Below are 46,996 nucleotides of genomic sequence, written 5' to 3' on the forward strand. Positions count from 1 at the left end.
GCGGTATAGGTCTCGACCGAGCCGATGCCGTAGATGCAGCTGACCGAGGCGACRACGATGACGTCGTCCCGCTCCAGGATCGCCCGCGTCGCCGAGTGRCGCATGCGGTCGATCTGCTCGTTTATGGASSWGTCCTTCTCGATGTAGGTGTCGGACTTCGGGACGTAGGCCTCGGGCTGGTAGTAGTCGTAGTAGCTGACGAAATACTCGACGGCGTTGTCGGGGAAGAAGCTCCTGAACTCGGAATAGAGCTGGGCGGCGAGGGTCTTGTTGGGGGCCAGGATCAGGGCCGGGCGCTGGGTCTGTTCGATGACCTTGGCCATGGTGAAGGTCTTGCCCGAACCGGTGACGCCGAGCAGGACCTGGTCGCGCTCGCCCGTGTTCGCCGTGGCGACAAGCTCGGCGATGGCGGCGGGCTGGTCGCCGGCGGGGGTGTATTTCGTCTCCAGCCGGAAGGGGATGTGCTTGCGGCCCGCCGGGCGGTCGGGGCGGTGCGGGGTCCAGTCGGAGGGCTTGCCGGGGGCCTCCTCCGGCGTCAGGCGCGGGCCGGACACGGGGGCGAACATCGGCATGCGATTGGTCGCCGTCGCCGGGTCGAAGATGAAGGGGGCGCGGGCCTCGGACAGGCCGGCGGACATCTCGGCCGACTGGCCCGGAACGTGGACGGGCTTGCCGGACTTGCCGTGGGACGCGGAGGGGGAACGGGCCATGAACGGAAGGTAGGGCGCGCGGCCGCCCGCGGCTAGGGGTCGGAGGGCGCGCCGCCCCGGGCGGAGGCACGGACGCCGCGCCCGCCCGGCCCGACTGTGGTGGGCGCAACACGCCTGTGTCGAAGCCGTGGCGGGTTTGTGTCTATTCGGTTGCAAAACCGGCGGGGCCCCCTCCTAACTGCAACGCTGACGTCTTGTTCTCATCATTCGGGGTCCTCCACATGCGCACCAGGCCGTTCCTGATGACTTCCTCCCTGCTGGCCGGCCTTTCGGCCGTGACGCTCGCGGCCGCCATCCCGGCGGCGGCCAGCGCCCAGACCGCCCCGGCCCAGGATCCCGAGGCCTCCGATCTGGGCGAGGTGGTCGTCACCGGCTCGCGCATCCGCCGCGACCCGACCAATTCGCCGACGCCGCTGATCCAGATCGGGCAGGAGGAGCTGCAGCAGTCGGGCGAGGTCAACGTCATCGACTTCCTCGCCGACATCCCGGCCCTGTCGACCTCGGTGGTGCCGGAAGACACCACGGGCGCGAACCTGAACGACGGCGGCCTGTCGCTGCTGAGCCTGCGCGCCCTGGGCGCGGTGCGGACGCTGACCCTGGTCGACGGACGCCGCCATGTGGGATCGAGCCCCGGCACGCTGTCGGTCGACGTCGACACCATTCCGCGCCTGCTGGTCAACAACGTCGAGGTGGTGACGGGCGGCAACGCGGCCGTCTACGGCGCCGACGCCGTGACCGGCGTGGTCAATTTCGTGCTCAAGAAGGATTTCGAGGGCCTGGAGATCGACGCCTCGGTCGCCGAGATCAACGACGACCATCAGCTGAGCCAGCGCCTGTCGGWGCTGTGGGGCCAGAACCTGCTGGACGACCGGCTGAACGTCTATGTCTCGGGCGAATACCAGCGCAATGACGAGGTGCTGGACACCGACATCGACTGGAAGCGGGAATCGTGGGGCCTGCTGGCCAACGACTCCGACCCGGCCTCCGCGCCCAGCGACGGCGTGCCGGACCTGATCCTGGTCCGCGATCTGCGCACCTATATCCGCGGCACCAATTTCGGCGGCGTGACCATCCTGTCGACCGGCGTGCGGCCGAGCCCCGCCGCCGACCCCGATGTGCCGTTCCAGAGCTGCTCCGCGACCACCTTCTCGGCCAACTGCTTCTCGCTGGCGCCGTCCAACCGCCTGGACAACGGCTTCCTTTACGACAACACCGGCGCGTCCCAGCCGGTCACCTTCGGCTCGATCCGGCAAGGCGCCGGCTTCACCCGCAACTCGAGCAACGGCGGGCAGGGCATGGTGCAGAACACCGAACAGGCCCAGGGCAGCCGCCTGCCGGAATCCACCAACTACCGCTTCCAGACCGGCTTCAACTTCGATGTGACGGACAGGATCGAGGTCTTCGGCGAGGCCAAATACGTCGAGGAAGAAACCTTCGACGCGGGCCAGCGGGTCTTCCACGACTTCAACATCCGCCAGTTCGCCCCCGGCACCGTCGGCGCCATCACCGCGACCTCGGCGTTCGAGATCGGCCTGGACAACGCCTATCTGCCGACCAATGTCCGCACCGCCATCCAGACCAACCGCCGCGACATCTATAATTCGGCGGGGGTGGTGACGAGCAACGTCGCGGACCCGCGCGCCCAGCACAAACTGTACGGGCCGCCGCGGACCCAGACCAACAACCGCGACCTGCAGCGCTACGTTCTCGGACTGCGCGGCGACGCGGGCGATCTGGGCTTCTATCGGAATGTGACCTGGGAAGCCGGCTACACCTACGGCGAGATGAACAACGCCAACACCGAGCTGGGCGTCGACGTCGTTCGCTACCAGGCGGCCGCCGACGCGGTGGTCGACACCGCGGGCATCGTCAACGGCCGGCCGGGCGAGATCGTCTGCCGCGTGAAGCTGTTGACGGCCCAGGGCGTGGCCGTGCCGAACGCCGTCGTGGGCGGCGTGACCTATTCCCGGCAGGGCGCGGTGATCAACGACTGTTCGCCGGTGCGCGTGTTCGGGCCGGACGGTTTCACCCAGCAAGGCCTGGACTATCTGCAGGCGGCGATCACCGTCACCGACCAGAACAAGCAACACGACTTCCTGGCCTTCACCACCGGCGACCTGTGGGACTTCTGGGGCGCCGGCCCGATCGGCGTCGCCCTGGGCTATGAGTACCGCGAGGAGATCACCAGCGGCGTGGGACGCGATTCCGACACCGCCGGCCGCCTGCTGTTCCTGAACACCGGACCGGACTTCGCCGAGGCCAGCTACGACACCAACGACTATTTCGCCGAGCTGAGGCTGCCGCTCTTCACCGACACCTTCCTGGGCTCTTCCGAGATCAGCGGCGCCTATCGCGTGTCCGACTATTCGCACGTCGGCAAGCAGGACACCTACAGCGCCCAGTTCCAGTGGCGGCCAACGGACCAGTTCCTGTTCCGGGCGACGACGGCGACGGCGATCCGCGTGCCCAACCTGTCGGAGACCAACGAGCCCTACGGCCAGACCTTCGCCAACGGCTTCTCCGACCCCTGCAGCGCGACGGTGATCAACAACCTGGCCGACCGGACGATCGCCAACAACCGCATCGCCAACTGCGCCGCCCTGGCCACGGCCGCAGGCCTGACCTTCACCTTCAGCGATCCGTCAGCGCCGAACGCCTATCTGCCCAACTACGGCAGCGGCTCGGTGCCGGGTCTGGCCGGAGGCAACCCCTTCCTGCAGCCGGAGACGTCGGAGAGCTTCACCATCGGCGGGGTCTGGACGCCCGACTATCTGCTCCCGAACCTGTCGATCGTGCTGGACTACTATGACATCGAGATCAGCGATGCGATCGCCTCGGTGTCCGCGCAGTCGGCCGCCAACCAGTGCGTCAGCGGCAACCAGGTGAACACCGGCGCCTGCGCCACCATCACCCGCAACCCGGGCACCTTCCTGGTCAGCAGCTTCATCCAGGGATCGCTGAACTACGCCGCCCTGACCGCCAAGGGCGTGGACTTCACCGCGCGCTATGGCTTCGACCTGCCGGAGTGGGCCGGTCACAACTGGGGCCGGTTCAGCCATTCGATCCGTGGCAACTGGCTGATCGAACAGCATGATTTCGTCAACATCGTCGATCCGACGGACTCCAGCGACTTCGAGGACACCGTCGGCATGCCGCGCGTGCGCTTCCTGTCCACGGTGACCTGGGAGCCGACGGACACCCTCGCCTTCACCTGGGACTGGGACTGGCAGGTCAGCCAGGAGATCGAGGACGTCGACAATATCGGCTACGGCAATTTCGACCGTTACGAGACGCTGGAATACCTGGAGACGGGCGACTTCTCCCAGCACGACTTCTCGGTGCGCTGGAACATGCGGGAGGACACCACCGTCCGGGCCGGGGTGGTCAACGCCTTCGACGCGGAGCCGGCCCGCTGGCTGGGCAACACCAGCGCGGACAATTTCGACCTGTTCGGACGGCGCTTCTTCCTGAGCCTGAACTACCGGCCCTTCTAGGGCCGGGGCCGGATGCCCGGGGGCGGCGGCGAGCCGCTCCCGGCGATCGGATCTCCCGCGCCTTCCGCCTCACGCGTTGCGCAGCAGAACCCCGGCGGTGAGGACGGCGAAGGCGATGGCCAGGGTGTTGAACACATGGTCGCTGACCACAGGGATGGCGACGCCGCCGTACTGCACCAGCATGGCCAGGACGGCCAGCACCACGGCGATGGCGAACAGGGGCACGGACGGGGCCGTGAGGGGAAGGCCGGCGCGACGATTGACCATGGGGCGGTGTCCTGACGCCCGACGCGGCGGGAGGCCGGCCGGAGCTTCACCGTAACGCCGCGCCGGTGCGCCTGTTCCGGCCGCGGACCGGTGGTTGCCGCAGGGACAATCGTCGGCGAAGCTGGCTTCTCAACGGGGGCTACGGGATGCGAATGGCGACGAGGACGGCGGCGCTGGCGCTGGCGCTGCTGCAGGGGGCTGCGGCGGGCCGAGCGGGGGCGCAGGCTCCGACGCCGGAGGCGCAGTCGCAGCGGCCGCCGCAGGCGCAATGCGAGGCGGTGCGCGACGTCGACTTCCGCACGCTCGAGCGCGAGCGGGCCCGGCTGCCGACCGCCGCGGGGTCGCCGGTCGCTGACATGCTGGACGTGGTGAGAATCCCGGCCTGGGCGGCGCGGCGGCCGCCGGAGGACGCGTCGGTGGTGATCCGCGCGCGGATGCCCCCGGGCGGGGGCTACAGTTCGGACCACCGCTCGGTCGTGTGGCGCGAGGCGGACGGGTCCTGGTGGTTCTGGCGGCACAGCGTCAACGAGGGGCCGCCGGCCCCGCCTCCGCCACTGCCGCAGGGGCTGAGCCGCCAGGAGATCGACGCCTGGTACGCAAACTGGAACGACAGCCGCACGGCCGATGAGCGATACTGGCCGCCCCACGAGGGCCGGTTGTCGGCGCAGAAGACGGCGCAGATGGAGGCGGCATGGAGCGATCCCTGCCGCGCCTGGGATCCGGACTGGTGGCCGCACGACCTGCCGCTGAACCGGCGCATCGACGGCTCGCGCCGGCGGCTGTGCCCGCAGGACAGTTCGGCCATCATCGCCGACATGGCGGAGGCCGGGCGACCGCGCCGCAGCGTCGGAGGCGCGTGCATCAACGGCACGCCGACCTACCGGATGATCCAGAACGCCGCCTACGCCGCCGCCGACCCCGCCCCCCGGTGAGCGCGTCCGAAAACCGCCGGACAATCCCGCGGCATCGGCGTGAGGTCGGCGGCCCTGACGGAGACACGCCATGACCGCCTTTCACGACCTGCACCGTTCCGGCCTGCTGATCCTGCCCAACGCCTGGGACGGGGGTTCTGCGGCCCTGATGCGGGCCAAGGGGGCGAAGGCGATCGCCACGACCAGCGCGGGCGTGGCCTGGGCCCTGGGCTGGCCGGACGGGGACGCCCTGCCGGTCGATCGGGTGGTTCAGGTCTGCGCGGACGTCGTACGGGCGGCGCAGGGCCTGCCGGTGTCGATCGACTTCGAGGGCGGCTATTCCGACGATCCGGCCATGGTCGCGGCGGAGGCCCGGCGGCTGGTCGAGGCCGGAGCGGCGGGGATCAATATCGAGGACGGCGGCGGCGCGCCGGAGCTGCTGGCGGCCAAGATCGCCGCGATCCGGGCGGCGGTCGGGCGCGACCTGTTCATCAACGCCCGCTGCGACGTGTGGCTGAGGGGCGTGGGCGAGCCCGGGACGCGTGTGGCCGAGGCGGCGCGGCGCGGGGCGATCTATGCGGCGGCGGGCGCGGACGGCCTGTTCACGCCGGGGCTGACGGACGCGGCCGACATCGCGGCGATGGTCAGGGCGACGCCCCTGCCGCTGAACCTGCTGGCCTATCCGGGCCTGCCCGACGCCAGGACGCTGGAAGGTCTGGGGGTGCGGCGGTTGAGCGCCGGCTCGGGCATCGTCGGCGCGACCTGGGGCCGGGCGGCCGCCCTGACAGAGGCCTTCCTGGCCGACGGCCGGTCCGAGCCGCTGGGCGAAGGCGCCCTGGGCTGGGCCGAGGTCAACGCCCTGATGCCGGCGGTGGAATGAGCGCGCCGGATCGCCTGATCCTGTCGTGGATCGACAGCCCCATCGGGCCGCTGGCCCTCGCCTGCGACGGGGCGGGCGTCGTGCGCGGCGTGTCGTTCGGCGACGGGCTGATCAAGGCGATGCGGCGGGAATATCCGGCGGCGACCCTGTCGGAGGGCGAGGCGCCGTCGGCGGTGGCGCGGGAACTGGCGGCCTATTTCGACGGGGACCGCGAGGCCCTGAACCGCGTGCCCTGGTCGCTGGACGGCGCGGCGTCCGACGGCTTTCAGCCGCGCGTGTGGAAGGCCCTGGCCGAGGTCCCGGCGGGCGTGACCATCAGCTATGGCGAGATGGCCAGACGGGCCGGCGAGCCCGGGGCGGCCCAGGCCGCGGGGGTGGCGCTGAACCGCAATCCGATCCCGCTGATCCTCGCCTGCCATCGGGTGGTCGGCGCGGACGGCTCTCTGACCGGGTTCGGCGGGGGGCTGGAGCGCAAGGGGTGGCTGCTGCGGCACGAGGGGGCGCTGCTGATCTGAGCGACGCCCCCTTCCGCGGTTTAGCGGCGGGCCAGATCGACGCGGGTTTCCAGCTCGGTCCAGCGACGCATCAGGTCGCGCAGCTCCAGCCGCAGGCTGGCGGCCTCGGTCCGGCTGATCGAACCGTTGCGCTCGCCGGCGGCGATGCGAGCCTCGATCTGCGCGCCGCGCGGATCGGAGCCCCAGTTGTCGCCCGAGTTGTAACCGTCGTCATAGCCGTCGCCCACGCGGCGGTTCAGATCGGCCCAGCGGGCTTCCAGATCCTGACGCTCGCGGGCGTCGATGCCGTTGCGCTCATAGCTGGTCTCGAGCCGGACGAGGGCGTCGAAGTCGGTCGACAGGCGGGTGGCCTGCGCGCGGGTCAGGGTGCGGTTGCGAACGCCGGCGTTGACGCGGGCGTCGAACGCGGCGCGGCTCTCGGCCAGCGGGCGCCAGCCGTCATAGTCGTCGTCATAACCGCTCTGGCCGCCGGCCTGGTAGCGCGTGGCGAAGGCGCGATAGCGTTCGCTCAGGTCGGCGCGTTCCTGGCTCGTGACCCGGCCGTCGGCGGTGTAGCGGGCCTCCAGGGCGACCAGATCGCCGTATTCGGCGCTCAGGCTGCTGGCGGCCGAGGACGAAATGGCGCCCGAGCGCACGTCGGCGTCCAGCCGGCTTTCGAACTGGGCGCGCTGGGTGTTGAGCGGACGGCGTCCGCGCGACCATTCGCTGTCCAGGGTGGTCGAGACGCCGAGCCGGTCGCCGAACAGGGCGCCGAGGATGGCGCCGATCGGATCGGACTGGGTCTGCTGCCCGTACGGCGTCTGGCTGTAGGGGGTCTGGGCGGAGGCCGCGCCTGCCGCCAGGGTGAGGGCGGCGACGGAGGCCGCGAGAAGCTTGATGGAGGTCATGGGGGGTGTCTTTCCGGGTGGGTGCGTCCCTGTGCGGAAAGAACGGTGTGCGGCGGCGAAGGTTGCGCGGCGGCGCGGTCCCCTTCGTCGCGAGTCAGACTAGACAGGACCCATGACCGCCCTCCCCCTTGCCGAACTGCTTGTGCTGCTCGCCGCCCTGGTCGCGGCGGGACTGGCGGGCGGGATCGTGGCCGGGCTGTTCGGCGTGGGCGGAGGCACGGTGATCGTGCCGGCGGTGTTCTACGCCTTCGAGGTGCTGGGCGTGGGCGGCGAGGGCAATCTGCACACGGCGATCGGGACCTCGCTGCTGACCATCGTGGCGACCAGCTGGCGGTCGCTGAAGGCGCATCGGTCGCACGGGGCGGTGGACGAGGGAGTATTGAGGACCTGGACGCCCTGGGTCGCGGTCGGGGCGCTGATCGGGGCGGCGGTGGCGGGCGTGACCTCGATGGAGGGACTGGCCATCGTCTATGGCGTCTGCCTGGCCCTGATCGCGGCGCAGCTGGGGCTGATGCCCGAGCGGTTCACGCTGAGGTCGGACCTTCCGACCGGCTGGGGGCGGCGCGGGCTGGGAAGCCTGATCGGCGGACTGTCGGCGATGATGGGGATCGGCGGCGGCAGTTTCGGGGGGATGCTGATGACCCTGTGTGGACGGCCCATCCATCAGGCGGTCGCGACCGCATCGGGTTTCGGGGTGGCGATCGGAGCGGCGGCGACCCTGGGCTTCGTGGTGGCTGGCTGGCAGGCCGAGGGCCGGCCGCCCTGGTCGATGGGCTATGTCAACGTGCCCGGGGCGATCGTGATGGCGGTGCTGACCACGGCGGTGGCGCCGTGGGGGGCGCGGCTGGCGCATTCGCTGAACAAACGGGTCCTGCGCAAGGCGTTCGCGGTCTATCTGCTGGCCACGGCGCTGTCGGTGGTGGCGAAGGCGTTCTAGGGCCGCAGGGTCAGGCTGGCGGGCGTGGCGGTGAAGGCCGAGAGGCGGCCCAGATAGCTCATGCCCAGCAGGGAATGCGGCAGACCGCGCTCGACCACCAGGGCCTGGACGCGTTCGATGCGGGCGCCGGCGACGGCGACGGCCTGAAGCTCCACCGGCGCGGCGCGGACCGGGCCCGAGGCGGTGATCAGTGTTCCGGAGAAGTCCTCCGGGGTGAGCTTCAGGCCCAGACGGGCGGCGTCGTTGCGGGTCAGGGCGACCACGCTGGCGCCGGTGTCGACCATGACGCGGACAGCGTGGCCCTCGATCAGGGCGTCAGCCCAGTAGTGGCCGTCGAGACCCTTCAGCACACGCGCCGGCGTCCCCTCGGCGGGCGCGAAGGCGCGGACGGCGGGGACGGTCGCGGCCTGGGCCTGACCCCGCAGACCGGCGTGATCCATCCACCAGACGGTGGTGAGCGCCGAACCAACGGCGGCGGCCATGATGCCGAGAGAGGAAAGGTCGAAACGCATGCGTTACTCGTCCTGAGGCGCCGCTTCTGCGACGGCCCGGTATCGCACGCGCCCGTTTGGATGCGGTGAAGGGGGATGGTTTGCACGGCCTTAACGCGGTCGGCTCAGGCGGGGCCCAGCAGGGCCGGATCGATCCGGGTCCGCCGCGCCGGCAAGCCCGCCATGACCGCGGCGCGCTGATCCTCGGTCAAACCGCTCCAGCCGCCGATCTCCGACAGGGTGCGGAAACAGCCGAGGCAGAGGCCGGACGCGCCGTCGACGACGCACAGCTTGATGCACGGCGTGACGACGGCGCGCGGCGGGGTCTGTGGATTTTCGGCGACAGTCGATGACATGAATACGAAATATGGTCCGGTGTCGGAGTAAAAACTATTGCATTTTTCGCCGGTCGGAATTAGCTTGACCATGACGCGAAACGACTATGACGGTGAGATTCCCGAAAAGCACGACGTGTCTCTTTTCATCGTTCCATCGAAAGGAGACGCCAGGATGAACGACAGAGACCGCAATCTCCAGCACGCCATGATGTCCTTCGCCCTCTGGGGCGGGATGCTGGTCAATACGAAGAACAACAACGGGGCAGGCGACCGCGTGGTCAGCCATCCGTCGAACTTCGTGCCGATCAAGATCGAGAAGCGCCGCTAGGGCGAGTTCGATCGACTGAAAAAGCCCCGGTCCGAAAGGCCCGGGGCTTTTTCAATTCTTCTGTCGCGCGAGTGATACGCGCGCCGGAATGAAATCCGTGCCAGTCTTCTGTCGGAGGGGCGCGCATATGCTGAAGCTTGAGGCGACGCTGGTCGCGACCACGGCCGTCCGGCCGTCGCGAGACGGCTGGTCGCCGGATCGCGGGGTCGACTTCGTCGTCTGGACGCCGATGCAGCAGACGATCGCCGCCACGTCCGCCGCGCCGGCGCCGATCGTGACGCCGGAGCGGGCGAGTTTCCTCGAAGCCGACGACATTCTGCCCCCTGGAATGGCGGTCGTCCGGCGCTATGTCAGCCTCGCCGCCCAGGCGGCCGAAGCCGAAGCCGCGGCCAGGGAGAACGCCGACCTTCCCCTGACCCGGGCCTGGTCGTCGGTGGCGCGCAAGGTCCCCCGCTGCTGACGTTGCGGCGGGGCCGCGGTTGCGGCACAGCGGAGCCATGACCCTGATCCGTCGAGAACGCCGCGCGCACATCGAAATCTGGACGCTGGACCGGCCCGACCGGCTGAACGCCCTGCCCGACCTCGAGGACGGCGAAGCCTTCGCCGCCGCCTGCGAGGCGGTGAACGCGGACCCGGCGGTGCGCTGCGTGGTGCTGACCGGGGCCGGGCGCGCGTTTTCGGCGGGGGGCGACCTGAAGGCGATGAAGGACCGGCGAGACCTGTTCGCCGGCTCAGGCGCGGATATCCGCGAACGCTACCGCCGCGTGGTGCACCGGATCGTGCGGTCGCTGTACGGGCTTGAGGTTCCGCTGGTCGCGGCGATCAACGGTCCGGCCATGGGGCTGGGCTGCGACATCGCGGGGCTGGCCGACATCCGCATCGCCTCGGAGACGGCGACCTTCGGCGTGCCCTTCCTGAAGCTGGGCATATTGCCGGGCGACGGCGGGGCCTGGCTGATGCCGCGCAACATCGGCTATGCGCGCGCCGCCGAGATGCTGTTCACCGCCCGGGTGCTGGACGCGCGGACGGCGATGGAATGGGGGCTGGTCAGCCGGGTGGTCGCGCCGTACCGGCTGATGGACGAGGCCATGGCGACCGCCGGGGAGATCGCCGCCCGCGCCCCCCAGGCCCTGCGCATGACCAAGGCCCTGCTGCGCCAGGGCCGCGACGCGACTTTCGACCAGATCCTGGAGATGACGGCGTCGATGCAGGCGCTGGCGCACCTCGGCGACGATCACCTGGAAGGGGTCACGGCGGCGCTGGAGAAGCGGCCGGCGGATTTCACCGGCCGCTAGCTCAAGGGATCAGCCCGCCGCCGCGGGGGCGCGCATGGCGCGGGCGGCGGGGACGCCGGCGGCGACGGCGCGCGGGGCGCCGGCGGTCTGCCCGGGCTTCATGAATTTGACCAGCACGCGCTGGCCGATCAGCAGGGGCGCGTCTCCGGCGGTGACCACCACCTCGACCACCCGCTCGTCCGAGCGTTGCGAGGGGTCGTCCGAGGCCAGCTTGCGGGCGCCGAAGACGGCGGCGCGGCGCAGGACGGCGCCGACATAGACCTTGGACGGATCGCCCTCGGGGGTGATCTCGACAGCCTGGCCGGGGGTGATGTTGGGGATGTCGCTCTCGACGATCTCGGCGCGGGCGATGCGGGGCGCATCAGGCTCAAGGTCGAACATGTTGGATACGTTCAGGGTCGAGGCGCCGGCGCCGGGGTTGGCGTAGCGGCGCACGATGCGGCCCGACTGGGGCGCACGGATCACCGTCAGCTCGACATTGTAGGCGGCCTGGTCGCGGCGGGCGCGGGCGGTCTGGACCGCCGCCTGCTGCGAGCCGAGCCGGGCCTGGGCCTGGGCGATGGCGTCGCGCGCCGCATCCATGCGCGAGGCGGCGACGAAGTTGGAGTCGACCAGCCGGGCGAGGCGGTCGTGCTCGCGCTGGGCGGTGCGGATGTCGACCTGGATCAGACGCAGCTGGCTCTCGGCCTGGGCCACGTCGGCGTTGGCGCTCTGCAGGGCCAGGCGCGGCTCTTCGTCTTCCTGACGGGCGAGGATCTGGCCGGCGACGACGCGGTCGCCTTCCTGCACCAGCACTTCACGGACGACGCCGCCGCGGCGGGCCGCGATCTGGATGATGCCGCCCTCGACATCGACCTTGCCGTTGGCGATGGCCGCATAGGGGCTTTCGACCTTCTTCTGGGCGTTGGCCTTCTCTTCCTCGGCCTTCTTCGCCCTGCTCGCGCCCTGCATGACGTTGAAGCCGACAACGAGCACGACGATCAGCACCAGACCGATCCAGAGCCATTTGTTCTTGAGGAAGGCGGGCATGTCGATGGTCCTTGGGGTCGTCAGTGCGAGGCCAGGGTGGCGTCGGGATTGGGGATGCGGCGTTGGTCGTCGATGATGACGCCGTCTTCGATCTTGATGACGCGGTCGGCCCATTCCTCGAGGCGCGGGTCGTGGGTCACGCAGATCACGGCGGCGCCGTGTTCGGTGGCGGCGCGGCGCAGCAGGCGGATGACCACCTGGCCGTTCTCGCCGTCCAGCGCCGATGTCGGTTCATCGGCGAACAGGATCTGGGGGTTCTTGGCCAGGCAGCGGGCGATGGCGACGCGCTGCTTCTCGCCGCCGGACAGGGCCGAAGGCCTCTGGTGCAGGCGCGGGCCAAGGCCGACCTCCTCCAGCGTCGCGGTCGCCTGGCGTTTGGCGTCGCCCTTGGACAGGCCCTGGAATTTCAGCACCACCTCGACCTGCTGCAGGGCCGTCAGGGCGGGGAACAGGTTGAAGCCCTGGAAGATGAAGCCGCAGTTGTCGAGGCGGAAGCGGTCGATCCGCCCGGCGGAGAGTTTCCACAGGTCGTCGATGTCGAGCGTGTCGACGCGACCGGCCTCGGGCCGAAGCAGGCCGGACAGGGCGGCGATCAGGGTCGACTTGCCCGAGCCCGACGGGCCCATGACCATGGTCAGGTCCCCGTGGCGGGCGTCGAAATCCACGCCCTTCAGCACCTCGACGAAGCCCTTGCCGGACTTGAAGCGCTTGACCAGGCCCCGGGCCTCGATGGCGAAGTCGCCGTGCTTGCCGTGCGTTCGGGTCTTGCTCATCGCAGCAGGTCCGCCGGCTGGCTGTTCTTGAGGATGCCGAGGGACAGCAGGCCCGACAGCATGGCGATGACGACGAGCCCGCCGCCGACGACGACCAGCAGGATGGGCGGCAGGGCGATGATGACGGCATTGGCCGCCGCCAGCATCTGCACCAGCAGGGTCAGGCCGATGGCGGCGCCGACGCCGACGAGGCCGACCCAGAAGCTGAGCTCCATGACGATCCGGTTCAGCGATCCCATGCCGACGCCCAGGGCCCGCAGCGAGGCGAACTCCTTGATGTTGGCCATGATGGCGCCGCGCAGGGTCTGCCAGGTGATGGCCACGCCGATGATGGTGCCCAGCACCACGCAGCCGCCGATGATGATCACGAGGATGCCTTCCTCGAACATGGCCGAGGCGTTGGCGTCGGCCAGTTCCTGACGGGTCCAGGCCTTCCACTGACCGTCGCCCTGTTCGTTCAGCTCGACCGCCACGCGCTCGGCCTGGGCCGGATCGCGCAGCTTGATCATCAGGGGGCCGACGCGGGGTCCGGTGTCGGCCTGGCCCAGCATGCGCAGGGTGTCGCGCGACATGACGATGGTGGCCTGCATCATGTTGGGATAGCCGCGGGTGATGCCGACCACGGTCACGGTCTGGCCGTTGTACAGGGCCTTGTCGCCCAGCTTGACGCCCAGCTTGGCCACGGCCGTCTCGTCGATGGCGACGGTGTAGGGCTGGCGCAGGGCGTCGACCAGTTCCTGCGAATAGTCGGTGGGAATGGTGACCGCGCCGGGCGTGGTGTCGATGATGCTGGCCTGGACGAATTCCTGCCGCGGGGCGCCCATCTTGGCGCGCTCGGCCTGGGACATGGTCGGGTCGACGTTCTTGACCGACTGGAACGAGCCCCCCGCGCCGTCCAGCGGCTGGACCTCGATCACCGCCGGGTTGCGATAGGCGAGGGGAATGAAGCGGCGCGGCACGCCCGAGGGTCCGCCCATCAGGCTCTTGGCCCCGGGCTGCATGATGATGATGTCGGCGCTGGAACGCTCGATGGTCGCGGTGAAGCCCTTGCCGATGCCGATGAAGACGCCGGTCATGGCCAGCACCAGCAGGCCCGACAGGGCCAGCGCCATCACGGCGGCCATATAGCGCCGCCACTCATACAGCAGCGTGGAAAGTGCGAGCGACATTGGTAAGGACAGACCCCCGAGGCGTTACCGCTATGTGACGACGGTGTTCGCTGGAACCAAGTTAAATCGGGGTAAGGCCACCGGCGTTACGCTTTCGTGAGGCGGATCGAGAGGCGATGGACGGGATCGGTTCATCGGGTTTAGGTAGCGGCAACAGTCGGCGATCAACGCCGCACTTGGGAGATTTCGCAGAATGCAGCTTCGTTCGCTTCGCGCCGCCGTCTCGGCGACCGCCTCGATCGCCGCGGTCGCCGGCTTCATGGCCGTCATGGCCGCACCCTCGTCGGCCCGCGCCGATGAAGGCATGTGGACGTTCGACAATTTCCCGATCCAGACGGTGAACGACAAATACGGCACGCGGATCGACCAGGCGTGGCTGGACCGTGTTCGCAACGCCGCCGTCCGCATCCAGGGCTGTTCGGCCTCGTTCGTCTCGGACGAGGGGCTGATCCTGACCAACTGGCACTGCGTCGTCGGCTGCGCGCAGGAGCTGTCGTCGCCCGAGCAGGACTATGTGAAGAACGGCTTCCTGACCGCCAACCGCGAAGAGGAAAAGCGCTGCCCCGGCCAGACCGCCGAGGTTCTGGTCGACATCGTCGACGTGACCGACCGGGTGCTGGGCGCCGGGGCCGGACTGGAGGGCGCGGCCTTCAACGCCGCCCGTACGGCCGAGACCAACGCGATCCAGACCGAGGCCTGCGCCGGCGATCCGAAATTCAGCTGCCAGGTGATCAGCTTCTACCGCGGCGGCCGCTACGCCATGTACAAGTTCCGCAAATACGACGACGTGCGGCTGGTGTTCGCGCCGGAGAACCAGGCGGCCTTCTTCGGTGGGGACCCCGACAATTTCAACTTCCCGCGCTACGCCCTCGATGCCGGATTCCTGCGCGCCTATGAGGACGGCCAGCCGGTCGCGACGCCCAACTTCCTGAAATGGAATCCCAACGCGCCCAAGGAAGGCGACGTGACCTTCGTGGCCGGCAACCCCGGCTCGACCTCGCGCCTGCTGACCATGAGCCAGCTGGAGCGGCTGCGGGACCAGCAGCTGCCGCTGACCCTGATCCAGAACTCGGAACTGCGCGGCCGCCTGCTGGAATATTCGCTGACCGGCGACGAGGCCAAGCGTCTGTCGTTCGACCCGATCTTCGGCCTGGAGAACAGCTTCAAGGCCCAGTACGGCCAGCATCAGTCGCTGCTCGATCCGGCCTTCCTCGGCGCCCGGCGTGACGCCGAGACGGACCTGCGCGCCCGGGTGGCCGCCGACCCCGCACTGGTGCAGCGGATCGGCGATCCGTGGGGCGACCTGGAGCGGGTGCAGGCGACGGCCCGCGAGCTGTACCTGCCCTATCGCCAGCTGGAACAGGCCGCCGGCGGCGGCTCGACCCTGTACGCCATGGCCCGCACCCTGGTGCGCGCCTCGAAGAACACGGCGATGACCGACGCCCAGCGCGCGCGCCTGGTCGCGGCGGTCGGCGCCGAGACGCCGATCGCGACCGACATGGAAGAGATCCGCCTGCGTTACTGGCTGTCCAAGACGCGGGAGTATCTGACCGTCGACAATCCGCAGGTTAAGGGTCTGCTGGGCCGCGAAAGCCCCGAAGGCCTGGCCGACCGGCTGATCGCCAACACCCGGATGGGCGACGCCGCCTTCCGCGCCCAGGCCGCGGCCATGACCACGGCGCAGCTGGCCGAGGCTGATCCCCTGCTCGCCTTCGTCGTGGCCAATGACGACGCCGCCAAGGCGATCAGCGACCGCTGGGCCGCCGAGGTCAACGCCCCGACCGCCGTCGCCGCGGAGAAGGTCGCACAGGCCCGGTTCGCGGCCTACGGCACCAATCAGTATCCCGACGCCACCTTCTCGCTGCGCCTGTCCTATGGCCAGGTTGCGGGCTGGACCTATCGCGGCGTGACCGTGCCGGCCTTCACCTACATGGGCGGCCTGTATGAGCGGGCCACGGGGGCCGAGCCGTTCAACGCGGCCCAGGCCTTCATCGACAACGAAAGCCGGGTGAACAAGGAGACGGTGTTCGACTTCACCTCGACCAACGACATCATCGGCGGCAACTCGGGCTCGCCCGTGATCAACGCCGAGGGCGAGGTGATCGGCGCGGCCTTTGACGGCAACATCCACTCGCTGGGCGGCGCCTATGGCTATGACGGCGAACTGAACCGGACGGTGAGCGTGTCGACCGCGGCCATCACCGAGGCGCTGCGCAACATCTATCCGCAGCCGCGCCTGCTGGAAGAGCTGGGCGTGGAGTAACGGTCCTTCTCCCCTTGCAGGAGAAGGTGTCAGGCGAAGCCTGACGGATGAGGGGTCGCTCCGGTCTTGCCGGGCGACCCCTTCGTCATTCATGGTCCGGCCGTCCAATCGGGTCCCCTCAGCGCGACCCCTCATCCGACCCGCTGCGCGGGCCACCCGTCGTCGGCTCGCCGTGCGAGCCTCCTCCACCCGCAAGGGGAGAGGACAGGAGTTTTCGATGCGTCACCTCACCCCCGCCCTCGCCGCCGCCCTTCTGACCCTCGCCGCCGGCGCCGCCCGCGCCGAGGAAGGCATGTGGACCTTCGACAACTTCCCGATCGCCCGGGCCAACGCGACGCTGGGCACCAACATCGACCAGGCCTTTCTCGACCGGGTGCGGCTGAGTTCGGTCAAGTTCGGCGGCTGTTCGGCCGGGATCGTCTCGGGCGAGGGCCTGGTGATGACCAACAACCACTGCGTCGCCACCTGCGTGGCCAATCTGTCGACCCAGGCGGTCAACTACGCCGAGACGGGCTTCACCCCGCGCAGCCGCGAGGAAGAGCTGAAATGCCCCGGCGGCACGGCGGAAATCCTGACCGACATCAGCGACGTCACCGAGCGGATGCACGCGGCCGGCGCCGGTCTGGAGGGCCAGGCCTTCACCCGGGCGCGCGACGCAGAAGCGGGACGGATCGAGCAGGAAGCCTGCGGCGCCGCGACCGACAAGCGCTGTCAGGTCGTGAGCCTGTACCGGGGCGGGCAGTTCAAGCTCTACACCTACAAGAAATACTCCGACGTCCGGCTGGCCTGGGCGCCGGAGGACCGGGCGGCGACGTTCGGCGGCGATCTGGACAATTTCAGCTTCCCCCGCTTCGCCATCGATGCGGCCTTCATCCGGCTGTACGAGAACGGCGCCCCGGCCGCGACGCCGACCCATTTCAGGTGGAACGCCGACAAGCCGGTCGAGGGCACGCCGGTGTTCGTCTCGGGCAGTCCCGGCGCGACGCAGCGGCTGCTGACCCAGGAGCAGCTGTTCACCATCCGCGACGTGGTCCTGCCGATGGACCAGCTATTGGCCTCGGAACTGCGCGGGCGGTTGATCCGGTTCTCGGAAGAGAGCGAGGAGAACGCCTTCATCGCCATGGATCCGATCGTGGGGCTGGAGAACACCTACAAGCGCGGGCTGGGCCGGATGCGGGCCCTGGTCGATCCCGGCTTCATGGCGACGCGGGCGGCCAATGAGGCGGACTTCCGCGCACGCTACGCCGCCCGGTCGGACACGACGGGCGCCGATCCGTGGGCTGAACTGGCGGCCGTCCAGCCGATCATGCGCGAGACCTATGCGGCCATGGCCCTGCTGGAAGGCGGGACCGGCGCGGGCACGACGCCCGTGGCCGGCGGGTCGCAGCTGTTCAACTGGGCCCGGACCATCGTGCGCGGCGCCCAGGAGCGGGAGAAGGCCTCGGCCGAGCGCCTGCCCGAGTTCGCCGACAGCCGGCTGGCCGCGGTCCAGTCGGGGCTGTTCGCCGAGCGCCCCGTCTACCCGTCGCTGGAACAGGTCCGCATGGAATGGTGGCTGTCCAAGACCCGCGAGTGGCTGACCGTGGACAATCCGGCGGTCCGCGGCCTGCTGGGCAGGGAGTCGCCGGAAGCCCTGTCGGCGCGGCTGGTCAGCGGCACGACCCTGGCCGATCCGGCCGTGCGGCGGGCGCTGTGGGAGGGCGGCCTGGCCGCCGTCGAGGCCTCGGACGATCCCATGATCCAGTATCTGCTGTCGATCCAGGACGAGACCCGCGCCGCGCGTTCGGACTGGGAGGCCCGGGTCCAGGCCCCGACCGACCGGGCCTCGGAACGGCTGGCCGCCGCCCGCTTCGCCGCCTATGGCGACGCCGTCTATCCGGATGCGACCGGCACGCTGCGTCTAACCTACGGCCGGATCGAGGGCACGGACGTTCCCGGCCAGAGGTTCGGCCCCTTCACCACCTTCAACGGCCTGTGGGACCGGGCGACGGGCGCGGCGCCGTTCGACGTGGCGCCCAAGCTGCTGGCCGCGCGCGAGCGGATCGACGGCGACACGGTGCTGAACATGGCGGTGTCGTCCGACACCATCGGCGGCTCGTCGGGCTCGCCGGTGGTCAATGCGGCCGGCGAGATCGTCGGGGCCAATTTCGACTCCACCGTCCTGACCCAGCGCAACGCCTATGGCTATGACCGCAACGTCAACCGGTCAGTGATCGTGACCACCGGCGCCGTGACGGCGGCGCTGCGGGATGTCTACGGGATGGAACGGCTGGTGGCGGAGCTGGGGGTCGAATAGGTTTCAGGGGCCAGGGGCCAGGGGCTAGATCAGACAACCTAACCCCTGGCCCCCGGAACCTACCTACAGCTGGCTCATCTTCTGCTGGGCCTTGGCGAAATACTGCCAGCCGGTCCACAGGGTGACGATGGCGGCGAGCCAGATCAGGACGTAGGCGAAGGTCTGGAAATTCGGCTGCCATTCCAGCGGCAGGCCGAAGCCGTCCCACAGCAGCACCAGCTGGAGCGCGCCCAGGGCGACCATCTGCAGGGTGGTCTTCCACTTGGCCAGCAGGGTGACCGGCAGCTTGACCTTGCCGGCGACGGTTTCGCGCAGGGCCGAGACGGCGAACTCGCGGAACAGGATCAGGCCGCAGGGGATGGCGATCTGCGGCAGGGCTCCCCAGGCGAGGACGCCGAGGATGGCGCCGGTGACCAGGATCTTGTCGGCGATCGGATCGAGGATGGCGCCCCAGCGCGTGGTGGCGTGCCAGCGTCGGGCCAGATAGCCGTCGACCCAGTCGGTCGAGGCCGCGACCACGAAGATGACGAAGGCGGTGCGGCCGAAGCGGAACTGGTCGTCCGGGCTCAGATACTCCGACAGGAAGGGAATGCCCTGGGGCGCCGCCCCCGCCAGGATCAGGAACATGATGACCCCCGCGATGAGGCGCAGGCCGGTCAGGATGTTCGGAATGGGATTGGCGTGGGGATTGGGTGTCATGGGGCGCTCCGATACCTCAACGCGATCTGCCACGCTTCGCTGCATGAAGCGAGGCGGTTGGCCCGTCGGCCCTAGGCCAGGGACACGAACTCGCCGCTGCGCAGGGAGCGCAGGACGCCGTCGGCGATGCCGAAATGGACGCCGCTGAGCGCCAGGGTCCCCGCCGCCTCGCGTTCGGCGATCCAGGGGAAGGTGCGCAGATTGTCCAGCGAGAGACGGACCACCGCCTCCTCGGCCTTCTGCATGAGGTCCTCGGGCGGGCATTCCTCGCAGACGCGGCGGACAGCGGCCGTCCCTTGCGCCACCCAGGGGGCGACGAAGTCCTGACAATCGCCGGGCGCGCCGTGGATCATGGCGTTCACCCCGCCGCAGAGCGCATGGCCCATGACCATGATGCGCGAGACGTTCAGCACCTTGACCCCGAACTCCAGCGCGGCGGAGACGCCGTGCAGATGGCCGTCGGGCTCATAGGGCGGGACCAGGTTGGCGACGTTGCGGACGACGAACAGCTGGCCCGGCGCGGCGTCGAAGATCAGGGCCGGGTCGGCGCGGCTGTCGGAACAGGCGACCACGAGGGTGTGGGGCCTCTGCCCCTTTTCGGCGAGGGCCTCGTATTCCGCCTTCGCCTCGGCCCAGTGGCCTTCACGGAATCGGCGGTAACCGGAGAGCAGGGCGTCGCGGGATTCGTCGGTCATGGGACCGGTATAGGCAATCCGTTCGGCTTGGGGGAGAGGGCGCGCGAATCCTCGGGGCGCCCGTCTAGGGCTTCATCACTACGACCTTGAGGAAGGTCGCCGGTATCTCGGTGGTGTCCGGGCCGCCGCGATTATGCGTCTCGAATATTGCACTCAGTTCCGTCTCCAGTTCATCAGCCCTGCCATCGTTCGACGCCGCCTCGAACGCGTTCATCGTCGGGCCGTAGTAGTGTTTGAAGGTCTGAAGCAGGGCGCGCGGCGGCGCGGGAGAGAGGAAGACGTAGGTCGCACGCTCGCAGACGATGTTCTCTGTCGGGACGCCTGCCGCTTCGAAGCGTTCCCGGACATTCGCCTCGACGCCCCATGTCACCGGGCTGACGAAGCCTTCGGGCGGCGGCGGAGCATAGGCCGCGCTTGTCTTCAGAATCTGGGCCACCAGGGTTGGATCGCCGGGAATCCAGTTCCCCATCACAATGCGGCCCCCGCTCCGCGTCACCCGCGTCATCTCCCGGGCCACGTCGAACGGACGCGGCGCGAACATCGCGCCGAAGATGCTCACCACCAGATCGAAGCTCTCGTCGGCGACGTCTCGCAGATCCGATGCATCCCCTTGCTGGAAGCGAAGATTGTGCAATCCCGCCTCGGCCGCGCGCCGGTTGCCGGCGGCCACCAGGTTTTCGGCGATGTCGATCCCGAGCACCTCCGCGCCGCGCCGCGCCGCCGGAACGGCCGTGGTGCCATCGCCGCAGCCGAGATCAAGAACGTCCAGACCCGGCGTCAAGCCGAGGCCGTCGACCAGCGCCTCTCCGCTCTCCCGCATCGCCGCGGCGATGCGGGTGAAGTCGCCCTTTTCCCAAAGCGCCTTGTTCGGGTTCATGTGCTCGCCTCGCTTTCGGTAACATCGTTATCACCTTGAGCGAGACTCAGCCACGGAGGGCGGAACTAGCGCCGTGTGGCCGCCGGATGGAAAAACGCGTGGATGCGTTCGGCCATGGGCTGGTTGATGCCCTCGACCTTGACCAGGTCGGCCACCGAGGCGCGGCCGACGCCCTTGGCGGAGCCGAAGGCGTGCAGCAGGGCCTTTTTGCGGCCGGGACCGACGCCCTCGATCTCGTCCAGCGGGTTCTTCTTGATGTCCATCGAGCGGCGGGTGCGGTGGGCGCCGTTGGCGAAGCGGTGGGCCTCGTCGCGCAGGCGCTGGATGTAGTAGAGCGCCGGCGACTTCAGCGGCAGCATGAAGGGCGGCCGGCCCGGCATGAAGAACCGCTCCATGCCGGCGTCGCGGTCGGGACCCTTGGCCACGCCGACGGCGGTGATGTCGTCCAGRCCCAGATCGGCCAGCACGGCCAGCACCTCGGCCAGCTGGCCGGCGCCGCCGTCGATCAGCAGCAGGTCGGGWCGGACCACCTCCTCCCCCGCGTCCTCGTCCTTCACGAGGCGGGAGAAGCGGCGGCGCATGACCTCGCGCATCATGCCGTAGTCGTCGCCGGGGGTCAGGTCCTCGCCGCGGATGTTGAACTTGCGGTACTGGGACTTCTGGAARCCCTCGGGYCCGGCSACGACCATGCCGCCGACGGCGTTGGTCCCCTGGATGTGGGCGTTGTCGTAGATCTCGATCCGCTCGGGSCGGSTGTCGAGACCGAAGGCCTCGCAGACCTCGTCGAGGATTTTGCCCTGGGCCGAGCCCTCGGCCATCTTGCGGCCCAGCGCCTCGCGGGCGTTGGTCAGGGCGTGATCGACGAGGGCCAGTTTCTCGCCACGCCGGGGGTTGGCGATCTCGACCTTGCGTTCGGCCTTCATSGAGAAGGCCTCTTCCAGCAGCTCCAGCTCGTGSGGGCGGACGTTGGACAGGATCAGRCGCGGGATCGGCTTGTCCTCGTAGAACTGGCCGAGGAAGGCGGCGAGGATTTCCGGGTCCGTGTCGGTCCGGTCGACGCGCGGGAAATAGGCGCGGCCGCCCCAGTTCTGGCCGCCGCGGTAGAAAAAGACCTGGACGCAGGCCTGACCGCCCTCGGAGAACAGGGCGAAGACATCGGCCTCGGCCACGCCGTCGGCGCTGACGGAATTCTCCATCGAGATGGCCGACAGGGCGCGGATGCGGTCGCGGACGCGGGCGGCCTGTTCGTAGTCCATCGCCTCGGCGGCGGCGCTCATCTCTTCGGACAGGCGGCCGATCACGGCCCGCGACTTGCCCTTGAGGAAGGCCGAGGCCTCGTCGACCAGACCGGCGTAGTCCTCGAGCGAGATCAGGCCGGTGCAGGGCGCTGAACAGCGCTTGATCTGGTGCAGCATGCAGGGCCGGGTGCGGGTTTCGTAGACGCTGTCGGAGCAGGAGCGCAGCAGGAAGGCCTTCTGCAGGGTGTTGAGCGTCCGGTTGACGGCCCAGGTCGAGGCGAAGGGGCCGAAATAGTCGCCGGGCGTGGTGTGGGCTCCGCGATGCTTGCGCACCTGGGGGGCGCGGTGGTCCTTGCGGATCATCAGCTCGGCGAACGACTTGTCGTCGCGCAGCACGACGTTGAAGCGCGGCTTCAGCTGTTTGATGAAGCTGGATTCGAGCAGCAGGGCCTCGGTCTCGGAGGCGGTGATGACCAGCTCCATCGAGCGGGTCAGGGACACCATCAGGCCGATGCGCTGGGTGTGGAACCGGCCCTGGGCGTACTGGAGGATGCGCTTCTTGATGGAGCGCGCCTTGCCGACATAGAGGCAGGTCCCGTCCTCGCCGTACATGCGGTAGACGCCCGGCTTGTCCGGGGCCCGCCGCGCCTCGTCGCGGATCAGGTCGGCCGCGATCAGGGCGGTCGGCGGCGAATCGGCGGGCACAGGCTCCTCGGTCATCGGGACCGATATAGGCCTAGAAGCGGCGGACCATAAGCACGCCGGCCAGAACCAGGGCGACGCCCGCGGCGCGGCCGAGGCTGATCGGATGCTGCGGCGCGCCGAAGGCGCCGAAATGATCGAGGATCAGGCCGACCAGCAGCTGTCCGGCGACCATCAGGGTGATGGTCAGGGCGACGCCGAGACGCGGCACGCCCCAAGCGGCGGCGACGACGAAGACCGCGCCGTACAGGCCGCCGATCCAGACGTACCACGGCAGGGCGCGGGTGGCCGCGACATCCGGTCGGGCCTGCAGGATCACGGCGACGATTCCCAGCGCCGCCGTGCCGATGGCGAAGGAGACGAAGGCGGCGTTCACCGGCGAGCCGACGGCCCCCATCAGCCGGGCGTTGGTCGGGGCCTGAAGCGCGGTGGCGCCGCCCGCGAGGACGACGGCGATCATGGAGAAGAGGGCGGGGTTCATGGGAGCGCCTGTACCATCCCGGCGCCGCCGCCGCACAGCCGAAGATTTCGCCGGGGCGCGACGATCCGCTTCCCGCCGTCCTTGAACAGTGGGGCGCGGCGCTTTATTGGCACCCCAACAACGGAGCTTTCCATGCTGGCCCTCTACATCATCCTCGGCTTCGTCGCCGTCCTGGCCGCCATCAACTTCATCGAGTTCGGCCGGGTTGACTGACCATCCCGTCCGTTCCGGCGCCGCCCTCGTCACCGGCGGCGGCAAGCGGATCGGGCGTGCGATCTGTCTCGAGCTGGCGTCGGCCGGATTCGACGTCGCCATCCACCATCGGAACTCGGACGATGAGGCCGCCGAAGTCGCCCGGGCGGTCGAGGCGCTCGGCCGCCGCGCCGTGACCCTGTCCGCGGACCTGGCCGACGCGGTCGCGACCCACGACCTGGTCGGGCGCGCAGCGGAGGCGCTGGGGCCGCTGTCGGTGCTGGTCAACAACGCCTCGGTCTTCGCCGACGACCGGCTGGACACGATCACCGGCGAAACCTGGTCCGCCCATCTGGACGTCAACCTTCGCGCCCCGGTGCTGCTGGCGCAGGTCTTCGCCCGCGAGGCGCCGGACGGCTCGGCCATCGTCAATATTCTCGATCAGCGGGTGTTGAAGCCCGATCCCCGATTCTTCTCCTATGGTCTGTCCAAGTCGGCCCTGTGGTTCGCCACGCGGACCATGGCCCAGGCGCTCGCGCCACGCATCCGGGTCAACGGCGTCGGGCCGGGACCGACCCTGCCCTCGGTGCACCAGACCCCGGACGATTTCGCCGCCGAGGCCGGGGCGACCCTGCTGGAACGACCGGGGAGTCCGGAAGCGGTGGCCCGGACCGTGCGCTGGCTGGTGGACGCGGAGCTGGTGACGGGTCAGATGATCGCCGTCGACGGAGGCCAGCATCTGGCCTGGCGCACCCCGGATATCGTGGAGTAGGCCGTGAGCGTAACCCCCCTGCCCCTTACCGGCGCCGGCGCACCCCGACTCGAAGGGCTGACGGTGTTCGTGCGCGGACTGACGCTCGAGGCCGGGATCGGCGTCCATGATCATGAACTGGGGCGGCTGCAGCGGCTGGTCATCGACGTGACGCTGGAACTGACGCCCGCGCCGGTCGAACGGCTGGGCGACACGGTCAACTATGAGACGGTCGCCGCGGCCGCCCGGGCCATCGTCGCCGAGGGCCATGTAGGACTGGTCGAGACCTTCGCCCAGCGGCTGGCCGCGGCCTGCCTGGACGACCCGCGGGTGCGGCGCTGCGCCGTGCGGATCGAGAAGCCCGGCGCGCTCGAAGGCGCGGCGGCGGCGGGCTGCGAGGTCGCGCTCTCGCGCTGACGCCCTGACGGTTGCGCGGCGAGCGAGGGGCCGTCATACCTTGGGCCAGAAGACAAGGACCCGTTGATGGCCGAACCGGGCGATCCCTCCAATGCCGACGATCACGACGACCTGATCGGCTTCGCCTCGCCGGCGTCGCTGCAAGGCCGCATGCGCGAGCCGGAGGCGGACGCCGGGGAGACGCCGGAAGCGGCGATCGCGATCGAGCCCGAGCTTCGCCCCGCGCCGGAGCCCAAGCCTCAGCCGGAGCCGGAGCCGGAGCTCGCGCCCGAGCCCGAGGTTCAGCCGGAGTCCGGGCTGGACCTGTTCGCGACGCGCACGGTCTGGACCTCCGCCGCCGCGCCCGCCGGACAGGAACCCGTCCCCACCCCTCCGGAGCCGACCCCCGTCGCGGCCGCGCCGTCCGAAGGAACGCGGAAGCCGGTCGAGGCGGAGTCCGTGTTCGAGCGATCCCCGGAGCCGCCCATGCGCCGCCGCCGCCGCGATCCGGTGACCGACCTGCCGAACGGAGGGATGGGGCTCTACGCCGTCTACGCCCTGATCCTGTTCGCGGTGCCGACCATGGGCGTGTCGGCGATCATCGGCCTGCTGGCCGTGACCGGCCGCGCCGGGCCCGAGGACGCGCTGTCGTCCTCGCACTTCATCTATCAGCAGCGGACCCTGTGGACGGCCGCGGTCGCCGCCGTCGCGGGGCTGATCCTGCTGGCCGCGCCGTTCGCCCTGGGGGTGCCGATCCTGTTCCTTCTGGCGCTGTGGCTGGTGCTTCGCGGCGCCTCGGGCGTTTGGACCCTGAAGTCCGGCCGCCCGATCGCTGATCCGCGCGGCTGGGGGATCTGACGGAGAGACGATCGATGGCCGATGCGACGCGCCCCGCCGGCAAGGCGATAGAACCCCGCGCGGGCCATGAGTCCGAGGGCAAGCCGGCGGCCCTGATCGCCTGGGGCCTGTACATCCTGTCCCTGCCCAGCGCCAACCTGCTGGTGATCGTCGGCCTGATCGTCGCCTATGCGGGACGGAGCGGCGCGACCGGCCTGGCCCGGGCCCATATCGACGCCCAGATCGGCCTGTTCTGGTCGGTGTTCTGGTGGACGATCCTGTTGTGGGTCGTGATCGGGATTTGCGTCGTCAGCGTCCTGGCGGCTCCGGTCACGGGCATCATGCTGGTCCCGGCGGCGCTCCTCGTCGGACTGGGGCTGTTGCTGCTGACGGTGTGGTTCACGATCAAGAGCATCATCGGCCTGATGAACCTGCTCGGCGACAAGGCTCCCTGAGGCCCGGATTTCTCCGGTCGGTCGGGAACAGCGTACGGGGCGACCGGGTTGGCCTTGTGTCCCTGCTGCCATGAGAGGCTTCCCCATGACCGAGTTCCGCGATGTTCGAGACGAACACAGATTCGAACAGGGCTTCACGGACGCCGAGGGTCGACTGCGGACCGTCTTCGCCGACTATGCCGTACAGGGATCGACGCGGGCCATCCTGCATGTCGAGGCCGATCCGGCCCTGCGCGGCTCGGGCGCGGCGGGACAGTTCATGCAGGCTCTGGCCGAGCATGCGCGGGCGGAGAAACTCAAACTGCAGCCGCGCTGCAGCTACGCCGTCGCCTGGCTGAAACGCCATCGCGAGTTCGATGACGTCGTCGCCTGACAGTCTGATTGACCGCGGGTCGGCCCCGGAGGGCGAGGCCCCGCCCACGCCCTGGCCGCCGACCTGGACGGCCTGTCTGTCCGGATCGACGGAAAAGCCGATGGAGCGGGCGGGCGTTCCCGCGCATTGTCATGTTCGACGATATGGAGCCGACCCATGCCCGACCTCGACCTGTCTTCCGTCAGCGCCGTCGCCGGGCCGTTGCAGACCTGGGTCCTGCCCGCGCTGCTGGGGCTCGGCCTCGCGTCGGCGACGGGATTGCGAACCTTCCTGCCGCTGCTGATGCTGGCGCTGGCGGCGCGGTTCGAGATGTTCGGGGTTCGTCTGATCGACCAGATGGACTGGCTGGTCTCCTGGCCCGCCATCGCCGCCCTGGCCACCGCCACTGTCGCCGAGTTCGCGGGCGACAAGGTGCCGGCCATCGATCACGCGCTGAACGCGGTCGGCTACGTCACCCGGCCCGTGGCGGGCGCTGTGGCGGCGGGCAGCGTCTTCTGGGGCGTGGACCCGGCGGCGGCCGCCATCGCGGGGATCATCGTCGGGGCGCCAGCGGCCCTGGCCTTCAACGCGGCGCAGACCGGCGTGCGCGTCGGATCCACCGCCACGACCGCGGGCCTGGGCAATCCGGTGGTGTCGCTGGTGGAGGATTTCCTCGCCTTCATGACGGTGCTGATCGCCTTCGTGGCGCCGATCCTCATCCCGATCGTGATGGTCGTCTTCGCGGTGCTGGTGTTCCGGCTGGCGCGGCGCATCCGCGACCGGAACGATCCCCGTCCGGCCTAGCCGATCGTGCGGCCGACGATGGCTTTCAGCGTTTGCGCCTTTGCCGGCAGGTCAGACGCCAGTCGGCCCGCCAGTTCGCGGGCGCCGACGGGATAGGCCTCGCCGCCCTGGGCGATTTCCTCGGCCATGGCCGAGGCCTGCATCAGGACCTTCTCCAGCGCCTCGACCTGTTCGACGGCCAACGCCCGGGCTTCCATCTGCAGGCGTTTGACGCGGTCCGAGGTCGTCTGCGGCCCGCGCATCAGGTCGTAGATTTCAGCCTCGGCAGCGACCAGGCGAAGGTCGGGTTTGGCGTTCGGGGTCTTGCTCATGGATACCGTCTCCTGACCCATCCAAATGCAAAGCGGCGCCGTGGCGTTCCGTCGTTAACCCCGCCCCGGGTCATATCCGCGCGGGATGTGACTCCGATGCATCAGGCGGCCTCGCCACGACGCTCCAGGCGGGATTCGGCGTCCCGCACGGCGTCCACAGCCTTGTCCACAACCTCGAGCCCGGCCCCCGGGCCAATGGCCTCGACGGTCAGGATGCGACGGAAGGCGCGGGCTCCCGCCCGGCCGTGCATCAGGCCCAGCATGTGCCGGGTCATCGCCGCCAGATGCACGCCCTCCGCCAGGCGGGCCGCCATATAGGGGCGATAGCGGTCGATGGCGGCGAAGGCGTCGACGTCGGGCGTGGCCGCGCCGTAGAGGCGGCGGTCGGCCTGACCGAGGATGGCGGGCTCATGATAGGCGGCCCGGCCCAGCATGACGCCGTCCAGCCGCACGCCATCGCCAAGGTCGTCGAGGTGCGCCTCGGCCTCGTCCAGCGAGGCGATCCCGCCGTTGATCGAGATCGACAGCTGCGGCCGCTCGCGCTTCAGCCGGCGCACCAGCGCATAGTCCAGCGGCGGCACGTCGCGGTTCTCTTTCGGCGACAACCCCTTCAGCCAGGCCATGCGGGCGTGGACGATGAAGACGCCGATCCCGACGGCCGCGCAGGCGTCGACGGTTTCGAACAGCGAAATTCGCGGCTCCTGGTCGTCGACGCCGATGCGGCATTTGACCGTGGCCGGCACCGCGACCGCTTCCCTGATGGCCGCCATGCAGTCGGCGACCAGTTGCGGCTCGCGCATCAGGCAGGCGCCGAAGCGGCCCGACTGGACCCGGTCGGACGGGCAGCCGACGTTCAGATTGATCTCGTCATAGCCGAAGGCCTCGCCGATCCGGGCGGCCTCGGCCAGCTGATCGGGATCGGAGCCGCCCAGTTGCAGCGCCACCGGATGTTCGACCGCGTCGAAACCCAGCAGCCGCTGATGATCGCCGTGCAGGATGGCCGGCGCCGTGACCATCTCGGTATACAGCAGGGCGCGGGTCGTGAGGGCGCGATGGAACGCCCGGCAGTGCCGGTCGGTCCAGTCCATCATGGGCGCGATCGAGAGGCGGCGGTTCATGGCGGGCGCCTCCTACACCAAAGCGGGCCCGGTGGCGAACCGGGAACCCCGGGGCTCCCGGCCGGTTTTCCCCGGATCAGAGGAGGAAACCATGATCAGACCTATTCTCGCGGGCGCAGCCTGCCTGGCCCTGCTGGCCGCCTGCAACGCCGAACAGAGCCCCGAGGCCGTGGACAAGGCCCAGGACATGGCGTCCGTCCCGGTCGGCCAGACCTCGGCGGCGACCGTGGGCTCCAACCTGCAGTCCGCCTACATCCCCAACGCGGCGATGGGCGACATGTACGAAATCCAGGCCGCCGACATCGCCTTGCAGCGGTCGCAGAACGCCCGGGTCAAGGAACTGGCGCAGATGATCCGGACCGATCATGCGGCCGCCTCCAACGCCATGAAGGCCATGCTTCCGCAGGCCGCGCCGGGGACGACGCCCCCGACCGCCCTGGACGAACGCCGGCAGGGCTTGATCGACAATCTGCGCTCGGCCTCGGCGGCCAATTTCGACGCGACCTTCATCGACCAGCAGATCGCCGCCCACAACGAGGCCCTGACCCTGCATCGCGGCTTCTCGAACGCGGACTCGCCGCTGGCGGCTCATGCCAGCAGCGTCGTGCCGAAGATCGAGGGCCACCTGCGCATGGCCGAACAGATCAAGGCCGCCCTGTAGGCCTTCCGGCTTCCGGGTTGGAACGAGAGAAAGCCGGCGCCGTCAGGTGTCGGCTTTTTCTTGCGGCCCGTCCTCCTCGAGGGCGTCGGCGGCCTCCTCGTTCAGCGCCTGACCCTCGCGGCGCGGCTTGACGTAGGGTTCCGGCCGGGTCGTGGCGATGTTGCCGCGCATCAGGGCGCGGCCGGCCTGGATTCCCTCGGCGAGCTGCAGGGTGAACCGCTTCTCGTCACGTCGGCGGACGTCGGCGATGGTCTCGCGCGCCTCCTCGTCCGAAAAGCCCAGGTCGATCAGCACCTGATGGCCGAACACCAGGGCGCTCTCGAAGGTCTCGCGGATCTGGTACTCGACCCCCGCATTGACCAGCCGGATCGAATGGCCGCGGTCGAAGGCGCGCACGAACAGCTTGGTCAGGGGGAATTCGGCCTTGACCAGTTCGACGATCCGGTCCGCCACCTCGGGCTTGTCGACGCACACCAGAACGGTTTCGGCGCTTTCCGCGCCAGACGCGCGCAGCACATCGAGGCGCGAGCCGTCGCCGTAATAGACCTTGAAGCCGAAATTGCCGGCGGCCTGGATCATCTCGACGTCCATGTCGATGATCGAGACGTCGACGTCGCGGGCCAGCAGGGGCTGGGACACGACCTGGGCGAACCGGCCGAAGCCGATGATCAGGACGCGTTCGCGCAGGTTGCGGGCGTGGTCGACGCCGTCGGCGTCATCCGCCGACAGGGCCTCGTCCGGACGCAGCCGGTCCGCCAGCATGACCCTGAGCGGCGTCAGGGCCATGGAGAGGATCACCACCGCCGACAGGATGGCGGCGGTGCGGGCGTCGAACAGACCCATGGCGAAGGCGGTGGAATAGAGGACGAAGGCGAACTCCCCGCCCTCGCCCATCAGGGCCGCGCGCAGCAGGCCCTCGCCGTGCTTCTGCCGCAGCCGGGCGACGGCGTAGACGGCGACCATCTTGGCGGTCATGAAGGCGGCCAGCCCGCCCAGCACCCAGACCCAGTCGGCGGCCACGACGCGCAGGTCCAGCGACATGCCGACGCTCAGGAAGAACAGGCCCAGCAGCAGGCCGCGGAACGGCTCGACGTCGGCTTCCAGCTGGTGACGGAAGGTCGATTCCGACAGCAGGACCCCGGCCAGAAAGGCCCCCATGGCCATCGACAGCCCGCCCAGGTTCATCGCGTAGGCCGCGCCCAGAACCACGAACAGGGCGCCCATGGTCATGACCTCGCGGCCGCCGTAGCGGGCCAGCAGACGGAAGAAGGGGTTCACCACCCAGCGCCCGGCGACATAGACCAGGGCGACGGCGCCGATGGCCAGGCCGACCGTCGTCCAGATGGGATGGCCGGTCTCGACCGCCGAGCCATACGTCCCCGCCAGGATGGCGACCAGGGCCAGCAGCGGCACGATGGCCAGGTCCTCAAACAGCAGGACGGAGACCACGCGCTGGCCCGCCGGTTCGGCGTTCTCGTTGCGCTCTTCCAGCAGCTGCATGACGATGGCGGTGGACGACAGGGCGAAGCCGAAGCCCGCGATGAGCGCGGCGTGCCAGGCCAGTCCGGCCAGCATGGCGAGACCGGTCAGCAGAATGGCGCAGGCCAGGACCTGGACCGCGCCGAGGCCGAAGATCTCCTTGCGCAGGCTCCACAGGCGGGCGGGCCGCATCTCCAGGCCGATGATGAACAGGAACATGACGACGCCGAACTCGGCGACGTGCAGCACCGACTCGGGGTCGTCGACCACGCCCAGCACCGACGGGCCGATCAGCAGGCCGGCGGCGAGATAGCCCAGCACGGCGCCGAGGCCGAAGCGGCGGAACAGGGTGGCGGCCACGACCATGGCGGCCAGCAGGGCCACCGCGTGGCCCAGACCCATGCTGGTCGTCTCGTGCATGCGGGTCCCCTGTGACGCGAGGCTGGATAGTGGGGGGTGATGCGCGGTTGCGCCACCCCGCGATTGTCGAACGCGGTCCGGTGAAACCGCCACAGTTTCGCCCGAGACGGGTCCGCCTCATGCGCGTCTGACAACCCAAGGGAGATGCGCCGATGACCGTCCTTCCGTTGAAACAGGCCATGGCCGGCGCGATGAGCCTGGCGCTGGCGTCTCCCGTCGCCCCGGGCGCCCTGACCCAGGCCGGCGGCCGGCCGATCGATCCCGACAAGCCGTCGGATGGCGTGGTTTCGGCGGCGGCCTGCGCGCCCTTCGGTTTCATCCTGCCCGACCGGACCTTGCCGGATCACGTGGTCGTCACCGGCAGCCGGGTCACCGCCGGCGCGCCCGCGGGCGGACCGCCTCCGCCCCCCCCCCCCCCCTCCCCCGCCGCCCGCGCCGGCCTATGTCCCGGCGAACGAAGTGCTCGCGATAGCGCCGGCCCGGCGCCAGGACCGGCCCGCCTATGTCCCGCCTCCCGTCATCGGCCGGATCCCGCAGGCCGACACCGAACGCTATCCCGACGCCACGCCCAATCCGGTCCGGCGGGTGGCCGACGAGCCGGTCTCAACCTTCTCGATCGATGTCGACACGGCCAGCTATTCCAACGTCCGCCGCTTCATCGACGAGGGCCGCGCCCCGCCCGCCGACGCGGTGCGGGTCGAGGAGATGATCAATTATTTCGACTATGGCTATGACCGCCCGACCACGGCGACCCAGCCGTTCGCGATCAGCACCGCCGTCGCCGCCTCGCCGTGGTCGCCCGGCCGTCAGATCGTGCACGTGGGCCTGCAGGGCTACGAACTGCCCGAGGGCGAGCGGCGGCCGCTGAACCTGACCTTCATGGTCGATGTGTCGGGCTCGATGCAGACGGCCGACAAGCTGGCGCTGGCGAAGAAGTCGATGAACCTGATCATCGACCGGCTGAGGCCGCAGGACCGGGTCGCGGTGACCTTCTACGCCTCCGACGTCGGCACGGCCGTGGGGCCGACGCCGGGCGACCAGAAGCTGAAGCTGCGCTGCGCCGTCGAGACGCTGAACGCCGGCGGCTCGACCGCCGGGGCGCAGGGGATGGTCAACGCCTACAGCCAGGCCGAGGCCGCCTTCGGCCGCGACAAGGTCAACCGCATCCTGATGTTCACCGACGGCGACTTCAACGTCGGCGTCACCGACGACCAGCGGCTCGAGGACTATGTCGCCGCCAAACGCGGGACCGGCATCTATCTGTCGGTCTACGGCTTCGGGCGCGGCAACTACCAGGACGCGCGGATGCAGACGATCGCCCAGGCGGGCAACGGCGTGGCGGCCTATGTCGATGATCTGAACGAGGCCCGCCGCCTGTTCGGTCCGGCCTTCGACCGGGGCGCCTTCCCCATCGCCGACGACGTCAAGATCCAGGTCGAGTTCAATCCGGGGCGGGTCAGCGAGTATCGGCTGATCGGATACGAGACCCGGCTGCTGAACGAGGAGGACTTCAATAACGACCGCATCGACGCGGGCGAGGTCGGGTCCGGCGCCTCGGTGACGGCCCTTTACGAGATCACGCCGGTGGGCGGCCCGAGCCAGATTCCCGGGCGCCGCTATGATCAGAACCGGGTCGGCGTCGGCGGCGGCGATCCGGACGGCGAGGTCGGCTTCGTCCAGGTGCGCTACAAGCTTCCGGGCGAGCGGGACTCGCGGCTGATGCAGCGGGTCGTGTCCAACGCCGGCGGCGACCGGGTCAGCGCCCAGCCGCCGGAAAGCACCCGCTGGGCCATGGCGGTGGCGGCGTTCGGCCAGAAGCTGCGCGGCGATCCATGGATGGCCGAGGGCTATGGCTGGAACGACATTCTCGAACAGGCGCAGGGCGCGCGGGGTCAGGATCCCTACGGCGAGCGGGCGGAATTCGTGCAGCTGGTCCGCGCGGCGCAGGGGCTGCCGGCGCGGGCGAGACCGTAGGGACGACGTTTCGGACTTGATGATAGGTCCCTCTCCCAATGGGAGAGGGAGCGGGGCATGGTGACCCCGTGACGGAAACCCTCTCCCTCAAGACCGCCCGCCGCATCGCCCTGGCCGCCCAGGGGTTCGGCCGCGCCCGCCCCGCCGCGCCGGGCCGGAGCCATGTCCGCGACGTCGCGCGCCGTCTGGGCGTGATCCAGGTCGACAGCGTCAATGTGGTGACGCGGACCCACTATCTGCCGGCCTTCTCGCGGCTGGGCGACTATCCGCGCGAGGCGCTGGAGGCCGAGGCCTGGGGGCCGCGGCGCAGCCTGTTCGAATACTGGGGTCACGAGGCGTCGCTGCTGCCGCTGGAGACCCAGCCCCTGTTGCGGTGGCGTATGGAGCGGGCGCGCGGCGGGGCGATGTGGACCGGGCTGTCGCGGTTCGGCCGCGAGAAGCGGGACTATATCGACGGGGTTCTGGCCGAGATCGAACGGCGGGGGCCGGTCACCGGCGCGGACTTCGCCGAAGGACCGCGTGGCGCGCCCGGCTGGTGGTCATGGTCGGACGGCAAGCGGGCGCTGGAATGGCTGTTCTGGGCCGGGCTGATCACCACGAGGACGCGCAACGGCTTCGAGCGGGTCTATGACCTGACCGAACGCGCCCTGCCCGCCCGCATCATCAACCTGCCGACGCCCCACGAGGCGGACGCCCAGCGCGACCTGGTCCGCATCGCGGCGCGGGCGACCGGCGTGGCGACGGCCGCGGACCTGCGGGACTATTTCCGGCTGCCGCTGGCCGATGCGCGCGAGCGCGTGGCGGAGCTGGTGGAGGCGGGCGAGCTGACGCCGGTCACGGTCAAGGGCTGGCGGCAGCCAGCGTATCTGGCCGCAGGCGCGCGTACGCCGCGCAAGGTGGCCGGCGCGGCCCTGCTGTCGCCCTTCGACAATCTGATCTGGACCCGCGACCGGACCGAGCGGCTGTTCGGGACGCGTGTGCGGCTGGAGATCTACACCCCGGCCCACAAGCGGACCCACGGCTATTATGTGCTGCCCTTCCTGGAGGACGAGGCGATCACGGCGCGGGTCGACCTGAAGTCGGACCGCAAGGGCGGGACGCTGCTGGTCCAGGCGGCGTGGCGGGAGCCGGACGCGACGGCCGACACGGCCGCCAGGCTGGCGGGCGAGCTGAGCCGGATGACGGGATGGCTGGGGCTGGAGCGCGTGGAAATCGTCGGAAAAGGCGACCTCGCCGCGGCCCTGGAGGCGGCGGTGAGAGGCTGAGGAATTCGACGACGGAATCGTGGGGATTTCGACGACGGCCGACAACGACGTCGAAGACTGTGAAGATCACGGGGATTTCGGCGACGCCGCCGCTCTCCCTCCCCTTCATGGGGAGGGACGATGGCGAAGCCATCCGGGTGGGGTCCGAAAGGGCCGGAGCGCGGACTGGCGTACCCCACCCTGTCGTCGCTGCGCGCCGACATCCCTCCCCACAAGGGGGAGGGAGAAACCGCCTCACACCTCGAACTTCACGCCCTGCGCCAGCGGCAGTTCGCGGCTGAAATTCACCGTCTGGGTCTGGCGGCGCATATAGGCCTTCCAGGCGTCGGAGCCGGATTCGCGGCCGCCGCCGGTGTCCTTCTCGCCGCCGAAGGCCCCGCCGATCTCGGCGCCCGAGGGGCCGATGTTGACGTTGGCGATGCCGCAGTCCGAGCCCCAGGCGGACAGGAAAGCCTCTGCCTCGCGCACGCTGTCGGTGAAGACGCAGGAGCTCAAACCCTGCGGCACGGCGTTCTGCATCGCCACGGCCTCGTCGAAGTCGGACCAGGTCAGGACGTAGAGGATGGGAGCGAAGGTCTCGTGCTGGACCACCGCGCTCTGGGCCGGCATGCGGACAATCGCCGGGCGGACGTAGACGCCGTCCCGGTCAACGCGGTCGCCGCCGACGACGATCCGGCCGCCCTGTTCGACGGCGTGGGCCAGGGCCGTGTCGAAGCCGTGCGCCGCGGCCTCATCGATCAGGGGACCGATAAGGACGCCGGCCTCGCGCGGATCGCCGACGGGCAGGGTTTCATAGGCCGCCTTGAGGCGCGCGATCAGGCCGTCGGCGACGCTTTCATGCACCAGCAGGCGGCGCAGGGTAGTGCAGCGCTGGCCGCAGGTGCCCACGGCCGAGAAGGCGATGGCGCGCACGGCCATGTCGAGGTCGGCGCTTGGCGTCACGATCATGGCGTTGTTGCCGCCGAGCTCGAGCAGGGAGCGGCCGAGACGGGCGGCGACCGTTTGCGCCACCGCGCGGCCCATGCGGGTCGAGCCGGTGGCGGAGACCAGCGCGATGCGCGGATCGGCGGCGAGGGCTTCGCCGGCTTCGCGGCCGCCGATGACGAGCTGGCACAGGCCTTCGGGCGCGTCGCCGAAGCGGGCGATGGCGCGGTCGAAGACGGCCTGGGTGGCGAGGGCGGTCAGCGGCGTCTTCTCCGACGGCTTCCAGATCACCGGATCGCCGCAGATGAGGGCCAGACAGGCGTTCCAGGCCCAGACGGCGACCGGGAAGTTGAAGGCCGAGATCACCAGCACCGGCCCCAGCGGCTGCCACGTCTCGCGCATGTGGTGGCCGGGCCGCTCGCTGGCGAGCGTCAGGCCGTAGAGCTGGCGCGACAGGCCGACGGCGAAGTCGCAGATGTCGATCATCTCCTGAACCTCGCCGAGGCCTTCGGAGACGATCTTGCCGGCTTCCAGGGTGACGAGACGGGCCAGGTCGTCCTTCGAGGCCCGCAGCTCCTCGCCCAGCAGTCGGACCAGTTCGCCGCGGCGGGGCGCGGGAAGCCGTTTCCACTGATGAAAGGCCGCGACCGACCGGGCGGAGACGGCGTCGAGGTCCGGCGTTTCGGCGACCCGGCCGGCGACCGAGCCGTCGATCGGCGAGCGGGCCTCGAAGCCGTCGGAACTCCAGACGGCTGCGGCGACGCCCAGGCGGGCCAGAATCTCGCGGCTTTCGGCGGCGGCGGCGGTGGTGGCGACGGTCATGGACGGGCTCCGGATGGCCCGCGCGGCTTAGCCGGGCCGCGACCAAAGCGAAAGGGCCGCCCCGTCGCCGGGGCGGCCCTCGGTTCGCGCCGACCGCCTACCAGCGGTCGCGGCGATCCATCCGGAGCATGGCTTGGATACGGTCCAGACGGTAGCTCAGCTCCGCGTATTCCCGCTGGCTCAGTCGGCCGTCGCGGGCGTAGCGCCATTCCAGGCTGCGGTATTGCTGCATCTCCCAGCTCAGGCGCTGGGCCTCGCCCCGGCTGACGCGGCCGTTGTAGGCGACGCGGTTGATCTGCTGTGCCAGGCGCTGGGCGCGGTACTGCAGGTCGTTGCCGTAGCCGCGGTTGTAACCGTAGCCCTGGTCGTAGCCGTAGCCCCGGTCGTAGCCGTAGCCCCGGTCATACCCGGGCGAGCCCACGCCCACGGAGAAGGTGACGTTCTGGGCCAGCACCGGCGTGGCCGTCATGACCGCCGACGCCGCCAGCGTGGAAAGCAGGGCCTTCCGAATCATGGCGGTTTTCATAGTCGTATTCCTCAATCGTTCCGATCCGTTGCGGACCGTAGAGGCAGAAAACCATGCGGGGGCTGACGCGACCCTGAGGCGCTCGTTGTCTGACAGTCATGTAGCTGACCGGAACCGGCGACGGGCGCGGGGGTTCTGACGGCAGCCTCATCTCAAGGAGAGACCCCGATGAAAGTTCGCGACGTAATGAGCAAGGACGTTCAGGTCGCCCGTCCCGGCGACACGGTCCAGGAGGTCGCCTCGCGCATGGCGGCCGGTGATTTCGGCTTCATGCCCGTGGCCGACGGCGACACGCTGATCGGCACGATCACCGACCGGGACCTGACCATTCGCGCCCTCGCCCAGGGCGCGGCGGCCAGCGCGCCGGTGGTGGAATACATCACCCGTGATCCGCATACGGCCAATGCCGACGATGAGCTGAAGACCGTGCTCGACGCCATGGGCACGAAGCAGATCCGCCGCCTGCCCGTGCTGGACAAGGACAGCCGCCTGGTCGGCGTCGTCTCGCTGGGCGACCTGTCGACCCGGGTGAAGGAAAAGTACGCCGGCGAGGCGCTGGAAGACATTTCGCGGGCCTGAGCCAGGCCGGGGTGAAGCCGGCGTTTACGTCTGCTTCACCCTTTCGCGGAACCGGCTGTTCACCCGCGGCGGCGCATTCTCGCCGTTCAGATCGGGAGTCACGATGGCGCGCGCGCAGTTCCAGAAGGGCCAGAAGGTCTGGGTCGAATGCGTCGGCGCATGGGCCCAGATCGAAAAGGTTCAGCCCGTCTGGGCCAAGGGCTTCGAGGAACCCGTCCGCGTCACCTATGACGTCGGTCTGGGTCGCGAATTCCTGGGCCACGAACTGCTGCTGCCGACCGAGGATCCCGCCGCCAACACCGGCGAGTCGTGGCGGCTGATGCGGGCGCGCAACAAGTGGCAGACCGCCGACGACTGTCCCCATCACCCCTTCCCGGGCACCTATCCCGTGGTCGTGACCGACAAGGCCGACTGGGGCGGCTGGCGCGTGCCCGGCGCGGAATATGACCGCGACCCCGACCAGATCGAATTCCAGGCGCGTCTGATCGCGGCCTCGCCGAAGCTGCTGGCCCTCGCCGAACGTCTGGTGGCTTCGGTGGACGAGGCGCCGGATGACGCCCCCCCGGAAATGCAGGAACTGGCCCGTGCGGCCCGTGCGGTCCTGAAGACGGTCACGGACGTGCTGGTTTCGCCGACCGAGGCCGGAGGCGGCGCAAGCCACCGGGAAACGCAGGCGGCCTGAAACCGTTGATGGTTCCGAACCAAGGCTCGACAGGAATCCGCGACGCAGCCTAGATTCTTCTGATCGACGTCGATTTCTCGGGGAGAGCGCCTTGCGGGGCAACGAGCGCCGCATAACCAGCGAGGGACGGCGTTGGGCGGACCGGCGCAAGGGGCCGCCGGCGTGGCTTCGCATCGCCCTGCTGACCGTCACCCTGGCCGTCGCGGCCTATGTCCTGCTGTTCGCCCGTGAAATGGCCCGGCCGGGACTGGAGGCGGACGCCCTGCGCCTGAGCGCAGTGGACCGCGAGGCCCGCCTTCTGGCCCTCGACCTCGAAACCCGCATCGCTCCCGTGCAGGCCGCCGTCCGCGCCGCCGCCATCGGCGCCGATTCCTCCGCCGAGATCCTGCAGCGCGCCCGGGCCGTCGCGCCCGGTGCGGCCTTCGCCGTCCTGGACGGGATCGACCGCCCCGTCGCTGTCGCGGGCGGGGACGCCCGGATGTTCGCCGCCGCCCCGGGCCGGTCGCGCCTGAGCGCAGACGGTCGCGCCATACTGATCTCCAACCCTCTGGTCGGCGGAGGCCGACTGGTCGGCCGCGCAACCCTGCCGCCGCTCGCGCCGCAAGACGGCGTCGAGCGCTCGATCCTGTCCGCGCCGGACACCATCCTGACCAGTTCCCGAATGAACGCCGCCGCCCTGGGCCTGGCGACCGCGCCGGTGGCCCCCAACGGCCGGGGCGTCACCCTGCGCAGCGACGGGCGCGCCATCCGCCGGACGGGCTCCGCTGTCGGCGACACCGGCCTGATCGCCGTCGCCTCCACCCCCGTCACCGTCGGCGCCGACGCCCTGCTGGACGATGTCTGGGTGCTGACGGCGCCGGTCGGCATCGGCGCATTCGTCGTCCTGCTGGCTCTGCTGCTGCAACGCCGCCAGCAAGGCATCAGCCAGGAATGGGCGGCGTCCGAACAGCGGTTCCGCGGCGCGGTCGAGGCGGCCCGGTGTGGGGTCTGGGAATGGGACACCGAAAGCGAGACGGTCACCATCTCGGACTATATGGCCCAGCTGATGGGACTGGAGCAGCGCGGCGCGGTCACGGCCGACGAGATGCTGGCCCGGATTCACCCACGCTATCACGAGGCTGTCCTGCACGCCTTGCGGCAGGCCCAGACCTTCGGCGCCTTCGACGTCAGCTTCCCGGTGTCCGACAGCCAGGGCAAGGCGCGCTGGATCGACGCGCGCGGCCAGGCGCGCGGCGACCGCGGCGAGGACGGCTTCACCAGCGTGTTGGGCGTGGCCCTGGACACGACCGAGGCCCGCCGCGCCAAGGCCCAGGCCCAGGCCGCCGAAAGCCGGCTGCGCGACGGGATCGAGAGCGTGTCCGACGCCTTCGTCCTGTTCGACAAACAGGGCCGGCTGATCCTGTCCAACCAGGCCTTCCAGGACGCCTTCGGCTTCGAGGCGGGGGTCGTCCGCCGTGGAGCCTTCAAACAGGACCTCAACCGGATCGCCGCCCTGGCCATCACCTCGGACCAGCCGGCGACAGGCGGGCGGGCCGGCGCGCGCGAGATCGAGCTGAACGACGGGCGCTGGCTGCAGCTGGTCGAGCGCTTCACCTCGGACGGCGGTTCGGTCGTGACGGCCGCGGACATCACCGCCATCAAGCGCAAGGAGGCCGAACGCCAGCGGGCCACCGAGCGGCTGCACGTGACCATCACCGAGCTGGAGGACCGCGAGGAGAAGCTGTCGCTGCTGGCCCGCAAATACGAGGTGGCGATGACCCGGGCCGAGGCGGCCAACCAGGCCAAGTCGGAATTCCTGGCCAATATGAGCCATGAGCTGCGCACCCCGCTGAACGCCATCAACGGCTTCTCGGAAATCATGGCCGGCGAGATGTTCGGACCCCTGGGCGACGCCCGGTACAAGGGCTACGCCGCCGACATCCTGAAGTCGGGCCAGCATCTGCTGAGCCTGATCAACGACATCCTCGACATGGCCAAGATCGAGGCCGGCAAGCTGACGCTCCACTATGAGAAGGTGTCGCTGAAGGAGGTGGTCGAGGACGCGACACGGTTGATGCGCGGCAAGATCCAGGAGGCGGGGCTGAACCTGCTGGTCGACGCCCCCGAGATGCCCGAGATCGACGCCGACTACCGCGGCCTGAAGCAGGTGGTCCTGAACCTGATCTCCAATGCCGTGAAATTCACGCCCGAGGGCGGCGACATCGTCGTCGCCCTGTCGCGCGAGGACGACGACCGGGTGCGGGTGGCCGTCACCGACACCGGCATCGGCATCGCGGAGAAGGATCTGGACCGGCTGGCGCGGCCGTTCGAACAGGTCGAGGGCCAGCACTCCAAGACCACCCAAGGAACGGGCCTGGGCCTGGCCCTGACCAAATCGCTGATCGAGCTGCACGGCGGGGTCCTGACCATCGCCAGCGAGCCCGGGCGGGGCACCACCGTGGGCTTCGTCCTGCCGATCCAACGGCCTGACGGCGTCCGCGCCGAACAGGCCCGCGCGGCCTGAGGTCAGTTGGCGGGGGCCGGCGCCTTTTCCGGGGGCGCGCCCTGCCTGTCCTGACGGACCACGACGCGGCCCCGGCGGGTCAGGATTTCCGACAAGGCCTTGCGGTCGGCAGGCTCCAGCGTATCCAGAACCTCGACGGCGTTCGCCTCCAGCCGGGCGCGGCCGCGCAACTCCGCCTGTCGCGACTCCGTCAGCAGGGCCGTGACCCGGGCGCTGTCGAAGCTGTCGGACGAGGCGATCCGGACGGCTTCGCGCCGCTTCTGGCGGGCTTCCTCGAAGTCGGGTCGGGCGGCGAGGGCCGAGGCGCGCAGGGTGTCCCGCACCCGGTCGCGAACGGCCGGATCCAGCTGGCCGATCAGCACCATGGGGGACCGCGTGCGGGGCGCGCGATGCTGCGCCTCCAGACGCTTTTCGACCTCGGCGCGGGTGACGAGCAGGCTGGCGCCCGCCGCCAGCGCGAAGAGATTGAGGGCCACCGAGGCGGCCAGGGCGATCTTCAGCGTCCGGGAGGTCATCCCAACACCTCGGTGTCATCCACGCCCATCAGCGACGCCTGATACAGGACCGCGTCGGCCTGGACGTCGGCGGTCAGGTGGGTGGTCATCATGACGCCGGCGGCCACGCCCGCGCAGGCGGCGGCGGCCCAGCCGGCGCCGAAGGCCAGGGTCAGGCGGTCCAGCCAGCGGCGGCCCTCGCGCCGCGCCTTCAGCCCGGCCCCGGCGGCCGAGGCGATGACGCGGTCGCGCAGCGCGATCGAGGGCGGGGCGGTGCGCGACAGGTGCAGCAGGGCGTCGACCGCGTCCGCCTCGGCGAGAGCCGCCCGCGCGATCTCCGGACGGGCCGCGGCGAATGCCTCGGCCGCCGCGCGCTCGTCTTCAGGCCAGCGCCGCGCGTCCGCGCCCCAGGCGGCGATCAGGGCCAGAAACCGTTCGGACGTCATCACACTCAAACTCCTTCAGCGCCCGGCCGGATATCGGCCAGGGCCTGTCTCAACGCCCGCCGTCCACGCGACAGCAGGCTCTCCAGCGCATCCACGCTGACCGACATCAGGGCCGCGGCCTCGATATTGGTCAGTTCCTGATAATGGCACAGCACGACCGCCTCGCGCTGACGATCCGGCAGGCGCGTCAGCGCCGCGTTCACGCGCGCGCCCACGTCCGCCGCCATCAGTCCCCGATCCGGGGAAGGCCCGTCGTCGGGCCGGTCCGGCGGGGCGTCGGTCGGAACCTCGCGCCGCCGGCGCAGCCGGTCGTAGCAGAGGTTCAGGGCGACCCGGTGCAGCCAGGTGTCGAACTTGGCCTGCCCCGGCGTCCAGCGCGGAGCCTGTTTCCAGGCCCGCAGCATGGCGTCCTGGGCCACGTCCTCGGCCTCGGCCGCATCGCCCAGCATGCGCTGCGCGAGCGCCAGCATCCGCGGCAGCTTGCGCGCCACCATGGTCTGGATGGCCGCGGGGTCGCCCTGACCCACGCGGCGCACCAGGTCCTCGTCGGGGTCGGCGATCAACGCCAATCCGGCCCTCTCCCATCGTTCGCGAAAGGGTCAGTCGGTCCATGACCGTCGCCCCGGACATCAACCCTACTCCGATGCGGGCGCCGGAGGCGACGCCTGCCTTTGGGCGTGACGTGCGGCGCGGCGTTCGGTCATGCGCTCGCGGCGCACGCCCTGCATTCCGGCCCGACGTTCGGCGGCGGTGATGAAGCCGTCCCGGTCGGCGTCCAGGCGGGTGAAGGCCTGTTCGGCCTTGGCCTGGGCCCCGGCGATCGAAATCGGGCCGTGCATGTTCGCTCCCTGGCCGTGGCGCGCCATCCGGCCCGCGCCCCGATGCATGCGGGCGGCGCGGTGCGGACGGGCCTCGGCCCGAGCGGCGCGGCGCATGTCGAATTCGGCGCGGCTGATGGAGCCGTCGCTGTTCGCGTCCAGACGCTGGAAGCGGGCGTCGGCGCGTTGGGCCATGCGCGCCTGGGCGACGGCGCGCATTTCCTCGGGCGTGACCGAGCCGTCGCGGTCAGCGTCGGCGGCGGTCAGGCGTTGCAGGCGCCGGCCGACGAACTCGGCCTGGCTGATGCGGCTGTCGCCATCGGCGTCGGCGCGCATCGCGCGGGGCGCTGCGGCCTGGGGCGCGGCCTGGGCGATGGCGACGCCCCCCGCGGCGGCGAGAGCCAAGGCGGCGAGAGCGCCGGCCAGAAGGGTCTTTTTCATCACATGATCTCCATGGCCGCTCGACGCGGCCGCTGTGTCCCTGTCCGGAGAGTGAAACGGCGACCGGGTCAGTCTCCGTCGCGGACCGCCGGCAGGGCGGTTTCGAAGGCGGCCCGCGCGGCCGCGCGCGTCTCGACGAGATGCGTCTTCAGGGTTTGGAAATCGGCCATGCCCGCCGCTTCAGCCAGCCGGCGCCGGAGCCCCTCTGGCTCGTGGTCGGGATCGGGCCTTTCGTCGAAGGCGGCGCCCAGAATCTGGTTCAGCGCCTGCTGCAGCCGCCAGGCCGAGGCGAGGGCCGGCTCATCCGCCAGGGCCTTGAGCGTCGACACTGTCAACGGCCCGCCGGCCGACGCCGCCGCCAGCTGGCCCGCCTGGGCGACGAATTCAGCGTCGACCTGGCCGCCGGGCGACAATTTCAGGTCCCAGAGCCCCTGACCCGGCCGCTCGCGGGCCATCAGATCGCGCATGCGCCGGGCGTCGGCGGCCACGTCCACGCCCGGACGCGGCCGGCGCAGGACGGCCTCGATCGCCGCCTCCACCCGGGCCCCGAACGCAGGGTCGTCGGTCCACACCACCCGCGCCCGCGTCAGGGCCATGAACTCCCAGGTGTCGGCCTCGGCGGCGTAATAGTCCTGGACCGCCTCCAGCCGCAGCGACACCGGCCCCTTGGCCGCGCCGGGGCGCAGCCGCATGTCGACCTCATACAGCCCGCCCTCCGCTGTATGCGCCGACAGGGCCGCGATCAGCCGCTGGGTGAAGCGGGAATAGAAGACGCCGGGGGCCCAGCCCTTTCCCTCGGACACGGCGTCGTCGGGCGCCGCATAGACCGTCATCAGGTCGAGGTCCGAGCTTGCCGTCATCTCCCGCGACCCGGCCTTGCCCAGGGCGATGACGGCGACCGCGCCACCCGGCAGGAGCCCGCCCTGGCGCACGGCCTCGGCCATGGCGGCAGGGGCCAGGGCGGCGATGACCGCGTCGGCCACGGCGGTGTAGGCGCGGCCCGCGGCCTCGGGATCGGCGCGCCCGGTCAGGGTCTGGACGCCGATGCGGAACATCTGCTCGCGATGCATCCGCCGCGCCACGTCGAGGGCGGACTCAAAGTCCGGCGCCGCGGCTGTGTCCGCCAGAAGTTGGGCGACGACGCCGGAATCCTCGTCGATGACCCGGGCGAAGCGGGCGTCGAGCATGCTGTCGAGCGCCGCCGGATACCGGCCCAGTGTGCGCGCCAGACGGGGGGCGAAGGCCATCACGCCGACGACCTGTTCGAACAGCTTCGGCTGGGCCAGGAACAGGGCCTGGACCTGCACCCCGGCGCTGAGTCCGGAGAAGAAGACCGCGAAACGGCGGAAGGCGGCGTCGGCCGCGCCGGTGTCGGCCAGCGCGGTCAGCAGGCGCGGGGCCAGACGCGTGAACAGCTCGCGCCCGCGCGCCGACCGGGTGGCGGGGATGCGGCCGTGGTGCCAGCTGCGGATCGTGTCGGCCACGCCGGCGGGTTCGGCGAAGCCCATGCGGGCCAAGGTCGAGAGGGTCTCCGGGTCGTTCTCGACTCCGGTGAAGACCAGCGAACCATAGGGGGACGACAGCGCCTCCTCGCCCTCGAACAGCTCGCCGTAGCGGCGGTTGACGCCGACCAGCAGGGCTTCGACCCGGGCGTCGAAGGCGGCCAGGTCGCCCTCCCCGGCCAGGGCGGCGACCGCGGCGCGCCGCGCCGGATCGACCGGAAGGGTGTGGCTCTGCTCGTCGTCGAGCATCTGCACCCGGTGCTCCAGCCGGCGCAGGCTCGCATAGGCCGCGGTCAGTTCGGCGCAGGCTTCGGGGCTCACATGGCCGGCGTCGCGCAGCAGGGCGAGGGCGTCGACGGTGCGCGGATTGCGCAGGGCGGGATCCCGGCCGCCGAGGATCAGCTGCTGGGTCTGGGCGAAGAATTCGATCTCGCGGATGCCGCCCCGGCCCAGCTTCAGATTGGCGCCCGCGGCGTCCAGCCCCTCGCCGGTCTTGTGAACGTGGATCTGCCGCTTGATCGACTGGATGTCGAGGATGGCCGGGTAGTCGAGGCTGCGTCGCCAGATGAAGGGCGTCAGGGCTGTCAGGAAGTCGCGTCCGGCGCCGATATCGCCGAGCATGGGCCGCGCCTTGATGAAGGCCGCCCGCTCCCAGTTCTGGCCGACGCCTTCGTAGTAGGACAGGGCGAACGGCACGGCGACGACCGGCGGGGTCGAGGAAGGGTCGGGCCGCAGCCTGAGGTCGACGCGGAAGACATAGCCGTCGCCGGTCCGCTCCTGCATCAGGGACGACAGGGCCTGGGCGGCGCGGTTCAGGAATTTCTGCGGCTCCACGCCCTCGGCCAGGGCGCTTTCCAGCGCCTCCGGCTCCCAGAACAGGCTGATGTCGATGTCCGAGGAATAGTTGAGCTCGAAGGCGCCGTGCTTGCCCATGGCCAGACCGAACAGGCCGGGGATCGGGCCGCGGGGATCCTCCGGCGCCGAAACCAGCTTGCCCCTTTCGCGCTGGTCGCTGGCGATGGCCCGCAGGGCGGCCCGGGTCGAGACGTCGGCGAAGCGGCTGAGCGCTGACGTGACCCCGTCGAGATCCCAGACCCCGCCGAGGTCGCACAGGGCGGTCAGCAGATGCAGTTCGCCCTTCAGCCGGCGCAGGGGCGCGCGAACGTCTTCGGCGCCCCCGGTCAGGGCTTCGGTCGCCGCGAGGATGGCGTCCAGCCGCTCGTCCGGTCTGTCTTCCAGCACGGCGCGCAACCGGTCGGGCCGGCGGCGGGCCAGGCCGAACAGATAGGGCGATGCGGCGAACACGGGGGCGAGGGCCGGCCAGGCCGTCTCCAGTTCCGCGGCCCAGCCGCCGTCGACGGCGGCTTCGGTCAGGCGCTCCCGGGCCCGCGCCGAGGCGTCCGGGTCGACGACGGGGCCGCAGGCGCCCAGGCGCCGGGCCAGGGCCCGGGTCATTCCGCCGCCGGCAGGATCAGCGCCACCCGCAGGCCCGGTCCGAAGCCGCCGTAGGCGCCCGGCCCCTCATCGAGGATGATTCGCCCGCCGTGCGCCTCCATCACCGCCCCCACCAGGGACAGGCCCAGACCCGAACCGGCCTCGGTGCGGCTGTTGTCCAGCCGCACGAACCGTTCGATGACGCGCTCGCGATCCTCTTCCGGCACGCCCGGACCGGTGTCGGTGACGGAGTATTCGATCTCGCCCGACGACCGCCGCCGGGCCCGCAGCATCACCGCGCCGCCGGTCGGGGTGTATTTGATGGCGTTGTCGATGATGTTGGCCAGGGCCTGGGCCAGGAAGGGCTGATTGCCCTCGATCATCAGGCCGCGTTCGATCTCGGCCGAGAACTCCAGCCCCTTGTCCTCCGAGGCCGGCTCGTACAACTCGGCCATGTCGGCGGCGAGATCGGCGGCGTCGAACACCCTGGGATCCGGGGTGCGGCCCGCCGCGGCCTGCAGCCGGGCGATGGCCAGGACGGTGTTGAAGGTCTTGAGCAGGCTGTCGGCCTCGTCCAGCGCCAGCTGCACCGCATCGACGCCGTCGATCTTGCCCGCCTCGGCGTCCATCAGCGCCACCTCCAGCCTGGCCCGCATCCGCGTCAGGGGCGAGCGCAGGTCATGGGCGATGGCGTCGCCGGCGTGGCGGATCGAGGCCATCGACCCTTCCAGCCGATCCAGCATGGTGTTCAGCCCCGCGCCCAGTTCGTCCAGCTCGTCGCCGGAGTTCCTGACCACCGCCCGCGCCTTGAGGTCGCCCTCCTGAACCGCGGTGACGACCTTGCCGAGCCGGCCCATGGCCCGTTCGAGATTGCGGCTGACCAGAATGCCGCCGGCCAGACCCAGCAGCAGAACGATGCCCATGGCCGCCCACAGGGCCTGGGTCAGGCGCGCCAGATAGGCCTCGGTCTCGCTGAGCGAAGCGCCGACGAGCAGCATTTCGCCGCCCGAGAGGCGTTGCTGCACCCCCCGCACCTGGGGCCGGGTCACACGGCCCTCGGCGTCTGTGTCCGTGAAGGGGAAGGTGATCCACTGCCGGTCGCCCTCCATCTTCTCGATCGGCGAGATGCTGAGGCTGCCGGTCACCCGGCTGCCGTCCGGGTTCATCAGAAGATAGACCAGTGAACTGCGGGTCAGCGACCGGTCGATCAACGCCCGGTTCAGGGCGTCGAAGCCGCGTTCATTGTAGATTCCCGTCAGGACCTGCATCTCGCCGCGCACGTCGCGCTCGGCCTTGGTCCGCGCCTCGGAGGCCGAGGCGAAATAGACCCAGGCCAGGATGGCGCTGGCCGCCGCGGCGAACAGGGCGAGGAACAGCAGCGTCAGCCGGAAGGGCGTGCGGCGAAGGAGGGASGGRAGTTTCACGGGCGGSCGYCAGGGCTCCAGCCGGTAGCCCGCCCCGCGCACGGTCTGCAGCATGGCGTGATCGAACCCCTTGTCGATCTTGGCGCGCAGGCGGCTGATGTGGACGTCGAT

General features: G+C 70.2%; 47 protein-coding genes and 1 pseudogene. 23 read left to right on the forward strand and 25 right to left on the reverse strand.

Features of this window, described 5'->3' with window-relative positions; genetic code table 11:
- The coding region (locus ASD25_RS11195) for a DEAD/DEAH box helicase family protein (protein ID WP_156389282.1) at positions 1 to 710 on the reverse strand (710 nt) is incomplete at its 3' end.
- Positions 711 to 952: 242 nt separating this feature from the next.
- Between ASD25_RS11195 and ASD25_RS11200 the strand changes: the two genes are divergently transcribed.
- A complete protein-coding gene (locus ASD25_RS11200) occupies positions 953 to 4,204 on the forward strand; it encodes a TonB-dependent receptor domain-containing protein (protein ID WP_156389283.1) in 3,252 nt (1,083 codons plus the stop codon).
- A gap of 69 nt (positions 4,205 to 4,273) precedes the next feature.
- Here the strand turns inward: ASD25_RS11200 and ASD25_RS11205 are convergent, their stop codons facing one another.
- Positions 4,274 to 4,471, reverse strand: coding sequence for a hypothetical protein (locus tag ASD25_RS11205; protein WP_055830873.1), 198 nt, complete (start codon positions 4,469 to 4,471; stop codon positions 4,274 to 4,276).
- A 152-nt stretch (positions 4,472 to 4,623) separates the two neighbouring features.
- Here ASD25_RS11205 and ASD25_RS11210 point away from each other — a divergent pair, with 152 nt between their 5' ends.
- The 3 genes from ASD25_RS11210 to ASD25_RS11220 all read left to right on the forward strand — a co-directional run bounded on the left by ASD25_RS11210 (position 4,624) and on the right by ASD25_RS11220 (position 6,777).
- Positions 4,624 to 5,403 (forward strand): hypothetical protein, encoded by a 780-nt coding sequence (locus ASD25_RS11210; protein ID WP_055830876.1) that lies wholly within the window; start codon positions 4,624 to 4,626, stop codon positions 5,401 to 5,403.
- Between the two features lie 70 nt (positions 5,404 to 5,473).
- Entirely contained in the window at positions 5,474 to 6,262 is a 789-nt protein-coding gene (locus ASD25_RS11215; protein WP_055830878.1) for an isocitrate lyase/phosphoenolpyruvate mutase family protein, read from the forward strand.
- Positions 6,259 to 6,777, forward strand: a complete 519-nt coding sequence (locus ASD25_RS11220) for a methylated-DNA--[protein]-cysteine S-methyltransferase (protein WP_055830880.1) — start codon at positions 6,259 to 6,261, stop codon at positions 6,775 to 6,777. The genes ASD25_RS11215 and ASD25_RS11220 overlap by 4 nt, the downstream gene beginning before the upstream one ends.
- A gap of 20 nt (positions 6,778 to 6,797) precedes the next feature.
- On the opposite strand, the gene ASD25_RS11225 is transcribed toward ASD25_RS11220, so the two are convergent.
- Positions 6,798 to 7,664, reverse strand: coding sequence for a hypothetical protein (locus ASD25_RS11225; RefSeq protein ID WP_055830882.1), 867 nt, complete (start codon positions 7,662 to 7,664; stop codon positions 6,798 to 6,800).
- 112 nt (positions 7,665 to 7,776) lie between these two features.
- Between ASD25_RS11225 and ASD25_RS11230 the strand changes: the two genes are divergently transcribed.
- Positions 7,777 to 8,601 (forward strand): sulfite exporter TauE/SafE family protein, encoded by an 825-nt coding sequence (locus tag ASD25_RS11230; protein ID WP_055830884.1) that lies wholly within the window; start codon positions 7,777 to 7,779, stop codon positions 8,599 to 8,601.
- On the opposite strand, the gene ASD25_RS11235 is transcribed toward ASD25_RS11230, so the two are convergent.
- Both ASD25_RS11235 and ASD25_RS11240 read right to left on the reverse strand, forming a co-directional pair.
- The gene (locus ASD25_RS11235; RefSeq protein WP_055830886.1) at positions 8,598 to 9,113 is read right to left on the reverse strand and encodes a TIGR02281 family clan AA aspartic protease; all 516 of its coding nucleotides are present in this window, start codon (positions 9,111 to 9,113) and stop codon (positions 8,598 to 8,600) included. The two genes, ASD25_RS11230 and ASD25_RS11235, sit on opposite strands and share 4 nt — an antisense overlap.
- Positions 9,114 to 9,217: 104 nt before the next feature.
- Positions 9,218 to 9,448 carry a DUF1289 domain-containing protein gene (locus tag ASD25_RS11240; protein WP_055830888.1) on the reverse strand — a complete coding sequence of 77 codons (231 nt, stop codon included), beginning with the start codon at positions 9,446 to 9,448 and terminating at the stop codon, positions 9,218 to 9,220.
- A gap of 154 nt (positions 9,449 to 9,602) precedes the next feature.
- Here ASD25_RS11240 and ASD25_RS31225 point away from each other — a divergent pair, with 154 nt between their 5' ends.
- The 3 genes from ASD25_RS31225 (at position 9,603) to ASD25_RS11255 (ending at position 11,053) form a co-directional block, all read left to right on the forward strand.
- Positions 9,603 to 9,758: a hypothetical protein gene (locus tag ASD25_RS31225; RefSeq protein ID WP_200943601.1), complete on the forward strand. Its 156-nt coding sequence runs from the start codon at positions 9,603 to 9,605 to the stop codon at positions 9,756 to 9,758.
- Between the two features lie 127 nt (positions 9,759 to 9,885).
- Positions 9,886 to 10,218, forward strand: coding sequence for a hypothetical protein (locus ASD25_RS11250; protein ID WP_055830894.1), 333 nt, complete (start codon positions 9,886 to 9,888; stop codon positions 10,216 to 10,218).
- Between the two features lie 37 nt (positions 10,219 to 10,255).
- Entirely contained in the window at positions 10,256 to 11,053 is a 798-nt protein-coding gene (locus tag ASD25_RS11255; RefSeq protein ID WP_055830895.1) for a crotonase/enoyl-CoA hydratase family protein, read from the forward strand.
- A 9-nt stretch (positions 11,054 to 11,062) separates the two neighbouring features.
- Here ASD25_RS11255 and ASD25_RS11260 read toward each other — a convergent pair whose 3' ends face one another.
- Genes ASD25_RS11260 through ASD25_RS11270 form a run of 3 tightly spaced genes read right to left on the reverse strand, consistent with a single transcriptional unit; the run spans position 11,063 to position 14,024 of the window.
- Positions 11,063 to 12,082, reverse strand: coding sequence for an HlyD family secretion protein (locus ASD25_RS11260; protein ID WP_055830899.1), 1,020 nt, complete (start codon positions 12,080 to 12,082; stop codon positions 11,063 to 11,065).
- Between the two features lie 20 nt (positions 12,083 to 12,102).
- Positions 12,103 to 12,855, reverse strand: a complete 753-nt coding sequence (locus tag ASD25_RS11265; RefSeq protein ID WP_055830902.1) for an ABC transporter ATP-binding protein — start codon at positions 12,853 to 12,855, stop codon at positions 12,103 to 12,105.
- Positions 12,852 to 14,024: an ABC transporter permease gene (locus ASD25_RS11270; RefSeq protein ID WP_055830904.1), complete on the reverse strand. Its 1,173-nt coding sequence runs from the start codon at positions 14,022 to 14,024 to the stop codon at positions 12,852 to 12,854. Before ASD25_RS11270 ends, ASD25_RS11265 begins: the two co-directional genes overlap by 4 nt.
- Before the next feature lie 193 nt (positions 14,025 to 14,217).
- On the opposite strand from ASD25_RS11270, the gene ASD25_RS11275 reads away from it, so the two are divergent.
- Both ASD25_RS11275 and ASD25_RS11280 read left to right on the forward strand, forming a co-directional pair.
- Complete coding sequence (locus ASD25_RS11275) at positions 14,218 to 16,287, forward strand: S46 family peptidase (RefSeq protein WP_055830906.1); 2,070 nt, start codon at positions 14,218 to 14,220, stop codon at positions 16,285 to 16,287.
- A 217-nt stretch (positions 16,288 to 16,504) separates the two neighbouring features.
- The gene (locus tag ASD25_RS11280; RefSeq protein ID WP_055830908.1) at positions 16,505 to 18,583 is read left to right on the forward strand and encodes a S46 family peptidase; all 2,079 of its coding nucleotides are present in this window, start codon (positions 16,505 to 16,507) and stop codon (positions 18,581 to 18,583) included.
- A gap of 63 nt (positions 18,584 to 18,646) precedes the next feature.
- On the opposite strand, the gene pgsA is transcribed toward ASD25_RS11280, so the two are convergent.
- The 5 genes from pgsA to ASD25_RS11305 all read right to left on the reverse strand — a co-directional run bounded on the left by pgsA (position 18,647) and on the right by ASD25_RS11305 (position 23,275).
- A complete protein-coding gene (gene pgsA, locus ASD25_RS11285; RefSeq protein WP_055830909.1) occupies positions 18,647 to 19,282 on the reverse strand; it encodes a CDP-diacylglycerol--glycerol-3-phosphate 3-phosphatidyltransferase in 636 nt (211 codons plus the stop codon).
- A 71-nt stretch (positions 19,283 to 19,353) separates the two neighbouring features.
- Positions 19,354 to 19,977: a carbonic anhydrase gene (locus ASD25_RS11290; RefSeq protein WP_055830911.1), complete on the reverse strand. Its 624-nt coding sequence runs from the start codon at positions 19,975 to 19,977 to the stop codon at positions 19,354 to 19,356.
- A 64-nt stretch (positions 19,978 to 20,041) separates the two neighbouring features.
- A complete protein-coding gene (locus tag ASD25_RS11295; protein ID WP_055830912.1) occupies positions 20,042 to 20,854 on the reverse strand; it encodes a class I SAM-dependent methyltransferase in 813 nt (270 codons plus the stop codon).
- Between the two features lie 65 nt (positions 20,855 to 20,919).
- The gene (gene uvrC, locus ASD25_RS11300; protein WP_156389284.1) at positions 20,920 to 22,812 is read right to left on the reverse strand and encodes an excinuclease ABC subunit UvrC; all 1,893 of its coding nucleotides are present in this window, start codon (positions 22,810 to 22,812) and stop codon (positions 20,920 to 20,922) included.
- A gap of 16 nt (positions 22,813 to 22,828) precedes the next feature.
- The gene (locus ASD25_RS11305) at positions 22,829 to 23,275 is read right to left on the reverse strand and encodes a DMT family transporter (RefSeq protein ID WP_055830915.1); all 447 of its coding nucleotides are present in this window, start codon (positions 23,273 to 23,275) and stop codon (positions 22,829 to 22,831) included.
- Between the two features lie 81 nt (positions 23,276 to 23,356).
- Between ASD25_RS11305 and ASD25_RS32810 the strand changes: the two genes are divergently transcribed.
- The 7 genes from ASD25_RS32810 to ASD25_RS11335 all read left to right on the forward strand — a co-directional run bounded on the left by ASD25_RS32810 (position 23,357) and on the right by ASD25_RS11335 (position 27,062).
- Complete coding sequence (locus ASD25_RS32810) at positions 23,357 to 23,488, forward strand: hypothetical protein (protein WP_255356155.1); 132 nt, start codon at positions 23,357 to 23,359, stop codon at positions 23,486 to 23,488.
- A complete protein-coding gene (locus tag ASD25_RS11310) occupies positions 23,481 to 24,239 on the forward strand; it encodes an SDR family oxidoreductase (protein ID WP_055830917.1) in 759 nt (252 codons plus the stop codon). The genes ASD25_RS32810 and ASD25_RS11310 overlap by 8 nt, the downstream gene beginning before the upstream one ends.
- A 3-nt stretch (positions 24,240 to 24,242) precedes the next feature.
- Entirely contained in the window at positions 24,243 to 24,635 is a 393-nt protein-coding gene (gene folB / locus ASD25_RS11315) for a dihydroneopterin aldolase (RefSeq protein ID WP_235561776.1), read from the forward strand.
- Between the two features lie 66 nt (positions 24,636 to 24,701).
- On the forward strand, positions 24,702 to 25,472 hold the full coding sequence (locus ASD25_RS31935) for a hypothetical protein (protein WP_235561777.1): 771 nt from the start codon (positions 24,702 to 24,704) through the stop codon (positions 25,470 to 25,472).
- A 14-nt stretch (positions 25,473 to 25,486) separates the two neighbouring features.
- On the forward strand, positions 25,487 to 25,906 hold the full coding sequence (locus ASD25_RS11325; RefSeq protein WP_200943603.1) for a hypothetical protein: 420 nt from the start codon (positions 25,487 to 25,489) through the stop codon (positions 25,904 to 25,906).
- Positions 25,907 to 25,991: 85 nt separating this feature from the next.
- Positions 25,992 to 26,279: a GNAT family N-acetyltransferase gene (locus ASD25_RS11330; protein WP_055830919.1), complete on the forward strand. Its 288-nt coding sequence runs from the start codon at positions 25,992 to 25,994 to the stop codon at positions 26,277 to 26,279.
- A gap of 156 nt (positions 26,280 to 26,435) precedes the next feature.
- The gene (locus ASD25_RS11335; protein ID WP_200943604.1) at positions 26,436 to 27,062 is read left to right on the forward strand and encodes a DUF4126 domain-containing protein; all 627 of its coding nucleotides are present in this window, start codon (positions 26,436 to 26,438) and stop codon (positions 27,060 to 27,062) included.
- On the opposite strand, the gene ASD25_RS11340 is transcribed toward ASD25_RS11335, so the two are convergent.
- Together ASD25_RS11340 and dusA are read right to left on the reverse strand one after the other, a co-directional pair.
- Complete coding sequence (locus tag ASD25_RS11340) at positions 27,059 to 27,373, reverse strand: hypothetical protein (protein ID WP_055830921.1); 315 nt, start codon at positions 27,371 to 27,373, stop codon at positions 27,059 to 27,061. The genes ASD25_RS11335 and ASD25_RS11340 overlap by 4 nt on opposite strands.
- A 101-nt stretch (positions 27,374 to 27,474) precedes the next feature.
- On the reverse strand, positions 27,475 to 28,491 hold the full coding sequence (dusA, locus tag ASD25_RS11345; protein WP_055830923.1) for a tRNA dihydrouridine(20/20a) synthase DusA: 1,017 nt from the start codon (positions 28,489 to 28,491) through the stop codon (positions 27,475 to 27,477).
- A 91-nt stretch (positions 28,492 to 28,582) separates the two neighbouring features.
- Here dusA and ASD25_RS11350 point away from each other — a divergent pair, with 91 nt between their 5' ends.
- Positions 28,583 to 29,152 (forward strand): DUF4142 domain-containing protein, encoded by a 570-nt coding sequence (locus tag ASD25_RS11350; RefSeq protein WP_055831264.1) that lies wholly within the window; start codon positions 28,583 to 28,585, stop codon positions 29,150 to 29,152.
- A gap of 42 nt (positions 29,153 to 29,194) precedes the next feature.
- On the opposite strand, the gene ASD25_RS11355 is transcribed toward ASD25_RS11350, so the two are convergent.
- Positions 29,195 to 31,051 (reverse strand): monovalent cation:proton antiporter-2 (CPA2) family protein, encoded by a 1,857-nt coding sequence (locus tag ASD25_RS11355; RefSeq protein ID WP_055830925.1) that lies wholly within the window; start codon positions 31,049 to 31,051, stop codon positions 29,195 to 29,197.
- Between the two features lie 459 nt (positions 31,052 to 31,510).
- On the opposite strand from ASD25_RS11355, the gene ASD25_RS11360 reads away from it, so the two are divergent.
- Entirely contained in the window at positions 31,511 to 33,025 is a 1,515-nt protein-coding gene (locus tag ASD25_RS11360) for a von Willebrand factor type A domain-containing protein (RefSeq protein WP_235562708.1), read from the forward strand.
- 68 nt (positions 33,026 to 33,093) lie between these two features.
- Entirely contained in the window at positions 33,094 to 34,290 is a 1,197-nt protein-coding gene (locus tag ASD25_RS11365; protein ID WP_055830929.1) for a winged helix-turn-helix domain-containing protein, read from the forward strand.
- 234 nt (positions 34,291 to 34,524) lie between these two features.
- Here the strand turns inward: ASD25_RS11365 and ASD25_RS11370 are convergent, their stop codons facing one another.
- Together ASD25_RS11370 and ASD25_RS31230 are read right to left on the reverse strand one after the other, a co-directional pair.
- Entirely contained in the window at positions 34,525 to 36,036 is a 1,512-nt protein-coding gene (locus ASD25_RS11370) for an aldehyde dehydrogenase family protein (RefSeq protein WP_055830931.1), read from the reverse strand.
- Between the two features lie 97 nt (positions 36,037 to 36,133).
- Positions 36,134 to 36,562, reverse strand: coding sequence for a hypothetical protein (locus ASD25_RS31230; RefSeq protein WP_055830933.1), 429 nt, complete (start codon positions 36,560 to 36,562; stop codon positions 36,134 to 36,136).
- 168 nt (positions 36,563 to 36,730) lie between these two features.
- On the opposite strand from ASD25_RS31230, the gene ASD25_RS11380 reads away from it, so the two are divergent.
- The 3 genes from ASD25_RS11380 (at position 36,731) to ASD25_RS11390 (ending at position 40,326) form a co-directional block, all read left to right on the forward strand.
- A complete protein-coding gene (locus ASD25_RS11380; protein ID WP_055830936.1) occupies positions 36,731 to 37,141 on the forward strand; it encodes a CBS domain-containing protein in 411 nt (136 codons plus the stop codon).
- Between the two features lie 103 nt (positions 37,142 to 37,244).
- A complete protein-coding gene (locus tag ASD25_RS11385; protein WP_055830938.1) occupies positions 37,245 to 37,823 on the forward strand; it encodes a hypothetical protein in 579 nt (192 codons plus the stop codon).
- A gap of 91 nt (positions 37,824 to 37,914) precedes the next feature.
- On the forward strand, positions 37,915 to 40,326 hold the full coding sequence (locus ASD25_RS11390) for an ATP-binding protein (protein WP_055830940.1): 2,412 nt from the start codon (positions 37,915 to 37,917) through the stop codon (positions 40,324 to 40,326).
- 2 nt (positions 40,327 to 40,328) lie between these two features.
- Here ASD25_RS11390 and ASD25_RS11395 read toward each other — a convergent pair whose 3' ends face one another.
- From ASD25_RS11395 to ASD25_RS33155, 7 genes and pseudogenes are all read right to left on the reverse strand, one after another.
- The gene (locus tag ASD25_RS11395; RefSeq protein ID WP_055830942.1) at positions 40,329 to 40,841 is read right to left on the reverse strand and encodes a periplasmic heavy metal sensor; all 513 of its coding nucleotides are present in this window, start codon (positions 40,839 to 40,841) and stop codon (positions 40,329 to 40,331) included.
- Complete coding sequence (locus ASD25_RS11400; RefSeq protein WP_055831266.1) at positions 40,838 to 41,266, reverse strand: hypothetical protein; 429 nt, start codon at positions 41,264 to 41,266, stop codon at positions 40,838 to 40,840. Before ASD25_RS11400 ends, ASD25_RS11395 begins: the two co-directional genes overlap by 4 nt.
- 5 nt (positions 41,267 to 41,271) lie before the next feature.
- Positions 41,272 to 41,835 (reverse strand): RNA polymerase sigma factor, encoded by a 564-nt coding sequence (locus tag ASD25_RS11405; protein WP_156376984.1) that lies wholly within the window; start codon positions 41,833 to 41,835, stop codon positions 41,272 to 41,274.
- Positions 41,836 to 41,901: 66 nt separating this feature from the next.
- Positions 41,902 to 42,525: an EF-hand domain-containing protein gene (locus tag ASD25_RS11410; protein WP_055830945.1), complete on the reverse strand. Its 624-nt coding sequence runs from the start codon at positions 42,523 to 42,525 to the stop codon at positions 41,902 to 41,904.
- Between the two features lie 68 nt (positions 42,526 to 42,593).
- Complete coding sequence (locus tag ASD25_RS11415; RefSeq protein ID WP_055830947.1) at positions 42,594 to 45,482, reverse strand: bifunctional [glutamine synthetase] adenylyltransferase/[glutamine synthetase]-adenylyl-L-tyrosine phosphorylase; 2,889 nt, start codon at positions 45,480 to 45,482, stop codon at positions 42,594 to 42,596.
- Positions 45,479 to 46,885 carry a HAMP domain-containing sensor histidine kinase gene (locus ASD25_RS11420; protein WP_055830949.1) on the reverse strand — a complete coding sequence of 469 codons (1,407 nt, stop codon included), beginning with the start codon at positions 46,883 to 46,885 and terminating at the stop codon, positions 45,479 to 45,481. The genes ASD25_RS11415 and ASD25_RS11420 overlap by 4 nt, the downstream gene beginning before the upstream one ends.
- Positions 46,886 to 46,915: 30 nt before the next feature.
- A pseudogene (locus tag ASD25_RS33155) lies at positions 46,916 to 46,996 on the reverse strand (helix-turn-helix domain-containing protein); the annotation flags it as partial.

It is taken from the genome of Brevundimonas sp. Root1423, assembly GCF_001426805.1.

Bases quoted from the DNA above. Each gene is read 5' to 3' on its own strand.
- ASD25_RS11205 (WP_055830873.1), bottom strand. From the start codon at position 4,471: ATGGTCAATCGTCGCGCCGGCCTTCCCCTCACGGCCCCGTCCGTGCCC.
- ASD25_RS11210 (WP_055830876.1), top strand. From the start codon at position 4,624: ATGGCGACGAGGACGGCGGCGCTGGCGCTGGCGCTGCTGCAGGGGGCT.
- ASD25_RS11215 (WP_055830878.1), top strand. From the start codon at position 5,474: ATGACCGCCTTTCACGACCTGCACCGTTCCGGCCTGCTGATCCTGCCC.
- ASD25_RS11220 (WP_055830880.1), top strand. From the start codon at position 6,259: ATGAGCGCGCCGGATCGCCTGATCCTGTCGTGGATCGACAGCCCCATC.
- ASD25_RS11225 (WP_055830882.1), bottom strand. From the start codon at position 7,664: ATGACCTCCATCAAGCTTCTCGCGGCCTCCGTCGCCGCCCTCACCCTG.
- ASD25_RS11230 (WP_055830884.1), top strand. From the start codon at position 7,777: ATGACCGCCCTCCCCCTTGCCGAACTGCTTGTGCTGCTCGCCGCCCTG.
- ASD25_RS11235 (WP_055830886.1), bottom strand. From the start codon at position 9,113: ATGCGTTTCGACCTTTCCTCTCTCGGCATCATGGCCGCCGCCGTTGGT.
- ASD25_RS11240 (WP_055830888.1), bottom strand. From the start codon at position 9,448: ATGTCATCGACTGTCGCCGAAAATCCACAGACCCCGCCGCGCGCCGTC.
- ASD25_RS31225 (WP_200943601.1), top strand. From the start codon at position 9,603: ATGAACGACAGAGACCGCAATCTCCAGCACGCCATGATGTCCTTCGCC.
- ASD25_RS11250 (WP_055830894.1), top strand. From the start codon at position 9,886: ATGCTGAAGCTTGAGGCGACGCTGGTCGCGACCACGGCCGTCCGGCCG.
- ASD25_RS11255 (WP_055830895.1), top strand. From the start codon at position 10,256: ATGACCCTGATCCGTCGAGAACGCCGCGCGCACATCGAAATCTGGACG.
- ASD25_RS11260 (WP_055830899.1), bottom strand. From the start codon at position 12,082: ATGCCCGCCTTCCTCAAGAACAAATGGCTCTGGATCGGTCTGGTGCTG.
- ASD25_RS11265 (WP_055830902.1), bottom strand. From the start codon at position 12,855: ATGAGCAAGACCCGAACGCACGGCAAGCACGGCGACTTCGCCATCGAG.
- ASD25_RS11270 (WP_055830904.1), bottom strand. From the start codon at position 14,024: ATGTCGCTCGCACTTTCCACGCTGCTGTATGAGTGGCGGCGCTATATG.
- ASD25_RS11275 (WP_055830906.1), top strand. From the start codon at position 14,218: ATGCAGCTTCGTTCGCTTCGCGCCGCCGTCTCGGCGACCGCCTCGATC.
- ASD25_RS11280 (WP_055830908.1), top strand. From the start codon at position 16,505: ATGCGTCACCTCACCCCCGCCCTCGCCGCCGCCCTTCTGACCCTCGCC.
- pgsA (WP_055830909.1), bottom strand. From the start codon at position 19,282: ATGACACCCAATCCCCACGCCAATCCCATTCCGAACATCCTGACCGGC.
- ASD25_RS11290 (WP_055830911.1), bottom strand. From the start codon at position 19,977: ATGACCGACGAATCCCGCGACGCCCTGCTCTCCGGTTACCGCCGATTC.
- ASD25_RS11295 (WP_055830912.1), bottom strand. From the start codon at position 20,854: ATGAACCCGAACAAGGCGCTTTGGGAAAAGGGCGACTTCACCCGCATC.
- ASD25_RS11305 (WP_055830915.1), bottom strand. From the start codon at position 23,275: ATGAACCCCGCCCTCTTCTCCATGATCGCCGTCGTCCTCGCGGGCGGC.
- ASD25_RS31935 (WP_235561777.1), top strand. From the start codon at position 24,702: ATGGCCGAACCGGGCGATCCCTCCAATGCCGACGATCACGACGACCTG.
- ASD25_RS11325 (WP_200943603.1), top strand. From the start codon at position 25,487: ATGGCCGATGCGACGCGCCCCGCCGGCAAGGCGATAGAACCCCGCGCG.
- ASD25_RS11330 (WP_055830919.1), top strand. From the start codon at position 25,992: ATGACCGAGTTCCGCGATGTTCGAGACGAACACAGATTCGAACAGGGC.
- ASD25_RS11335 (WP_200943604.1), top strand. From the start codon at position 26,436: ATGCCCGACCTCGACCTGTCTTCCGTCAGCGCCGTCGCCGGGCCGTTG.
- ASD25_RS11340 (WP_055830921.1), bottom strand. From the start codon at position 27,373: ATGAGCAAGACCCCGAACGCCAAACCCGACCTTCGCCTGGTCGCTGCC.
- dusA (WP_055830923.1), bottom strand. From the start codon at position 28,491: ATGAACCGCCGCCTCTCGATCGCGCCCATGATGGACTGGACCGACCGG.
- ASD25_RS11350 (WP_055831264.1), top strand. From the start codon at position 28,583: ATGATCAGACCTATTCTCGCGGGCGCAGCCTGCCTGGCCCTGCTGGCC.
- ASD25_RS11355 (WP_055830925.1), bottom strand. From the start codon at position 31,051: ATGCACGAGACGACCAGCATGGGTCTGGGCCACGCGGTGGCCCTGCTG.
- ASD25_RS11370 (WP_055830931.1), bottom strand. From the start codon at position 36,036: ATGACCGTCGCCACCACCGCCGCCGCCGCCGAAAGCCGCGAGATTCTG.
- ASD25_RS31230 (WP_055830933.1), bottom strand. From the start codon at position 36,562: ATGAAAACCGCCATGATTCGGAAGGCCCTGCTTTCCACGCTGGCGGCG.
- ASD25_RS11380 (WP_055830936.1), top strand. From the start codon at position 36,731: ATGAAAGTTCGCGACGTAATGAGCAAGGACGTTCAGGTCGCCCGTCCC.
- ASD25_RS11385 (WP_055830938.1), top strand. From the start codon at position 37,245: ATGGCGCGCGCGCAGTTCCAGAAGGGCCAGAAGGTCTGGGTCGAATGC.
- ASD25_RS11395 (WP_055830942.1), bottom strand. From the start codon at position 40,841: ATGACCTCCCGGACGCTGAAGATCGCCCTGGCCGCCTCGGTGGCCCTC.
- ASD25_RS11400 (WP_055831266.1), bottom strand. From the start codon at position 41,266: ATGACGTCCGAACGGTTTCTGGCCCTGATCGCCGCCTGGGGCGCGGAC.
- ASD25_RS11410 (WP_055830945.1), bottom strand. From the start codon at position 42,525: ATGAAAAAGACCCTTCTGGCCGGCGCTCTCGCCGCCTTGGCTCTCGCC.
- ASD25_RS11415 (WP_055830947.1), bottom strand. From the start codon at position 45,482: ATGACCCGGGCCCTGGCCCGGCGCCTGGGCGCCTGCGGCCCCGTCGTC.